This is a genomic window from Parabacteroides sp. PH5-46 (genome assembly GCF_029892785.1).
In the GTDB taxonomy this organism is placed as follows: Bacteria; Bacteroidota; Bacteroidia; order Bacteroidales; family Tannerellaceae; genus DFXE01.
This window is the reverse complement of sequence record NZ_JARXXA010000013.1, coordinates 57672-115342: the sequence shown is the minus strand read 5'-3', so window position 1 is coordinate 115342 and position 57671 is coordinate 57672. Positions and strand designations below refer to the sequence as shown.

The 57671-nt window shown below is 43.2% G+C and carries 58 protein-coding genes and 1 tRNA gene (2 of these 59 cut by a window edge); 35 read left to right on the top strand and 24 right to left on the bottom strand.

Annotated elements, in window-relative coordinates:
• The 11 genes from M2470_RS13770 to M2470_RS13720 all read left to right on the top strand — a co-directional run.
• A protein-coding gene (locus M2470_RS13770; protein WP_280745578.1) for a helix-turn-helix domain-containing protein crosses the window boundary here: on the top strand, window positions 1–382 show its 3' portion. 542 nt of this gene lie to the left of the window's left edge; only the last 382 of its 924 coding nucleotides appear in the window; the start codon falls outside the window, past its left edge; it ends in the stop codon at window positions 380–382.
• Window positions 383–557: 175 nt separating this feature from the next.
• Window positions 558–722, top strand: a complete 165-nt coding sequence (locus tag M2470_RS13765; protein WP_280745577.1) for a hypothetical protein — start codon at window positions 558–560, stop codon at window positions 720–722.
• A 9-nt stretch (window positions 723–731) separates the two neighbouring features.
• Entirely contained in the window at window positions 732–1022 is a 291-nt protein-coding gene (locus M2470_RS13760) for a hypothetical protein (protein WP_280745576.1), read from the top strand.
• Between the two features lie 326 nt (window positions 1023–1348).
• The gene (locus tag M2470_RS13755) at window positions 1349–1777 is read left to right on the top strand and encodes an HU family DNA-binding protein (RefSeq protein ID WP_280745575.1); all 429 of its coding nucleotides are present in this window, start codon (window positions 1349–1351) and stop codon (window positions 1775–1777) included.
• On the top strand, window positions 1737–1997 hold the full coding sequence (locus M2470_RS13750; RefSeq protein WP_280745574.1) for a hypothetical protein: 261 nt from the start codon (window positions 1737–1739) through the stop codon (window positions 1995–1997). Before M2470_RS13755 ends, M2470_RS13750 begins: the two co-directional genes overlap by 41 nt.
• A gap of 29 nt (window positions 1998–2026) precedes the next feature.
• Complete coding sequence (locus tag M2470_RS13745) at window positions 2027–2455, top strand: D-Ala-D-Ala carboxypeptidase family metallohydrolase (RefSeq protein WP_280745573.1); 429 nt, start codon at window positions 2027–2029, stop codon at window positions 2453–2455.
• Between the two features lie 17 nt (window positions 2456–2472).
• The gene (locus tag M2470_RS13740; protein ID WP_280745572.1) at window positions 2473–2949 is read left to right on the top strand and encodes a hypothetical protein; all 477 of its coding nucleotides are present in this window, start codon (window positions 2473–2475) and stop codon (window positions 2947–2949) included.
• Window positions 2950–3008: 59 nt separating this feature from the next.
• Complete coding sequence (locus M2470_RS13735) at window positions 3009–4211, top strand: hypothetical protein (protein WP_280745571.1); 1203 nt, start codon at window positions 3009–3011, stop codon at window positions 4209–4211.
• Window positions 4212–4215: 4 nt separating this feature from the next.
• On the top strand, window positions 4216–5439 hold the full coding sequence (locus M2470_RS13730; protein ID WP_280745570.1) for a hypothetical protein: 1224 nt from the start codon (window positions 4216–4218) through the stop codon (window positions 5437–5439).
• The gene (locus M2470_RS13725; RefSeq protein WP_280745569.1) at window positions 5432–6391 is read left to right on the top strand and encodes a glycosyltransferase; all 960 of its coding nucleotides are present in this window, start codon (window positions 5432–5434) and stop codon (window positions 6389–6391) included. Before M2470_RS13730 ends, M2470_RS13725 begins: the two co-directional genes overlap by 8 nt.
• A 15-nt stretch (window positions 6392–6406) precedes the next feature.
• Entirely contained in the window at window positions 6407–7513 is a 1107-nt protein-coding gene (locus M2470_RS13720) for a DegT/DnrJ/EryC1/StrS family aminotransferase (protein ID WP_280745585.1), read from the top strand.
• Window positions 7514–7519: 6 nt separating this feature from the next.
• On the opposite strand, the gene M2470_RS13715 is transcribed toward M2470_RS13720, so the two are convergent.
• The gene (locus M2470_RS13715; RefSeq protein WP_280745568.1) at window positions 7520–8251 is read right to left on the bottom strand and encodes a WbqC family protein; all 732 of its coding nucleotides are present in this window, start codon (window positions 8249–8251) and stop codon (window positions 7520–7522) included.
• 134 nt (window positions 8252–8385) lie between these two features.
• On the opposite strand from M2470_RS13715, the gene cls reads away from it, so the two are divergent.
• A complete protein-coding gene (cls, locus tag M2470_RS13710) occupies window positions 8386–9828 on the top strand; it encodes a cardiolipin synthase (protein WP_280745567.1) in 1443 nt (480 codons plus the stop codon).
• Here the strand turns inward: cls and rsmD are convergent.
• Genes rsmD through M2470_RS13695 form a run of 3 tightly spaced genes read right to left on the bottom strand, consistent with a single transcriptional unit; the run spans window position 9800 to window position 11813 of the window.
• Window positions 9800–10357: a 16S rRNA (guanine(966)-N(2))-methyltransferase RsmD gene (gene rsmD / locus M2470_RS13705; RefSeq protein ID WP_280745566.1), complete on the bottom strand. Its 558-nt coding sequence runs from the start codon at window positions 10355–10357 to the stop codon at window positions 9800–9802. The genes cls and rsmD overlap by 29 nt on opposite strands.
• Entirely contained in the window at window positions 10345–11172 is an 828-nt protein-coding gene (locus tag M2470_RS13700) for a DUF3822 family protein (protein ID WP_280745565.1), read from the bottom strand. Before M2470_RS13700 ends, rsmD begins: the two co-directional genes overlap by 13 nt.
• 14 nt (window positions 11173–11186) lie before the next feature.
• Complete coding sequence (locus M2470_RS13695; protein WP_280745564.1) at window positions 11187–11813, bottom strand: hypothetical protein; 627 nt, start codon at window positions 11811–11813, stop codon at window positions 11187–11189.
• A gap of 93 nt (window positions 11814–11906) precedes the next feature.
• Here M2470_RS13695 and M2470_RS13690 point away from each other — a divergent pair, with 93 nt between their 5' ends.
• From M2470_RS13690 to M2470_RS13670, 5 genes are all read left to right on the top strand, one after another.
• Window positions 11907–13322, top strand: coding sequence for an AAA family ATPase (locus tag M2470_RS13690; RefSeq protein WP_280745563.1), 1416 nt, complete (start codon window positions 11907–11909; stop codon window positions 13320–13322).
• 176 nt (window positions 13323–13498) lie between these two features.
• Window positions 13499–14068 carry a hypothetical protein gene (locus M2470_RS13685; protein ID WP_280745562.1) on the top strand — a complete coding sequence of 190 codons (570 nt, stop codon included), beginning with the start codon at window positions 13499–13501 and terminating at the stop codon, window positions 14066–14068.
• A gap of 13 nt (window positions 14069–14081) precedes the next feature.
• Window positions 14082–14789, top strand: a complete 708-nt coding sequence (rsmI, locus tag M2470_RS13680) for a 16S rRNA (cytidine(1402)-2'-O)-methyltransferase (protein ID WP_280745561.1) — start codon at window positions 14082–14084, stop codon at window positions 14787–14789.
• 17 nt (window positions 14790–14806) lie between these two features.
• Window positions 14807–15679 (top strand): hypothetical protein, encoded by an 873-nt coding sequence (locus M2470_RS13675; protein ID WP_280745560.1) that lies wholly within the window; start codon window positions 14807–14809, stop codon window positions 15677–15679.
• Complete coding sequence (locus tag M2470_RS13670) at window positions 15679–16371, top strand: YjjG family noncanonical pyrimidine nucleotidase (RefSeq protein WP_280745559.1); 693 nt, start codon at window positions 15679–15681, stop codon at window positions 16369–16371. The genes M2470_RS13675 and M2470_RS13670 overlap by 1 nt, the downstream gene beginning before the upstream one ends.
• Here the strand turns inward: M2470_RS13670 and M2470_RS13665 are convergent, their stop codons facing one another.
• The 4 genes from M2470_RS13665 to M2470_RS13650 all read right to left on the bottom strand — a co-directional run bounded on the left by M2470_RS13665 (window position 16372) and on the right by M2470_RS13650 (window position 19832).
• Window positions 16372–17949: a peptide chain release factor 3 gene (locus tag M2470_RS13665; protein WP_280745558.1), complete on the bottom strand. Its 1578-nt coding sequence runs from the start codon at window positions 17947–17949 to the stop codon at window positions 16372–16374.
• A gap of 9 nt (window positions 17950–17958) precedes the next feature.
• Window positions 17959–18825, bottom strand: coding sequence for a dTDP-4-dehydrorhamnose reductase (rfbD, locus tag M2470_RS13660; RefSeq protein ID WP_280745557.1), 867 nt, complete (start codon window positions 18823–18825; stop codon window positions 17959–17961).
• Window positions 18826–18828: 3 nt separating this feature from the next.
• A complete protein-coding gene (locus tag M2470_RS13655; RefSeq protein WP_280745556.1) occupies window positions 18829–19377 on the bottom strand; it encodes a DUF4924 family protein in 549 nt (182 codons plus the stop codon).
• 381 nt (window positions 19378–19758) lie between these two features.
• Window positions 19759–19832 (bottom strand) — tRNA-Ala (locus M2470_RS13650).
• A 78-nt stretch (window positions 19833–19910) separates the two neighbouring features.
• On the opposite strand from M2470_RS13650, the gene M2470_RS13645 reads away from it, so the two are divergent.
• From M2470_RS13645 to M2470_RS13630, 4 genes are read left to right on the top strand one after another with little or no spacing between them, the layout of a single operon-like run.
• Entirely contained in the window at window positions 19911–20219 is a 309-nt protein-coding gene (locus tag M2470_RS13645) for a DUF4286 family protein (RefSeq protein ID WP_280745555.1), read from the top strand.
• A 2-nt stretch (window positions 20220–20221) separates the two neighbouring features.
• Window positions 20222–20782: a crossover junction endodeoxyribonuclease RuvC gene (ruvC, locus tag M2470_RS13640; protein WP_280745554.1), complete on the top strand. Its 561-nt coding sequence runs from the start codon at window positions 20222–20224 to the stop codon at window positions 20780–20782.
• A 13-nt stretch (window positions 20783–20795) separates the two neighbouring features.
• On the top strand, window positions 20796–22052 hold the full coding sequence (locus M2470_RS13635) for a peptidoglycan DD-metalloendopeptidase family protein (RefSeq protein ID WP_280745553.1): 1257 nt from the start codon (window positions 20796–20798) through the stop codon (window positions 22050–22052).
• Between the two features lie 7 nt (window positions 22053–22059).
• Window positions 22060–22428, top strand: coding sequence for a YccF domain-containing protein (locus tag M2470_RS13630; protein ID WP_280745552.1), 369 nt, complete (start codon window positions 22060–22062; stop codon window positions 22426–22428).
• Here the strand turns inward: M2470_RS13630 and M2470_RS13625 are convergent.
• The 9 genes from M2470_RS13625 to ribD all read right to left on the bottom strand — a co-directional run bounded on the left by M2470_RS13625 (window position 22425) and on the right by ribD (window position 31950).
• Window positions 22425–23090: a M15 family metallopeptidase gene (locus M2470_RS13625; protein WP_280745551.1), complete on the bottom strand. Its 666-nt coding sequence runs from the start codon at window positions 23088–23090 to the stop codon at window positions 22425–22427. The two genes, M2470_RS13630 and M2470_RS13625, sit on opposite strands and share 4 nt — an antisense overlap.
• Before the next feature lies 1 nt (window position 23091).
• The gene (gene murI, locus M2470_RS13620; protein WP_280745550.1) at window positions 23092–23925 is read right to left on the bottom strand and encodes a glutamate racemase; all 834 of its coding nucleotides are present in this window, start codon (window positions 23923–23925) and stop codon (window positions 23092–23094) included.
• A 72-nt stretch (window positions 23926–23997) separates the two neighbouring features.
• Entirely contained in the window at window positions 23998–24492 is a 495-nt protein-coding gene (locus tag M2470_RS13615; RefSeq protein ID WP_280745549.1) for an OmpH family outer membrane protein, read from the bottom strand.
• 68 nt (window positions 24493–24560) lie between these two features.
• Window positions 24561–25076, bottom strand: coding sequence for an OmpH family outer membrane protein (locus tag M2470_RS13610; protein ID WP_280745548.1), 516 nt, complete (start codon window positions 25074–25076; stop codon window positions 24561–24563).
• Between the two features lie 76 nt (window positions 25077–25152).
• Window positions 25153–27831, bottom strand: a complete 2679-nt coding sequence (locus M2470_RS13605) for a POTRA domain-containing protein (protein ID WP_280745547.1) — start codon at window positions 27829–27831, stop codon at window positions 25153–25155.
• 15 nt (window positions 27832–27846) lie between these two features.
• The gene (locus M2470_RS13600) at window positions 27847–28590 is read right to left on the bottom strand and encodes an isoprenyl transferase (protein ID WP_280745546.1); all 744 of its coding nucleotides are present in this window, start codon (window positions 28588–28590) and stop codon (window positions 27847–27849) included.
• A 14-nt stretch (window positions 28591–28604) separates the two neighbouring features.
• Window positions 28605–29321 carry a DUF6089 family protein gene (locus M2470_RS13595; RefSeq protein ID WP_280745545.1) on the bottom strand — a complete coding sequence of 239 codons (717 nt, stop codon included), beginning with the start codon at window positions 29319–29321 and terminating at the stop codon, window positions 28605–28607.
• 75 nt (window positions 29322–29396) lie between these two features.
• Entirely contained in the window at window positions 29397–30761 is a 1365-nt protein-coding gene (locus M2470_RS13590) for a DUF6242 domain-containing protein (RefSeq protein ID WP_280745544.1), read from the bottom strand.
• A 109-nt stretch (window positions 30762–30870) separates the two neighbouring features.
• On the bottom strand, window positions 30871–31950 hold the full coding sequence (gene ribD / locus M2470_RS13585) for a bifunctional diaminohydroxyphosphoribosylaminopyrimidine deaminase/5-amino-6-(5-phosphoribosylamino)uracil reductase RibD (protein WP_280745543.1): 1080 nt from the start codon (window positions 31948–31950) through the stop codon (window positions 30871–30873).
• A gap of 55 nt (window positions 31951–32005) precedes the next feature.
• On the opposite strand from ribD, the gene prmC reads away from it, so the two are divergent.
• The 6 genes from prmC (at window position 32006) to groL (ending at window position 37828) form a co-directional block, all read left to right on the top strand.
• Window positions 32006–32854, top strand: a complete 849-nt coding sequence (gene prmC / locus M2470_RS13580) for a peptide chain release factor N(5)-glutamine methyltransferase (RefSeq protein ID WP_280745542.1) — start codon at window positions 32006–32008, stop codon at window positions 32852–32854.
• Entirely contained in the window at window positions 32851–33342 is a 492-nt protein-coding gene (locus M2470_RS13575) for a regulatory protein RecX (protein ID WP_280745541.1), read from the top strand. The genes prmC and M2470_RS13575 overlap by 4 nt, the downstream gene beginning before the upstream one ends.
• Window positions 33323–34009, top strand: coding sequence for a ComF family protein (locus M2470_RS13570; RefSeq protein WP_280745540.1), 687 nt, complete (start codon window positions 33323–33325; stop codon window positions 34007–34009). Before M2470_RS13575 ends, M2470_RS13570 begins: the two co-directional genes overlap by 20 nt.
• A 395-nt stretch (window positions 34010–34404) precedes the next feature.
• Window positions 34405–35760, top strand: coding sequence for a histidine--tRNA ligase (hisS, locus tag M2470_RS13565; RefSeq protein ID WP_280745539.1), 1356 nt, complete (start codon window positions 34405–34407; stop codon window positions 35758–35760).
• A gap of 134 nt (window positions 35761–35894) precedes the next feature.
• On the top strand, window positions 35895–36164 hold the full coding sequence (locus M2470_RS13560) for a co-chaperone GroES (protein WP_280745538.1): 270 nt from the start codon (window positions 35895–35897) through the stop codon (window positions 36162–36164).
• 23 nt (window positions 36165–36187) lie between these two features.
• Window positions 36188–37828, top strand: a complete 1641-nt coding sequence (groL, locus tag M2470_RS13555) for a chaperonin GroEL (RefSeq protein ID WP_280745537.1) — start codon at window positions 36188–36190, stop codon at window positions 37826–37828.
• A 138-nt stretch (window positions 37829–37966) separates the two neighbouring features.
• Here the strand turns inward: groL and zupT are convergent, their stop codons facing one another.
• Window positions 37967–38764 carry a zinc transporter ZupT gene (gene zupT, locus M2470_RS13550; protein ID WP_280745536.1) on the bottom strand — a complete coding sequence of 266 codons (798 nt, stop codon included), beginning with the start codon at window positions 38762–38764 and terminating at the stop codon, window positions 37967–37969.
• Between the two features lie 64 nt (window positions 38765–38828).
• On the opposite strand from zupT, the gene M2470_RS13545 reads away from it, so the two are divergent.
• The 4 genes from M2470_RS13545 (at window position 38829) to eno (ending at window position 41812) form a co-directional block, all read left to right on the top strand.
• Complete coding sequence (locus tag M2470_RS13545) at window positions 38829–39380, top strand: sigma-70 family RNA polymerase sigma factor (RefSeq protein ID WP_280745535.1); 552 nt, start codon at window positions 38829–38831, stop codon at window positions 39378–39380.
• 48 nt (window positions 39381–39428) lie between these two features.
• Window positions 39429–39821, top strand: coding sequence for a hypothetical protein (locus M2470_RS13540; protein WP_280745534.1), 393 nt, complete (start codon window positions 39429–39431; stop codon window positions 39819–39821).
• Between the two features lie 13 nt (window positions 39822–39834).
• Window positions 39835–40344, top strand: a complete 510-nt coding sequence (locus tag M2470_RS13535; protein WP_280745533.1) for a hypothetical protein — start codon at window positions 39835–39837, stop codon at window positions 40342–40344.
• A 184-nt stretch (window positions 40345–40528) separates the two neighbouring features.
• On the top strand, window positions 40529–41812 hold the full coding sequence (eno, locus tag M2470_RS13530; protein ID WP_280745532.1) for a phosphopyruvate hydratase: 1284 nt from the start codon (window positions 40529–40531) through the stop codon (window positions 41810–41812).
• 50 nt (window positions 41813–41862) lie between these two features.
• Here eno and M2470_RS13525 read toward each other — a convergent pair whose 3' ends face one another.
• Window positions 41863–44028 (bottom strand): tetratricopeptide repeat protein, encoded by a 2166-nt coding sequence (locus tag M2470_RS13525; protein WP_280745531.1) that lies wholly within the window; start codon window positions 44026–44028, stop codon window positions 41863–41865.
• Window positions 44029–44105: 77 nt separating this feature from the next.
• On the opposite strand from M2470_RS13525, the gene lepA reads away from it, so the two are divergent.
• The gene (gene lepA, locus M2470_RS13520; protein WP_280745530.1) at window positions 44106–45890 is read left to right on the top strand and encodes a translation elongation factor 4; all 1785 of its coding nucleotides are present in this window, start codon (window positions 44106–44108) and stop codon (window positions 45888–45890) included.
• A gap of 84 nt (window positions 45891–45974) precedes the next feature.
• On the opposite strand, the gene gdhA is transcribed toward lepA, so the two are convergent.
• Entirely contained in the window at window positions 45975–47309 is a 1335-nt protein-coding gene (gene gdhA / locus M2470_RS13515; RefSeq protein ID WP_280745529.1) for an NADP-specific glutamate dehydrogenase, read from the bottom strand.
• Window positions 47310–47521: 212 nt separating this feature from the next.
• Between gdhA and M2470_RS13510 the strand changes: the two genes are divergently transcribed.
• The 3 genes from M2470_RS13510 to M2470_RS13500 all read left to right on the top strand — a co-directional run bounded on the left by M2470_RS13510 (window position 47522) and on the right by M2470_RS13500 (window position 52309).
• Window positions 47522–50476, top strand: coding sequence for a PEP/pyruvate-binding domain-containing protein (locus tag M2470_RS13510; RefSeq protein WP_280745528.1), 2955 nt, complete (start codon window positions 47522–47524; stop codon window positions 50474–50476).
• An 11-nt stretch (window positions 50477–50487) separates the two neighbouring features.
• On the top strand, window positions 50488–50952 hold the full coding sequence (locus M2470_RS13505) for a hypothetical protein (protein ID WP_280745526.1): 465 nt from the start codon (window positions 50488–50490) through the stop codon (window positions 50950–50952).
• A 94-nt stretch (window positions 50953–51046) separates the two neighbouring features.
• Window positions 51047–52309, top strand: a complete 1263-nt coding sequence (locus tag M2470_RS13500) for a phosphoglycerate kinase (protein WP_280745525.1) — start codon at window positions 51047–51049, stop codon at window positions 52307–52309.
• Window positions 52310–52384: 75 nt separating this feature from the next.
• On the opposite strand, the gene M2470_RS13495 is transcribed toward M2470_RS13500, so the two are convergent.
• The 4 genes from M2470_RS13495 to M2470_RS13480 form a co-directional block, all read right to left on the bottom strand.
• Complete coding sequence (locus M2470_RS13495) at window positions 52385–53542, bottom strand: cellulase family glycosylhydrolase (protein ID WP_280745524.1); 1158 nt, start codon at window positions 53540–53542, stop codon at window positions 52385–52387.
• A gap of 7 nt (window positions 53543–53549) precedes the next feature.
• Window positions 53550–54728, bottom strand: a complete 1179-nt coding sequence (locus tag M2470_RS13490) for a glycoside hydrolase family 172 protein (RefSeq protein WP_280745523.1) — start codon at window positions 54726–54728, stop codon at window positions 53550–53552.
• Window positions 54729–54748: 20 nt separating this feature from the next.
• Window positions 54749–55903, bottom strand: coding sequence for a glycoside hydrolase family 172 protein (locus M2470_RS13485; RefSeq protein ID WP_280745522.1), 1155 nt, complete (start codon window positions 55901–55903; stop codon window positions 54749–54751).
• A gap of 186 nt (window positions 55904–56089) precedes the next feature.
• On the bottom strand, window positions 56090–57671 hold the 3' portion of the coding sequence (locus M2470_RS13480) for a glycoside hydrolase family 2 TIM barrel-domain containing protein (RefSeq protein WP_280745521.1). 869 nt of this gene lie beyond the right edge of the window; the window shows 1582 of its 2451 coding nt (coding positions 870–2451); the start codon falls outside the window, past its right edge — the gene reads right to left on this strand; its stop codon occupies window positions 56090–56092.

Sequence of the window (57671 nt, the reverse complement as noted above, 5' to 3'; positions counted from 1 at the left end):
CAAAAATCCGTCTTTCCGCCTGGAAGTATTGCTTCACTACCAGAAAGTAAACCGGGCTGAAGACCTGGCCGCCTTGTTGGAGATGGAGAACCGCGCCTTCAGCCGCCAGATCAAAGAGGAGTTCGGACTTCCTCCTTACCAATGGCTCTTAAGGCAGAAAGCCGGACATATCTACTTCAGCCTGCGGGAAGAAAAAGAGAAGCCCCTGGAGACTATCTGGCTGGAACACGGTTTCCACTACGCCGGACACTTCAGTCGCTTCTGTAAAGAACAATTCGGGGTTTCCCCGTTGAAAATACGGAATGCCTCACGGCATTCTGAGGAACACGCAGCACGCAGCACGCAGCACGGATTTTCTCCCTCTCTTGTGGAGAGGGGTTAGGGGAGAGGCTTTCCCCGTTCTGCATACTGCGTACTGCGCCCGCCCCGGCGGGCAGAAAAGAAATCTTATCTTTCTTAAATTAACGCCAAGTTAATTTAAGGTTAGTCTATAGAGAAGGGACGCCTGTGAAGGTATCCCTCTCATTTTTTTGATTTACGAACCAACACCATAACTGATGAGTTATAAGAAACTTAGACGTTTTTTTGAGGGGGAATACCCTTCAGTCAAGAGATTTATTGCCAAAACAGCCGTATTGCCCTCTCAGGAAAGAGCGCAATGGCTACATATCGCCTTTGAGGCTGCCCTACACAACTGGGAAGAGGCGAATAGTGAATTCTAGGCTTTCCTGGTGAACCTGACAAAGTGCAACCGGCAGCCCTTTCTGGACTACCTGCATAAGGCTACCGTCATGGGAAGCCTTCGCTTCAAAGTAGAAAACCCCATATTGCTACGAAAAGTAATCTGGCTACTGGAAGGAGGTGTACGGGAAAGGAAATCTTCCTCCTGGGACCTTTGCTCCTCCCTGTTATATGGAATGGACTTCGGCCTGAAAGTAAACAGCCTCCACCAATACATGCGCACCGATATCTTCATCACCGATGATATGGTGGAGTTGCTGGAGATACCGCTCTTCTTTTAATATAATTCAACCGGAACAAAATCGCTATGCGACATTATATAACTATCTAATGATATATCAAATATCATTTATTTCTTTATTTAATGTTAATTTTCTCTTTTCTCTGTTTTGCTTCAATCGCTTATCCAGTCTGGGGAGTTGGGTTGTTTGGCTTGTTTAATTCTTTTTTACGGGCTGTAGCTGCGGGTGACACACCCCTAGCCCCTCTTGAGAGGGGAATTCCTGTTGATTCCCGGCTGTAGCCTGTAAAATGGGTAAAATGAGGGGCGGTACTTTTGTGTCGTGCTTCAATAATGGGGCATATAACATTAAAATATAAATGCTTTATGGCTTTAAAATTTAGAACAGTAGAGAGAAAGATTAACATCGGCGGGGATGCCGGTAAAGTGAAAACGTTTGCAGTAGCAAAATCAGGTGGTTATTGTGATATGGAGAAGTTGTGTGACCTGGTTTCGGCACGATGCGCCATGTCGAGTGCGGATGTGAAAGCGATACTGGATTCGTTGAACTGGGTGATGCATGTGGAATTGCGTTCGGGTAACATTGTGCAATTGGGTGAGTTTGGAAATTTCCGGCTGACGATCCGCTCAACCGGTGCGGAAAACAAAAAGGATTTCAATGCCTCGTATATTAAGAATGCGCACATTGTATTCTCACCGGGAGCCAGCCTGCGACAAACCAAAGCAAGAGTAAACTTTGAACAAGAGAAGCCTTATGTTGAAACAGAAGAATGCGACAGAACGCATCTCGATTAACCTACAACTACTGATAGCAGTCCTGCTCACTTTGAGCGGGATTGTTCTCTTGTTTTCCGGTTTCTGGACCCATCCGACAGGACAAATAGACAGCAGTGTGCTGGTAGCCTTTGGAGAGACTTGTACGTTTGCCGGTGCATTGTTTGGTGTGGATTATTCTTATAAGAAAGCAATACGCAGAACGGAACACGCAGAACGGGAAGAGAGTTTTGAAAATTAAGTTTATTAAGTCAATTAAGTTTATTAAAAATGATAAAGAATATACGACCCCGATACCCGATAAGCCGGGATTTTACATGGGATGAAATGCTGAACTCGGCAACTGCCAATAAACATGGGATAGATAATGTGCCGGATGAGAAGACGGAAGAAGCTATAGTGGGACTGGTGAAGCGCTTGTTGCAACCTCTGCGACTGGCCTACGGACAACCGATACGGATTAGCAGCGGCTATCGTTGCCCCCAATTAAACAAACTGGTAGGCGGGGTGGCCTCGAGCCAACATGTAAAAGGTGAAGCAGCCGACTGTGTAGTAAACGACAATGCCTCTAAGCTATTGGGCGTTTTACTGGCGCATGAGCTCCCTTTTGATCAGGCTATTTTGTACAAGAAGCAAAACTTCCTGCATCTTTCGATCCGTAACATTGGTACTAACAGAAGAATGGTCCTTATTAAATGAGAAATACAGGAAATTTAATGAAGAATGAAGAACGTAGCATGATGAATAAGAGCCGCAAGTTATTCTTTATTCTACATTCATCATTCTTCATGTTCTTATGGGTTGGTTGTAGTGTGAAACGGGAAAGCCAGCTTTTTACCCGTGAAGACATGAATTCTGTGTACCGGCAGACGGATAGCCTGCAATTACAGTATGCTTCGCACGAATGGGGAAATAAAACGATTGACATCAGGCATATCGAGTGGCTGCCACCTGATAGCTCTAACCGTCAGTTTGTACGGACACTTACAATTATCAGGGCCGAGGATAAAAAAGAAGAAGGGTCTTTCTCGTCGCTACATACGGAAACAGATACGAAAGCAATTGTAGAAACAAACAGCGAAGTATTGAATACAGAACGGGTAGAGAAAAAGAAGAAGGGACCCTGGTTGTTTTTAGTGATAGTAGGATTTTTTCTGGCGGGAGCTATATTGTTAAAATTGTTGAAACGATAATGATGAGTAAACAAGCAAAAATATATACCTTTGGATTTAATATGGTTTGCAGAAAGTTTATGCGAAATAATATAGCTTGTGTTTTTAAGGAAATTGCCGACACTAAACGAACGTATCTTGCTCAATGGTACCTGGATACTCCTGCTATTATACCCTCTGATACGTATGCCAGGTGGAATCGCTTGCAGCGTTTGTTGTACAAGGCTATTTGGTATTATGTTGGGCATTTCGGGGAATTTGAGCAGATATTCCCGATTCCGGATGTTGCCCGGCGAGTAGTTGATATTTGCCGGCCTTACCCGTATCGCATAGGAACGTATCGCCCGGACTTTCTGATAGATCGTAGTGGACAGATCAAAATCTGCGAGATAGGCGCTCGTTTCCCCTTGAATGGCTATTTTATGTCGGGGATATCCGAATATATAGGCACCTGCAATTACCCCTATGTGTCTTACCTGGAGAGGCCGGAGTATGAACGTTTTCTGCATTACTTGTTTGACTATTGGGGACGCTTCGAGCGTTTGTGCGTTTTGAAAAGTGCTGACAAACCCTGTGATATCAAGTATTATACCCCCTTTTTTGAGGCTTTGGGTATTCCGGTACATGTGTTGTCTCCGGAGCAGATAAAGCCTTCCTCTCCGGAACTGGCGAACTGTGCGGTAGTGAATGAATTGAACCAATACGATATGGAGCGACTGGATGATGAAACCTTGCATGCGATAGCTGCCTCCAACGCGTTGAATGATATGCGGACTATCTTTCTGATTCACGACAAACGCTTTCTGGCGGTATTATCTGATGCCCATTTTCAGTCCCAATGCCTGGAAGAAGATGATATAGCGTTTCTTCGCCCTTATTTAATCCCGACTTATACACGCTTGCAAAACCCGGAACTATGGCATGATGCCCGGAGGCAGAAAGACGGCTGGGTGCTGAAACATGCGTTGCTGGGAAAGAGTGAGCAAGTCTACGTAGGCTGTACCTGTTCGGAGGAAGAGTGGGAGGGGGTATTTGCTTCTCCTCTTATAGAAGCGATGGTTTTGCAGCCTTTTATCCGGCAGCAACGACTTGACTCTACGATTGGTGAGCATATATACAGCGATTTTGTGGTGGGTACTTTGCTCTGTTTTGATGATTGCTTTTTGGGGCCGGGTATTTTCCGTACCTCTTCTTTTGAGGTGACCAACCGGGTGGACGACCGGAAAATGGCCGCTTGCTTTACTGATAACTATTCCGGCTTTGCCGATCGATTTATATTGTAAGTATATGGTGAGTTTTGATTTGTTGGAAGAACGGGCTATTTGTTATGATCTGGAGCAGTTTGCGCCATTTGATATTCATGCCGGTGTGTTGAAGACGCTGGGCGTTGACTACCCGATAACCGAAGAAGTAAATAAGCAACTTATTGCCGGCTCAGACTGGTATAAAGCTATATTTAAGCGAAAGGCCTTAAACCCTGTGAAGCAATACACGGAGAAATTGGCTGAGGTTACGGAAGAATTGGAAATACATAATTACACCGGTTTATGTCCGACAAATGTGCTGGAGATATCGCCTTCGTCGGGCTCGTGTGCTGCCGGATGCCAGTATTGCCTTGTAACAGACGGGCAGCATGTGCAAGGCATTGACGTATATACCAATTATGCCGAGAAATTAGCCCATTCGCTGGAGCGGAACAGGGACAAAGCAGTCTTTTATTATTTTTCTCCTAAAACAGAAGCCTTTTCCGAAACGCATCTTTACAATGGGTTGGCACATGATATTCTGCGAACCTGTATTGCCCATTTTGAGCAATATCCCGACTCTAAGGTGCGCTTGTTTATTGTAACCAAAGCCGGAATGAAGCATCTGGCTATCCGCCATAAAGGAGTGTCGGTTTTTGAACTGTTGAAAGAGCTATCGTCCAAAGTACAACTGAACGGAAGCATTGGTATTATGCCTTCGTACCTGCGGGATATACTGGAGCCGAATGTGGCGGATATACACGAGCGGCTGGAGCTTTTGCAAAAATGCCGGGAGATAGGTGTTTATGCCGAGTCTGTTCTTTGTCAGCCGCTATTTATCCCGTATCTTACAGAGGAAACGATTACTGCTTACATGAAACTATTGGCCGGATCGGGCGTGAAGAATATTAAACCGGAATTTTTTACGGCTGAGATCCGCAACCTGGTGCTGGTAGCCCAATATATCCATTATTACGATCCTGATAAGGTAGGCGAATTCTTTTACCCTTACCTGCCGGAGGCTAACCAGAAGCATATCAAACAACGCAGCCGCCTGGCACCGGACAAACAGGTATGTATTGATAAACTCAACCTGATAGAGAAAATAGCCGGAGCATATGGCATATCCATTAGCTTATGTAGCTGGGTGAAACGAGAGCTGGGCGAAGTATCTGAAGCGATAAAAAGAATGGATAAACTATCGGCCTCCAAGGGGTACCGCTGTCTGGGATATCAGACAAGACTGTTTGATAAAGGGCATGAGTGAAGCTTCAAACATAAAAGTTAGTATCTGCTGCGTTACCTATAACCACCGGGATTACATCCGGCAATGCCTGGAGGGATTCCTGATGCAGAAAACAAACTTCGCCTTTGAGATTCTGATACATGATGACGCCTCTACAGATGGTACAACAGCCATTGTGAGGGAATATGCGGCTGCTTATCCCGGATTGATACGCCCGCTTATTCAGACCGAGAACCAGTATTCGAGTCGTACAAGGGCAATCGTTACTACTTTTTTGCTCCCCATCTCCAGAGGAGAATACATCGCACTGTGTGAAGGGGATGATTACTGGATAGACCCCTTGAAGCTGCAAAAGCAGGTGGATGTATTGGACAAGGATCCCGGAGTATCGTTGTGCATGCATAATTCGATTGTAGTATTTCCCGATGGAAAAAGAAAAGTTAAGAAGATTTATAGGGAAAGCCAACAGGCTCTGATGCTGGATATTATTCGCCGGAAAAGAATATACTGGCCTACGGCTTCTATGGTATACCGGAAAGCCCTGATGGATGATTATCCGGATTTTTGCCTCCGTTCGCATGTGGGAGATTCGCCGCTGATTCTTTATCTGGCAACCCGGGGGAAGGTGTATTACCTACAAGAAGATATGTCGGTTTACCGGAAAGGGACACCCGGTTCGCATGGGAAAAGACTACGTGCGAATGATACGTCCGGTCAGCAGAAACTGATAGAAACAGAGTTGGAAATGCTGGACCGCTTTAATGAACTGACAGATTCCCGGTATAACTACTGTTTTGTAATGAGAAAGTTGTTGATACAATCCAGTGTTTTGTCGAGACGCAATGGATTCGCTATAAAAGTATATCCGGGTTTTAGAGAAGATTTTAAACAAGTTTCCTTTACGGACAAAAGTCTCTTGTTGATTAAAATATATATCGTTCCGTTGCTGCGGGGACGTTTTTGCAAAAGATGAAAAGGATAGAAAATGATGAAAAAGAAACCGATAACTGTTGCTTCTCCTTTATTGCCTTCGCTTGAAGCCTTTATCCCTTATCTGGAGGAGATATGGAAAAATAAGTGGATATCGAACGGCGGCTCGTACCACCAAGCCCTGGAAGAAGCATTATGTGACTATCTGAAAGTTCCTTATCTGTCATTGTTTACCAATGGGACAACGGCTTTGTTGTGTGCCCTGAAGGCCCTGGATATCTCCGGCGAGGTGATTACAACACCCTATAGCTTTGTGGCTACGGCACATGCTTTATCCTGGAGTGGGCTGACACCTGTCTTTGCCGACATATCTCCGGATGATTGTAATATAGATCCTGCCCGGATACGGGAGGCTATAAGCCCGAAAACCCGTGGCATCTTACCGGTGAATATTTATGGCTATCCTGCCCGGACGACTGAGATTACCGACATAGCAAAAGAGCATAACTTACAGGTAATCTATGATGCAGCGCATGTTTTTGGTGTAGAAGTGAACGGAGAATCCTTACTGAATGCCGGAGACTTGTCTGTTTTAAGTTTGAGCGCTACGAAGGTCTATAATACCATTGAGGGAGGAGCCATTGTTTGCCATGACAAGGAAATGAAGAAGCGTATCGACTCTTTGCGGAATTACGGTTTTGCCTCTGAAACGGAAGTTTTGTTCCCGGGAATAAACGGTAAGATGGATGAAGTACGTGCTGCTTATGGACTGCTGGCTTTAAAGGATGCAGCCTCTGCCATAGAGAAGCGGCAGGTTGTTTTCCGGCAGTATCGACAGGCTTTGTATTCTGTTCGGGGCGTGTCTTTCCCGGAAGAAAAAGAAGGGGTGAAGTATACCTATGCCTATTTCCCTATACTGATAGACAAAGACACATTTAAGATGACACGGGATGAGTTGTATGTAAAGATGAAAGAAGAGGGGATACTCTGCCGCCGGTATTTTTATCCGCTGATAACGTCTTTCCCTCCTTATAATACGTATCCTTCGGCACGAGCGGAAAACCTGGCAGTAGCCAACCGGATTGCCGATTCCGTTATCTGTTTGCCCATGCATCATGACCTGACGGAAGAGGATGTGGAGCGGGTGTTAAGTTATTTTGCCTGATCCGGCTTATATCAGTGTGTAATGGGTGAGTAGCTCTTTGGTTTTCTCAGTTCCACAGTTGAATAAGACGTCTATGATAGAGAGGTGAGGAATAAAATCTGTTGCTTGTTGCCGGTACGTATAGACCGCTGTTTGTACAAAACGAAGATCAATTCCGTTGGCCCGGAAGATATCTTTGGAGTATAACGCCAACCCTCCGATGGCATTGATGTAGGTGTCTGCTTTCTCTTTCTGGCATGCCAGTAGGATGCGTTGTGTTTTCGCTTCATATGAGCATTCCCGGTTTTTTAGCTCTTCTTCTATAGTTTCATACGCCTGGCTATTGCTTATAATTGTAGTCTGAATACCTAATAAGTTGGCAGTAGCCCGGATGGTCCGGTTGTTTAATTGGCTCAACAAAAGATAGTCTTCTGCCAGTAGAGAGGCTATGAACGGATATATCTCTTCGTAGTAAGCTGCCTTCTTGTAACTATGTCGTAATTTTTTGAGTAGTTTTTCTTTCCAAGGATTAGAATAGTCGATGGCTAACTCGTTGATATATTTGCTGTAGCTTCTGCTTTTCAGGGGGACAATGATGTAGTCCTCTCCCTTGCCGGCGGTATAGATCCGGTTCCTTTGTACCCAACCTCTCTTATTATACAAGAGGTTATCGTAGAGAATAAACCTGTCGGCAGCGTGTATTAATTGGAAATAACCGATATACGGAAAAAAATAAGGTTGAGACATGGCCAGTTTCATAGACCCACTGGATTCGTTTAATCATTTATTTATCCGGCGAAGGTCAAATAAATATCCGAGAAATACAAGCAAGGGTAGTTGATTATTTCATAACCTTTCTTAACTTTACAATTCATGTTGCAGGAAGAATACTTATGTGGTGGACTTCAATTGAAATAAAAACGGTAGTAGGGCTGATTTTTATTCTCCTTTACTCGCTGACTATCCTGGGCTTGGTGTTGGTTATTATTACGGAAAACCGGAATCCTTTAAAAACCATCCCCTGGGTAATTGTGTTAATGTTTCTGCCGGGAGTAGGCTTGTTGTTTTATTTCTATTTCGGACAAGACAACCGCAAGCAGCGGATTATCTCGCGCCGTACCTACAAACGCATCATGAAGCATCCACATACCGGAGGCAAGCACATGCAGGATTTTTGTGTTGTACCCGAACAATATAAACCCCTGGTTACTTTGCTGGGGCATAATCATCAGACCCCTCTGTTTTACGGTACGGAAGTTACTACTTATACAAGCGGTCCGGATAAGTTCAACGCTCTGATGGAAGAACTGGAACAGGCTACTCATCATATTCATTTACAGTATTATATCTTTCTAGACGACGAAATAGGCAATCAGATAAAAAGCATACTGATCAATAAGGCCAAAGCCGGAGTAGAAGTACGTGTATTATATGATGATGTAGGTTGCTGGAACGTAAAGCCTAAGTTCTTCAAGGAAATGACAGAAGCCGGCATAGAGGTATATGCTTTCCTGCGGGTGGCTTTCCCAGTGCTTGCCAGTAAGGTGAACTACCGGAATCACCGGAAAATTGTAATAATAGACGGCAAAGTAGGCTTTATGGGAGGGATGAATATTGCCGACCGTTACGTGAAAGGAACTACTTGGGGCGACTGGCGGGATACGCATTTTAAGTTTGTAGGCAAAGGGGTGCAAGGTCTTCAGTCGGCTTTTTTGATCGATTGGTATGTGGTTAGTAAGAAGCTGTTGAACAACAAAATATATTATCCTCCGGCGGCTGTTTATTCCGACAATATCATGCAGATACTGACTAGTGGGCCTACGGGACCGTGGCGTACCTTATTGCAATCCATTATCTTTATGATTTCCAACGCCAAGAAGTATGTGTATTTGCAAACGCCTTATTTCCTTCCGACGGAGGGCTTGAATCAGGCTTTGCAAACGGCTGCTTTAGGTGGAGTAGATGTGCGGCTGATGTTGCCGAAGCGCTCGGATACCAAAACGGCGAATATGGCTTCACGTTCTTTCATTGACGATATGGTGAAAGCGGGTGCTAAAGTGTTCTTTTATGAGTCGGGCTTTTTGCATGCCAAGCTGGTTGTCTGCGATGACGAGATAGCCTGTATCGGCTCTTCCAATATGGATTTCCGCAGCTTTGAACACAATTTTGAAGTAAATGCGTTTATCTATCAGAAAGACTTTGCATTACAGATGAAGAAAATATTCCAGCACGATGTGCATAGTTGTGAAAAGCTGATCCCTACGCGCTGGTTGAGGCGGCCGATTAAGCAACGCATTGCCGAGTCGTTTATGCGTCTTTTCTCTCCTCTTCTTTAATAAAAACACTGAAATTTACCGAGCCATATACCCGCCGCTGATTGAAGTAAGGCAGGTTGGAAAAGTCGTACTCTTTGGGGTGTTCCATCACAAAGATGCCTTCTTGGCGGAGTAAATCCCTCTCAAAAACAAGAGTAGGAACCTCTGCCAATTCTTTAAGGTTGTATGGGGGATCTGCAAAGATAAAGTCGAAATGCTCTTTCGGAGCCGAGTGGAGGTAGCGGAATACGTCTCCGCGTATCAGATGCAGGTCTTTGGTTTGGAGTTCGTTGGCTACTTTGCGGATAAAAGCGGCATGCGCGTTGTTCTGCTCAACAGCCGTAACCTTCCGGCAGCCACGGGAAAGAAGCTCGAAAGAGATACTACCTGTTCCGGCAAATAGGTCTAAGGCCTCCACGCCTTCCCAGGCGAACAAGTTGCCAAGTACATTGAAGATGTTTTCTTTTGCAAAGTCGGTTGTCGGACGTGCTTTGAAAGAAGAAGGAACATCAAATCTCCGTCTGCCGTATTTTCCACTTATAATTCGCATACTGATAAAAATAGTTGATCAATAGGAGCTTGCAGTATCTCACCTCCCAGCAGATAGGCTTCGGAGGGAATCTCTATTTGTCCGATATGTTGCAAATAGGTCTGTAACTTATGTGCAATTTCGTTACACAAGGCTGTTTCTCCCGATAAGGAGAGGCGATCGTGTAGCTGATCCATACGGGTCTGTCTCCATACGTATAATATATAATATAACAAATCGTCGGCCTGTTCATACATAAAGGAATTGGCAAAGAGCAACTGCCCTTCGGCAAAACAAATGATATCAATCATGCGTTTGTGTATAACAACCGATGTTTGTTTCTGCTTGTCTGTAAGGCTTTGCCTTTTTAAGGTGATAAGCAATGGTGTGACGTGATGAATGAATATAGGGTTGGTTAGCGAACGGGAGCAAAACTCAAAGATATCTTCGTTCAGGTCGAATAACAGTTCGGCCTGTTCATCTTTTATCGGGTTTGACATCGTACGTTTTTCCCGTGAGGAAAACGTAAAAGACATTAGCGTTTCTTTCTCTTTTTCTACAAATACCTCCTTCGGCACAAGTGTATATTGGGGGGAAACATACAAGACGTATGTCCGTTTGTAATTCCAGGCAAATAGCTCATTGGCAAAGAATAGCTCCTTTAGTGATGTGATATAAGGAGTATGCCGGTCGAATGTTATTTCGCGATAAATAAAGCTCTGGGCTTCCTGCGGGTGGTAAGCCGAAAAAGAAAGTCCACCCGACCAGAGCCGGATGGACATTATATAATTTTCCGAATGATCAAGCGTGAACGTATCAGGAATACTGATAGTCATTATCGTTGATTTTATTATTCCCAGTTACCTGCGTTGTTGTTAATTTCTGTCAGAGAACCAACACGTAATCCGGGGAATTTGCTTTGTTTTTCGGCTTTGTCTTCCAAGTTCAGAAGCAATTGCTTGTCAAGATCTCCCAGATAGTCATTGTAATTTACGTTGGCTTCAAATACTTTGATGGTATAACCTGCACCTGAAGTAAGCGTGGCAGTATCCATGTTGAACTGTTTTTGTGTTCCCGGAACGTAGCGTAAGTCGGCAGAGTTATAAGTCGGGCTGAATAATGTATCTTTAGCCAATACCCAGAAAGTGTCACGTTTGATCAATCCTTTCTTTACAGCTTCTTGTTCTGTCATACCTTTTTCCAACTGTTCGTCGGTTAGAACACCTACCTTATTCAGGAATGGCAATTTCTTTTCATCCAGAAATTTGATAAGATCGTCGAACGAACCGGCATGTTCTTTGTACACGTTTTTGTATTCGAGCTGAGCTTTACGAATATCGATTAAACGGCTAATGATTGCCTTTTCGCGTGTCTCTTTTTCGGCATCGAATTCCATTGGTGTCTTGATACTCCTGTAACACATGTAAGTCAATAATAGGACAGCTGCTACAAGTAAAATTTTCAATGTAACTTTCATGGTGTATATTGCTTTTATAATTTATTTCGTTCGGCAAATTTAAGAAAGAATCTTAAATACGCTACCTTTATCGCAAAAATTATTGTGTGTAAAATGATAAATAGCTATTTAACACAACAAATTCTGACTAATTTCCCTTTTGAACCGACGGCTGACCAGATGGAAGCGTTAAAATCGCTTTCGGATTTCCTCTTGTCGCAGGATGCAGATTCTTTATTTCTGCTGAAAGGCTATGCCGGTACGGGTAAAACTTCACTGGTTGGAGCCTTGGTTAAAACCTTGACAGACTTGAAGCAAAAAACCGTTCTGCTGGCTCCTACAGGACGCGCGGCAAAGGTTTTTTCCGGCTATGCAGGCCATGCCGCTTTTACGATTCACAAGAAAATATACCGCCAGAAGGCCTTTTCCAACGAGCCTACAGGCTTTATGCCTTCTGATAATCTGCATAAAGATACGATTTTTATCGTAGATGAAGCTTCTATGATAGCCAACCAGGGACTCGACTCTTATGTGTTCGGAAGTGGGCGCTTGCTGGACGACCTGATCCAGTATGTTTACTCGGGAGAAAATTGCCGGATGATACTGATGGGGGATGAGGCACAGCTTCCTCCTGTTATGCAGACGGAGAGCCCGGCGCTGAATCCGTCCATTCTTCAGGGATATAATCTGCAGGTAGAAACAAGAACCCTTACTCAGGTGGTACGTCAAAATGACGTTTCGGGCATCTTGTATAATGCCACCCTTTTGCGGGAGGCGCTTCGTAAGCAAAGGGTGGATATTTTTCCAAAACTAAGGATAGAAGGCTATGCTGACATCCACTATATAACAGGTGATGAGCTGATAGAAACTATTTCGTCGGCATATGACAGGGACGGGATGGACGAAACCATGATTGTTGTCCGCTCCAATAAACGGGCAAATATTTACAATAACGGGATACGAAACCGCATCCTCTACAGGGAGGAAGAACTGACATCGGGCGACTGGCTGCTGGTGGCGAAAAACAACTATTTCTGGACGACAGATAATAAAGAGATCGATTTCATAGCAAACGGTGAGATCGTACGGGTATTGCGTGTCCGGAAAACAACTGAGCTATACGGATTTCGCTTTGCAGATGTGACAGTCTATTTTCAGGATTATGACCTGGAAGCCGATATGAAAATATTGCTTGATACCCTGCAACTGGAAACCCCTGCTTTGTCGCGCGAACAGAACGATAAACTGTTCTTTACCATATTGGAAGACTATGCTGATCTGTCTACAAAAGCAGAGAAAATGAAAAAGATGAAAGCCGATCCTTATTATAATGCCGTACAGGTAAAATATGCCTATGCCGTTACCTGCCATAAGGCACAGGGTGGACAGTGGGAGAATGTTTTTCTCGATGTCGGCTACCTGTCTGAAGAGATGCTGGGTGAAGACTTCTACCGATGGCTGTACACCGCTATAACTCGTGCGACCAAGAACCTGTATCTGGTCAATCTTCCGAAAGATTTTTTGAATTAACTTTGAAATCCCACAGTTGTTGAACTCATGTTCTACATATGTAGAACTTGTGTTCAACAATTGTAGAACATGAGTTCAACAATTGTGGGACTTAGAAATATTTCAGACAGAATATCCGTTAATCGCTATTTATCATGTATATTTGTCGCGTTGATATGTTTTAAGGTTTTTACAATATGGGTAATAAAGAGAGAATAGATTATCTGTTACTGGATATAAGGGAACTGGAGAAAATAGTGGCCGGGATACGTGATGCGGAAGTATATCCTGTGTCTTTCTTTAGCCAGACGTTTGATTTAACGCATAAGATATTGAAAGACCTGCATACGCTTGAAGGTGAACAGGTAGAACTGATGCGTAAACAGATGGAAGAGTATCAGGAGATGATAAGGGAAATACCCCGTCCGGAGCCGCTTCCTGCACCTGAGCCGGAACCTGTTCCGGAGGTGATACCTGAACCAGTACATGCGGAAGTGATGGAGAAAACATCTGTATCTCTGAACGATGTACTTGAGAAAAAGAATCTTTTGGACTTCAGAAAAGCCTTTAGTTTGAATGATCATTTTTATTTCCGTCGCGAGCTGTTTAGCGGAGATGAAGCCAAGATGAATAAAGTAATATCGGATCTTAATGAACTTCATTCGTATGAGGATTCTATTGATTATCTGAATAATAAACTGAACTGGGAAGTAGATAGTCCCATTGTATCCGAGTTTGTGAAATTACTGGAGAAGCGTTTTTCTTGAAAATAAACCGTTTATGGCAAAGCTGATCGTTGTACCAACCCCTGTCGGCAACCTGGAGGATATAACGCTTCGGGCGCTTCGTGTATTGAAAGAGGCCGACCTTATTCTGGCGGAAGATACACGAACAACCGGTTTTCTGTTAAAGCATTTTGAGATACAGAACAGAATGCAGTCCCACCATAAGTTTAATGAGCATAAGACTGTAGAACAGTTGGCTAACCGCATCCTGGGCGGAGAGACTATCGCCTTGGTGTCGGATGCCGGTACCCCTTCCATCTCGGATCCGGGCTTTATGCTGGTGCGCGAATGTGTCAGGCAGGGAGTAGAAGTAGAGTGCTTACCCGGTGCAACGGCTTTTGTTCCGGCATTGGTGGTATCCGGCCTGCCGAGCGATAAGTTTTGCTTTGAAGGCTTCCTTCCGCAGAAGAAAGGGAGGCAAACCCGCTTGAAGGAATTAGCTGTAGAGCCTCGTACGATCATCTTGTATGAATCTCCTTTCCGCTTGGTTAAGTCATTGACACAGATGGGGGAGTATTTCGGGCTGGAGCGGCAGGTGTCCGTTTCTCGCGAGATATCTAAATTGTATGAAGAAACGGTTCGGGGTTCATTGGAAGAGGTTGCAAACCACTTTACGGTGAACGAACCTAAGGGTGAAATTGTTATAGTAGTAGAAGGTCTGAAGGAAGGCCGGGATAAGAAAGAGGATAAAGTAAAAGTTTAAATTAAAACAAAGAGAACATGAAAAGAGTAGTATTGGCTTGTATTTGTGCTGTTGTGCTGACGTCTTGTGTTGAGAATTCAAAGCAGTATAAGCAGCTGAAAGCAGAAAATGATTCTCTGCAAATAGAGAATGCTAAGAATGCTTCCGAAATAAATGAGATGTTGTCTATCTTGAATGATATTGAAGCTGATTTTCAGTCTATTCGGGATGCGGAAAACTATCTGAATATGCAGCAGCAAAAGGGTGGAGAACTAACACCTACTGCCCGCGAACAGATCCGGAAAAACATGGAGTTGATCCGTGAAACCTTGAGCAAAAACAAGGAGCAGATCAGCCAATTGGAAGACCGCCTGAAAAAAAGTAATGTTCAATCTGCTGCTTTGCGGAAGACAATAGACCGTCTGACAGCCGAACTCGACCAGAAAGCTACCATGGTTGTAGCTTTGCAGGAAGACCTGGCAAAGAAGAATGTTCGTATCAGAGAATTGGATGATATGGTATCATCTCTGAATGAGAATATTGAAGATCTTTCTGCTACCAGTGCCGTACAAGCCGAAAAGCTGAAAGCACAGGATAAAGCGCTGAATACAGCTTATTATTGCTTTGGTACTTCAAAAGAACTGAAAAGTCAGAAAATCCTTACGGGAGGCGGCCTGTTTGCTAAATCTAAAGTGCTTCAGGACGGCTTCAACAGAGATTATTTCATTTCTATCGATGTGCGTGAAGTAACAGAAATACCTTTGTTTGCAGGGAAAGCCAAGCTGAAATCCAATCACCCCGACGGATCATATGAGTTCGTAAAAGACGGAGAGGGAAATATCACATTTAAAATTACAGATGTTAAATCGTTCTGGAGCTTAGGTAAATACCTGGTGATAGAGGTTGGATAATGAAATATAAAAACCTTTTCATAGATCTGGACGATACCCTTTGGGATACGTATCACAATAATAAAGAATGCCTCAAAGAGGTCTATGTTGATTATCTTTTTGATCAGCAGTTCGACTCCTTTGAGGCTTTCTATGATGTTTATATGCCTCATAATCTGCAATTATGGGCGCAATACCGGAATCATGAAATAGACCGGAATACCTTGATTGTAGAACGTTTCCGCTATATATTGCGCTTTCAGGGAATAGAAGATGTAGCGTCGGCCCTACGTTTGAATGATGATTTCCTGAAGCGGACAACCACCAAAACCCGCCTGATACCGGGAGCCGTTGAGCTGTTGGAGTATCTCCGCCCCTCGTATAAACTGTATATATTATCCAACGGATTCCGGGAGGTGCAGTTCCTGAAGCTGAGTAACTCGGGTCTGGCTTCGTTTTTCGACCGTATGATACTATCGGAAGATGCCAATATACAAAAGCCTCATAAGGAGATATTTGATTATGCTTTGATCAACACAAACTCGCGACGGAGCGAAACCCTGATGATTGGCGACAGCTGGGATGCCGACATCGTAGGGGCTCATAACGCGAAGATAGACCAGCTATGGCTCAATCCCGAAGGACTAGCCGAAAGTGGTTTCACACCTACCTATACCGTCCGCTCTTTGGCGGAAATCAAACAATTTCTTTGATTAGAATTCCGAAGTAAAGTGGAATTTAATATCCGGAAAGTCTTGCTGTGCCATTGTCAATACGTAAGATGAGTCAGCCAGATATACGTCGCGACCTTCCTTATCCAATGCCATGTATTGCATCTTGCGCTTCTTGAAGTTTTCCAGCATCTGTGCATTGTCGCTTTCTATCCAGCAAGCCTTATACAAGCTGATAGGTTCCCACTTACACTGTGCAGCATATTCATGCAGCAAGCGGTATTGAATTACCTCGAACTGTAATTGGCCAACCGTGCCGATGATCTTCCGGCCATTGAACTGGTTGGTAAACAACTGTGCAACTCCTTCGTCCATTAACTGCTCGATACCCTTGTTCAACTGCTTGGCTTTCATAGGGTCGGCATTCTCGATGTATTTGAACATCTCGGGTGAGAAGCTGGGGAGTCCTTTAAAGTGTAACTCTTCTCCGGCGGTGAGTGTATCTCCGATCTTGAAGTTTCCGGTGTCGGGAAGACCGATGATGTCTCCGGCAAAAGCTTCGTCTACCGTTTCTTTTTTCTGAGCCATAAAGGCTGTCGGGCTGCTGAAGCGCATCTGTTTATTGAAGCGGACATGCTTGTAGTTGGCGTTTCGCTCGAAACGTCCGGAACATATCTTGACGAATGCTATACAACTCCGGTGGTTAGGGTCCATATTGGCATGTATCTTGAAGATAAAACCGGTAAAGTTTTCTTCTTCCGGTTCTACTATCCGTTCTACAGCCTGTACCGGGCGAGGGGAGGGGGCTATTTTTATAAAGCAATCCAGTAGCTCTTTTACACCGAAATTATTCAGCGCTGAGCCAAAGAAAACAGGGGCGATATCCCCTTTCAGATAGGTGTTTACGTCGAAGTCCGGATATACGCCCTGTATCAAATCGATGTCTTCGCGAAGCTTGCTTGCCAACTGAGAATCAATATGATTTTCCAACTCCGGGCTGTTTATGTCTTTAAACTCTATGCTTTCTGTCATGTACTGCTTGCTGGGAGTGTAAAGGTCTAGCTTTTCTTCAAAGATGTTGTACACCCCTTTGAAGCGCTGTCCCATATCAATCGGCCAGCTAAGGGGACGAACTTTTATTTGTAGTTCTTCTTCTATCTCGTCCAGCAAGTCGAAGGGGTCTTTACCATCCCGGTCCAATTTGTTGATAAACACAATAACAGGTGTTTTACGCATCCGGCATACTTCCATCAGTTTACGGGTTTGCGCTTCTACCCCTTTGGCTATATCAATCACGATGATAACACTGTCTACTGCCGTTAGTGTACGGAAGGTGTCTTCCGCAAAGTCCTGGTGACCGGGCGTGTCAAGAATGTTGATTTTATGGTCGGAATAATCAAAGGCCATAACGGATGTAGCAACAGAAATCCCTCTCTGCTTTTCTATCTCCATCCAGTCGGAGGTGGCTGTTTTCTTGATTTTGTTCGACTTAACGGCTCCTGCCACATGGATGGCACCTCCGAATAATAAAAGTTTTTCTGTTAATGTTGTTTTTCCCGCGTCCGGGTGGCTGACGATTGCAAATGTCCTCCTTTTTTGTATCTCTTCTGAATATGCCATGTTTGATGCTTAGCCGTTTAATTTGTTTATCATAGTCCGCAGGCTCTTTTCCCAGTGCGGAATCTGCAACCCATATGTCTGCTTAATCTTACGTTTGTTCAATACACTGTAATGCGGGCGGGTAGCCTTTGTAGGATAATCTTTTGTTTCAATAGGGAATACCTCGCAGGATATGCCTTTTATCTCGAAGATTTTCAAGGCAAAATCATACCAGCTACATACCCCTTCGTTGGAATAATGATAGGTTCCCGGAACAAATTTCTCTCTCTCCGAATATTCTATAATAGCCAGGACAGCAACAGCCAGGTCGCCAGAGTAAGTAGGAGTACCGATTTGGTCGAATACTACATTTAATTCATCCCGTTCCTCTCCCAGGCGGATCATGGTTTTTACGAAGTTATTCCCAAACTCAGAATACAACCAAGCTGTCCGAATGATAGCATATTGCTGGCAAACGGCTTTCAGTATCAATTCTCCGGCCTGTTTAGTTCGTCCGTAGGCCGACATTGGGCATGTATAGTCTGTTTCTACATAGGGAACGCTGTTTGTACCGTCGAATACATAGTCGGTAGAAATATGGATAATACAGGCGCCAATAGTCGTAGCTACCTCTCCCAGGTTGCGAACGGCATCATGGTTGATCCGCAAGCACTGTATTTCTTCGTCTTCCGCTTTGTCTACAGCCGTATAAGCCGCACAATTTACAATGTATTTTACAGCATGTGTCTTTGCATATTCAAGAACAGCCTCTTTATTGCATATATCCAGGGTGTCGATATCGGTAAATAAGAATTTGAAATCTTTGAAACGACCGGACAACAAACGGAGTGAACTACCCAATTGTCCATTGGCACCGGTAACTAAAATTGTTTTCATTTATTATTCTTCTAAGTTTAATTCTCCATTTTGATCAGCCTTGTATTTTTCGGAAAGCAAGGCAAGAAACGAACTGATTTGCTTGATTCCTTCCAGCGTTTCGGCACTAACCTCTTTCCGTAGCATTCGTAGCATCAGATATCCGTAAACAGCTGTAAAGCAAGTTTCCAGTTCAGGCAACTCTTCTCCACCCGATTTGGTGCGAAGTTGCACAATGTAAGGAAGCGTTTTGTAGTAGGCCGCTCCATAAACCATCTCTTTAGGTGATTTCATCAGGCGTAGATGAAGGTCGGTCAATGCCGTGATAATGATGTTGTTCAATTGGATATGCCCCTTTTTGGTGACCCCTTCCGTGCGCATCATTTCGATTAATTCCTCATACCACCCGACAATCTTTTCCTTCACCTCCTCCGGCTGGTCATACTGAGCAATAACCGTTTGCCGTATGGCGTTAATGTCGAAATTATTAGCCCTGATAATATCCTCTACCTGCCACATATACAGCAAATATTCGGCAATACTTTCTTTTCTTTTCTGTTGAGCGATAATCATGCTACAAAGATAAACTATAAAGCTCAAAAATAGAACTCATCCTTTCCGTAACGATCATTTTTAATAATTATTCTACATTCTAACGCTGAAGTCTGTATAATTATATTTTGTACGTACAGACAATAACTTACACGAAGTGAAAATTGCACGCATGCGATCAGAAAAACGCATGCGTGCAATTTGAAAAACGCATGGGTGCTATTTATGAATTGCATACATGTAATTTCTGTATCATTATAATTGTTTGAAATATAAAGAACTACAATCTATCTATCGGTGTTGCTTTATGAAATGAAAAATACAATAAGAGTTGGGGTTTTATCATTTGGAAAGTTTCTGGAAACAAAAAAAAGCATTCCTGCAGGAATACTTTTTCGGGTGTGGAGCATATCGGACTCGAACCGATCACCTTTAGACTGCCAGTCTAACGCTCTAGCCAGATGAGCTAATGCCCCGTCTTTTATTTTCGAGTGCAAATATAAAGCTTTTCCTGATATATGCCTTATCTTTGTAAGAGAAATTTTATTTAAGTGATGATCGTTTATAATACTACATTCCATATAGACAGCGCAATCCTGGAAGAGAGCGTGGCTTATTTGAAGAATATATATATACCCGAGGCGGTGGCGAGTGGGTTTCTGCAACAGCCGTGCCTACGACGAATTATGCATACTCCAGAGGGAGAAGGTGAGAGTTATAGTGTACAGTTTCATGTGAAAAACATGGATACGCTGGAGTATTGGCTGGAGAAAGAAGGGCATGGTATGCATCAGAAGTTGACAAGCCGTTTCGGGAATAAGATTGCCGGTTTTACTACTTTGCTGGAAGAACTGGATATATAAGTATGGCAAAAGACCGGATTATACTAGGAATTGACCCCGGAACCATTGTTATGGGCTATGGTTTGTTGAGGATTGTAGGTAACAAACCGAAGGTTGAGGCTTTGGGAGTGTTGCAACTGAATAAGTATGAGGATCATTATGTACGTCTACATAAAATTTTTGAGCGGGTTACCGGTCTGATTGATGAATATCAACCCGACGAATTGGCTATTGAGGCTCCATTCTTCGGTAAGAATGTGCAGAGTATGCTCAAGCTGGGGCGTGCGCAAGGGGTTGCTATGGCCGCTGCATTGAACCGTGGCATGCCTATTTTTGAATATGCACCTTTAAAGATAAAGATGTCTATCACCGGAAACGGAAATGCATCGAAGGAACAGGTGGCCGGAATGCTTCAACGATATCTGCATATCCCTGATGAACACATGCTTCCGCAATTAGATGCAACAGATGGTTTGGCTGCCGCTCTCTGTCACTTTTTTCAGAGCAATAATCCTGCTTCGCCAAAAAAATATACCGGTTGGAAAGATTTTATCAGCAAAAACCCCGGCAAAGTAAAGAAATAACATTGATGATACCATGAAGCGACTATTCTCACAACAAATACCGATATATTTAATCCTTATTCTATTTATTTCGACTCTATCCTGTAAGCGCACTTCTGAGCAGGCCTGTGGTGAAGTCGATAGTGACTGGGTGGATAGTTTGCAAAAGGTTTTCCAGTACGGAATTTGCATTGATTCTCTGAGTGTAACGGAGTACCCGATTAAAAGCGGAGACAATCCGGCATCTATCTTTGGAAAACTGGGTTTTTCGCCTGCTAAGGCTGATAGTATCAGCAAAGCTTCAACCGATGTGTTGGATCCTACTAAATTGCGGGCAGGGATGAACTATTCGGTTTTTACGACTTCCGATAGTGCGGCTGTTATCCGCTATATCGCGTTTGCTAAATCGATGACTGATTTTGCAATAATAGACTTTACGGGTGATTCTATTCTGGCTTACGAATACAATAAGGATATCTCATTAAATCGCCACTATGCAGAAGGAACCCTGAATTCTTCTTTGTGGAATGTATTAAAGGCAAGCGGAGTAGACCCTCTGTTGGCGATTAAGATCTCGGATGTGTTTGCCTGGCAGATTGATTTTTATGATGTAAAAGAAGGCGACTCGTTTCAGGTGCTTTATGATATTGCTTACATAGATGATACGATACCGCTCAATATCGTTCGGATTGAAGGTGCGAAATTCACCCATCAGAGTAAGGATTTTTATGCAATTCCTTTCACGCAAGATAGTATCTTTGAGTATTTTGACGAAGAGGGAAATAGCCTCCGCAAAGCGTTCCTGAAAGCTCCCTTGGATTTCTTCCGGATCACTTCCCGTTTTTCCAATTCTCGTTTTCATCCGGTATTGAAGCGATACCGGGCTCATCATGGCGTAGATTATGCAGCTCCGGTAGGTACTCCCGTCAAAACAATCGGTGAGGGTACGGTTGTAGCTCGTGCATATGAGAACGGAGGAGGGAATTACGTGAAAATAAAACACAATTCGGTGTATACCACTACCTATATGCATCTGAGTAAGTTTGCCAAAGGGCTTCAGGTAGGAAAACGTGTTCAACAGGGAGAGGTTATCGGTTATGTAGGCTCTACGGGTTTGTCCACCGGCCCGCATCTGGACTTCAGGGTTCATAAAAACGGACAGGCCATTAATCCCCTAACGATGGAAGTGCCTCCCGGTGATCCGGTTAAACCTGAATTGCGAGATAGCTTCTTGTTAGAAAAACAACGGGTGCTGGCAGAGTTAGATAGTTTTTGTATCAATAATAAATAAACTCAGTATGAAATTATTAGGTAATATTATTTGGCTGGTTTTTGGCGGGATTCTTACTTGTATTGAGTATTTGGTAGCCAGTATCCTTATGATGATTACGATTATCGGTATCCCTTTTGGGCTTCAGACACTAAAACTGGCTCGTTTGGCTCTCTGGCCTTTCGGCAGTACAGTTACGGATGGAGGTAACTCCGGAGGCTGCCTGTCTGTAATCATGAATGTAATCTGGTTGATTTTTGGTGGTATATGCATCTGCCTGACCCATTTAGGCTTTGGGCTGCTTTTGTGCATAACGATTATTGGTATCCCTTTCGGTATGCAGCACTTCAAGATGGCAGCATTGGCTCTTACCCCTTTTGGGAAGAATATAAACTAATCTATTAAAGAATAGTTTTTTCGGGCTTCTTCTCTTGAGCAGGCGTTGAAGTGCCACCATTCATACAGGATGGTGCGGAAACCGGCTTCCCGCATTACTTGGCGGAGTAGGCGGCGGTTGTTGAATGCCTGCTGGGTGATCTTACCTGATTTTACTAATGCTTCTTCATTATTGATGTGTGCTTCTTCCCCGAAGTGGTCATAGGGGCTTCCCATTTGCAGGGGAGTGCCTGATTTATCAACAATTGTAACGTCTACAGCCATGCCGTAGTTGTGTAATCCACCTCCTTTTGCCGGATTGCTAACATAGTTTGTTTTGCTTGTTCCCTTCACCATATCCCACATTTTCCGCTGAACAGACATCGGGCGGGCTGCATCATATACAATTAACGAATAAGCCGGATATTTGCTTTTCAATATGCGTTGGGCTTTCTGTAGTTTGGCTGCCGCATCCGGATGTAGCCAGATGCCTGTAATACCGGAATATACTGCTTTGTTGAAGAGATTGTCTGTCGTAGCGTATTTGAGTAGTATGTGAATAGAGGTGTCTACGCGTGAAACATCAACCATGCCTTTGGACGAGAGATAGCGATCCAGCTCCCCGGCCTGACTGTTTGTCGCCAGCAGTAAAAGAAACTGCAGTAGGTATATAATCCGTTTCATATCAGTCGATAGTTATTTGTTCGACCTGGGTGGGATGACTGAGAAAAATAGATGCTGTCTCTGAAAACTTGTCGGCTGATTCGGTTGTAAGGAAACGGCTTGTTCCTGTCTGTGTCAGTCGTGCATTCATTTCCGGATGCCGTATTAAGTAATCTTTCAGGCTTTCTGCAACCCGTTCTCCTTGTGCAAATATATTGACATTTGCCGGAAGGTATTCTCTGATTTTATCAGTGAGCAAAGGATAGTGTGTACATCCGAGAACCAAGGTGTCGATAGCAGGATCGGCTTCTAGGATATGCTCCAGGTGTTTCTTTACAAAATAGTCGGCTCCGGGAGATTGAGATTCATTGTTTTCTACCAAAGGTACCCACATCGGACAAGCTTCACCGGTTACCTGAATATGCGGAAACATCTTTTCTATTTCTATTGTATAGGATTGAGACGAAATAGTACCTGATGTTCCTACTATTCCCACATGTTTTGATTGGCTCACTTTGTCTATCACTTCTACAGTAGGGCGTATGACACCTAATACCCGGCGGTTGGGATCTAATGAAGGAAGGTCTTTTTGCTGAATCGTCCGCAAGGCTTTTGCCGAAGCTGTGTTGCAGGCCAGGATAACCAACTGGCAGCCTTCTTCAAATAGTTTGATCACTGCCTGGCGGGTAAAACGATAGACTACCTCAAAAGAACGGGAACCATAAGGTGCCCGGGCATTGTCTCCCAAATAGATATAATCGTATTCGGGGAGTGCTTGTTGTATCTTGTCGAAGATCGTCAGTCCGCCATAGCCGGAATCAAATATACCGATCGGTCCGGGTGTTTGTGAGTACATGTGATGCTTTTGTTTAATAAGAAAAGGATGCCTTTCCAAGAAAAGCATCCTTTATATTAATTGGAATCTTAATTAAATACCCAGTTTTGTTTTTACAAAAGAAGTTGCATTGATAGCGCTATTTCCAGTGTAAAGGAATACTTGCGGGTCGATAATATAAGTATATCCTTTTTCTTCACCAATAGCTTTGATAGCATTCTGTATTTTTTCCTGAACAGGTGCAATCAGCTCTTGTTGTTTCTTTTGAATATCTTGCTGAGCAACCGGGATGAAGTTTTCTACGCGTGTGCGGATATCTTCAATTTCCTGCATTCTTTTCAGCTTGATGTTTTCCGTCAGGGAGTCTTGTTGTGCAATGTAATCCGCAGATTTTCTCTGGTACTCTTCCTGCATTACTCTCAATTCCTTGTCGTATTTTTGATTTAGCTCCTCTAATTGTTTTTCAATAGTAGGTATTTCAGGCATAGCACTAAATATTTCCTGAACATTTACGTACGCAATTTTCATCTCCTGAGCAACAACCCCTAAAGGTAGGATCATACACAATAAAACAATAAGTTTCTTCATTTTTTATACTATCTATTTGTTATTAATCATGCTAATTTATAGCGAATAAAGTCCGCAAATGTAATCATTTATTTTGAATATCCTAGCTTCTGTAATACTTCATTACTAATGTCTATCTTCGGAGAAGCGAATATGACACTCATAGCCGAAGCCCGATCTATTATCAGTTGATAGCCTTTGTCTTCCGAAATTTCTTTTACAGCATTGTAAATTTCATCCTGGATAGGCTTCATCAGGCTTTCCCGTTTTTTATACAACTCACCGTCGGCTCCAAAGTATTTACGTTTTACATCCTGGGCTTCTTGTTCTTTTTTAACAATTTCTTCTTCACGTTTTGATTTCATTTCCGCAGAGAGGAATACCAAGTCACTCTGATATGATTTATACATATTTTGAGCCTCCTGCTGAATGGCTTCTACTTCGTTCTGCCATTTCTGAGAAACCTGGCTGAGCTGTTCATTTGTCATTTCGTACGCCGGAATATTTTTTAAAATATATTCCATGTCAATCAACGCAAATTTCTGCGCTACCCCTGCAAAAGAGCAGAGAAGCATCAAACTACATAAGGCAATAATTTTTTTCATACTCATTCTTTTGTGTTCAATATTAAGACAGCGTCCTTTACCATAGGTTTAGGAGGCAGTAGCTAAATTAAGTTAATTAAAACTCCTGGCCAATGATAAAGTGGAAATTGCTGCCACCTCTTTCTCCGGTTCCGTCTGTCTTGTCAAATCCGTAAGCCCAGTCTATACCCATCAGCCCGATCATCGGCAAGAAGATACGAACGCCAACTCCCGCAGAACGTTTCAATCCGAATGGATTAAAGCTTTTCAAGTCTGTCCATGCGTTACCGGCTTCTACGAATGCCAAACCGTAAATAGTGGAAGATGGCTCAAGCAGGAACGGATAGCGAAGCTCCATAGATAGACGCGAATATGCATAACCATATCCCCGGCCGTCATTACCAATGATGCTTCCGTTTTCATATCCTCTCAAACCAATTGTTTCCGTAGCATATGTACTGGAGTAACCGCTCATACCGTCACCTCCCATGTAGAATGTTTCAAAAGGTGACTTCTTATCGCTGTTGTACTGGCCTAAGAAGCCATATTCTACGCGCGACATCAGTACCGGTGTACGTTTAACCGACATGGGTGTTAACGGAGAGAATATTTTGGCTTTGAATTTCCATTTATGATATTCGATCATTTTGTATTTCCGCTCGTCATAGTCGTCCATTGCGGCATAATCTTTGCCATCCCACAATGAATAAGGAGGAGTGGCTGCCACCGACAAGGAGAATTGAGAGCCCTTACGGGTGTATAGCGGATTGTCTATGGAGCTACGTTGCAAGAGCAATTCAAGGTTGATGTTATGGCTGGTGCCATTGGTTACCAGGAAGTAGTTCCAGTCATTCATAATGTACATCTGATAGTTCAGAGTAGCCATGAACTGGAAATAGTCGTCCGGCCAATTCAGGCGTTTACCATATCCGGCAGCTATACCAAGCATCATAATTGATTTATCGGGGTCGTATGCCATTTCATAGTTGCCATAATTGCCGTATCCACCATATCCACCATATCCCCCGTATCCTCCATACCCGTATCCACTATAATAGCTGTACGGATTATAGTAAGAATTATACATATTGTTACTCATGTAGCTGCTGCTGATATCTGTTTGCTTAGAGAAATAGGCGCTTACCGATAGGGTGTTGGGGCGCTTTCCTCCAAACCAGGGGTCTACGAATGAGATACTATATGCCTGATAGTAGCGGCCATTGGTTTGTCCGCTTAATGTCAACGTTTGTCCTTCTCCCTGAGGTATGATTCCCTTGTATGACTTGGGATTCAGGAAGTTTTTCATAGAGAAATTGGTGAAGCGTAAGCTCAGTTTACCGATTACACCGGTTTGTCCCCATCCGGCAGAGAATTCGATCTGGTCATTGGCTTTTGATACCAGGTTGTATTGTATATCTACTGTTCCGTTGTCCGGGTCGGGTAGGGGTTGCGGGTTCATGTTTTCCGGGTCGAAGTGTCCCATCTGTGCCAATTCACGAACGGAACGGATCAGGTCTTCACGGCTGAACAACATCCCCGGTTTGGTACGAAGTTCGCGGCGTACAATGTCTTCATACAAACGGTCGTTTCCGTTGATGATTACACGGTTGATTGTAGCCTGAGGTCCTTCTTGTATGCGGATTTCCAGTGAAATAGAATCGTTTTCTACTTCAACTTCTATCGGGTCTGCATTGAAGAATAGGTATCCATTGTTGAAGTATACGTTTGACACGGCGTCGTCATCCATTGTCAGACGTTCGTTCAGTTTCTTTTGGTTATATACTTCTCCGGCTTTCATATTTAATACAGCTTCCAGAATGTCCGTGGAATAGTGCGTGTTTCCTACAAAACGGATGTCTTTCAGGTAGTATTTTTGTCCTTCTTCTACTTTTAGTTCGATATTGACTTTTTTCTCGTTGAAGTTGTACACGGTATCAGCTAGTATCACAGCGTCACGATAACCATGTTCGTTGTATTTTTCTATGATATTCTTTTTGTCGTTCTCGTACTCTTCTGTCGTGAATTTTTTCGTGCTGAACATTTCCAGGATACTGGTCTTGAATCGCTTGGGCAGAGAGAACTTTTCATTTGTTTTTTTCATTGCCTTTTTCAGCTGGAAGTCTGTTAATGCGTCATTTCCTTCAAAGCTGATCAGGTTGATCTTTGTCTTTTCGTTTTTGTCGATGTTGATATCCAGAATTACTTCTCCTTCATGTGCCAGATCGTCTTTCTGTACAATATCTACAGTGACGTTTTTAAATCCTTTGCCATCAAAGTATTTCTGGATTACAATTTTGGCACGATCCATCAGGTTCGGGGTAACCTGGTATCCTTTTCTTAGCCCCAGTCTGGTTTCAAGTTCTTCTCGCTCGCCTTTCTTTACTCCGCTATAGTTTACCTGGGATATACGGGGACGTTGTTTCAGTTGTATTTCCAACCAAATATCGTCTCCCTCTACTTTGGTTGCCAATATTTTGACATCCGAAAACAATCCATGTCTCCAAAACCGTTTGACAGCTCCCGTAATTTCATCGCCGGGTACCGTAATCATATCTCCGACCGACAGACCGGAGAATCCGATCAATACAAAGTCGTCGTAGTTTTGAGTACCAGTTACTTTTATATCAGCAATTTTATATTTTTTAGGGGAAAGGGAGTACGAAATAACCGGCACCTCTACCGGAAGATCAACATGGGTAGTGTCAGTAGTTTCCTGTGCGTATGCTCCGCAAGCAAAACCAAGGAAAATAAAAAACAGCACTATTCTCTTACACATATTAACAACTCTTGTTTATAGATTTAATTGTTCACTAGTCTTGCCAAAACGACGTTCCCGTTGTTGGAAGTACAAGATCGCATCATATAACTCTTCTTCTCTGAAGTCCGGCCAAAAGGTATCAATAAAGTAAAATTCGGTGTATGACATTTGCCATAACAGAAAGTTACTGATTCTTTTCTCTCCTCCCGTGCGTACAAGCAAGTCGGGATCGGGAATACCTTTAGTCGTTAGGTGGTCTGAAACTACTGCTTCAGTTATGTCGTTGGGATTTATTTTCTTGTCTACTGCGTCCTGTGCTATTTGTTTAGCCGCTTCTGTTAGTTCCCATTTTGAAGAATAACTAAGCGCCAGGATAAGTGTTGTTCCGGTGTTTTGAGAAGTTTGCTTGATGCAGTCGGCTAATGTGTCGTAGGCTTTTTGAGGTAAGCGCTTCAGATTGCCGATGGCCAGCAGGCGTACATTGTTTTTCATCAGATCCGGGGTTTCCCGGTGAATGGCTGTAACCAGCAATTCCATTAGTGCCAGAACTTCTTCTTCCGGACGGTTCCAGTTTTCGTTTGAGAATGTATAGACAGTTACATATTTTAATCCGATGGCTGTAGCGGCTTCTATTGTTTTGCGAACAGCTACTACACCTTCCTGGTGTCCGTGGCTACGGTCTTTTCCTTTTGATTTGGCCCACCGCCCGTTTCCATCCATAATGATAGCCACGTGCTGCGGAAGATGATTCTTGTCTATTTTTTCTTTTAACGACATGCGTTTTTCATTCTCTAAAAGCCTAGTATGCTGTTTATATTGTTACAAGGTTTGCTTCGTGGGCCAAAATCCCAGGTTACCGATAGTAACAAAAGTGAATACCAGTCTTTATTTTTTAAAATACTGCCTTTTATATGATAGGGATCATCCAGTATGGCATTACTGTCGTCTGTTACATCGAAATTATCTCCGAATAGTTTACGGAACGACAATTCACATCCAAGATTGATCCGGTTCTTCAATTTATACTTTACGCCTACCCCCAAGGGAAGATTCAGCCCGGCAAACGTTTCTCCGTTACCCGGAGCTACTGTTAGCCCTAAACCAACCAATATATACGGCGAGAAGCGTTTCGTATTCATGTACGAAAACTTATCGCTGTAGGCAAAAAAGTTAAACTCAGCCTGCCCTCCCAGTTCAAACAAATTTCTGTCGAACGAAGCTTGTGCATTTCCCGGAAATACATTGTCCAAGCCGTCTGTACTTCCCGATACACGTGCCCACATCAGATTGGCTTTAATCGCCCACCTGAAATTGGCATTGTAGCGGAATACGCCGCCAAGCGCCGGATTAAGCCCTTTAAAAGGAGTGTTTTTATTTACATCACCCATGTAAAAAGCACCACCGGTCATTCCTCCGATTTCATACTTGTATTCCTGAGCCCTGAGAGCAGGAAATAATCCGATTAGCAGAATTATAAAGACAATTCGTTGAAAAAAAGTTGAAGTCATACCTTAGCTGTTAATTACAGTACCTTCTTTTTCTAACGTTAAATGTCTCATAAAATTATACCATTTAGAACTTTATCAGTCCTTGGTTGCCAAACGGTTGATGCGTCCCCGCCATATTTCATTTACGGATTTCGCGTCTTTGCTTGTTTTTCCTCCGAAAATAAGCATATAGTTGTTATTGTCAACATAAACAGATGAGAATCCCCTGGCTTTATATGCACTCGGGAATATGATCAATGTATCTTGTAAAGACCAGGTAATTCCATAGTCTGTAGATGTATAAATCTCTTTTGAAGGCTTTCCACCGGATTCGATACCACCGGCTAAGAACATTTTATCATCATATTTTGTAAGGATGATCCCTTCTTTTGGTTTGAAATAGCTTACTTTTTCATCGGAAAGGAGCGCCCATCTTTGTCCGTCCATGGTAGCCCAGGCGGTATTTGTTAATTCATCTTTACTGTTGCGGCCTCCTACAATCAGCAGGTATTCGTGATACATGTTATTATATGGGGCAGCACCAAAGCCCGTTAGAGGGAATCTTTCGGGAACGATACTTCCTTGTAGCCATTGCTGTTCTTTGTTCATTCCGGCAAAGTAAAGATTATCTTCAGCTTCTATAATGGCCGATAGAACAGGGGCCTGGTTGGTACCTTCGGCTACAGCTCCAAGCAGATACTTTACCGAAGGGGCGTTTGCTATGGCAGACCAGCTTAAGCCGTCTTCCGAGCCATAAAGCCCTCCGTTGGCAGAAGGTGCGTACAGCTTGCCGTTATATAAGGTCATTTGTGAAAGGGCAAGGTCTGCGGAAGGCAAACCTGTAAGCGAAAGCGCTTCCCAGTTTTTTGCATCTGTTATGGGAGAATGATATAGCTGGTAGCCGTTAGCCGTTTGAGTGTACATGAAGAATTCGTCTGTGCCATTCAATGGGTAGACTACTACTTTCTGCTCTTCTACAGCTTCAGGTAATGGATTGTTGGCATATAACTCCCATACCATAGAGTCCGGATCAACCTGGTGGATGTTTACCCAGGCTGTATATGTTTTCGTAGTAACGCCATCGTATGCATATGTCTTGAATTTGACAGGCTTTGAAAAGTCTAATGAGTCCGAACCGTTCCAGTAAAAAGAAGAGTCGGGGACTACTTCCATGGTGACTTCAGTACCCAATACCCCTGTAACATACGTTAACTTGCAGGATACCTTTTCTATTTCGGTGCCATAAGGCAGGGAATCCAGATTGAATATTTTCCCGTTAAGTTGGTCTATGGTAAATTTTACACTGCTTAGCCCGCTCACCGAATCATGAGAAAGGGTGAGTGAACGAATCTGTGCATCCTTTATTACTGTATAATCCGTATTCTCGTCATCCGAGTTCAAGCAAGACGCTAACAACAACGTAATACATCCTGTAATAAATAGTAATATTTTATTTTTCATCCAAAAACATAAGTTGGTTGCGTATTAAAGGACAAAAGTAGAAACATTTTTGGCTTTCTCCCCAAACAAACGCAATATTTATAATATTTTAGTGACGAATCAGTATTTTTTATAACTGATTTTTACGTGAATAAACGGTTACAACGTGTTCTTTGCCGTTTTCATCTATCCCAAAAGATACTTTTTTTAATACAATATCTTTCTGTAACTTAAAAGCAGGTGCTTTTACACCTTCACCTAATGCAATAGCAGCAGTTTCTATCTGTACCTCATCCCACAGTCCTGCTTGCAGAAAGTGGTTTAACAGATAGGCTCCTCCTTCTACCAGTAAGGAGTTGAGGCGCCGCCTATGCAGGTCTGCCAGTACTTGCTTCAATACATCTGCCGAATAGTCTATGTTTACGTATTCGACATTCTTATTGTTTTCTTTTTCTTTTCCGCTGTATAGTAACGTGGGAATATCTCCGTTCAGCAAATGATAATAAGCCGGGATGCTGAGTTCTCTGTCTAAGGCAATCCGTACGGGCGATTTGCCGCTCCAGTATCGTACATTAAGCGAAGGATTATCTAACAAGGCTGTACGTGTACCCACCATAATGGCATCTGTCTCGGCTCGTTTTTTATGTATCCGCTGAAGCATCTCCGGCGAAGAAAGTGTAACCGGGCGTTCGGAGGCATCTTTGCGCATACGGTCTATAAAGCCGTCGCTACTTTGTGCCCACTTTAGATATATGTAAGGACGCTTCAGGTGCATACTGGTCATAAATACCTTATTTGCCTCATACGATGCTTCTTGCATAACGCCTGTAACTACCTCCGTTCCGGCCTCTTGCAGCATGCGGATCCCGTTGCCGGATACCACAGGGTTGGGGTCTAAACATCCCACTACTACCCGGGGGATTTGCTTGCGGATAATGAGTTCTGAGCAGGGAGGGGTTTTTCCATAGTGTGAGCAAGGCTCCAGATTAACATATAAGGTTGCGTTTTTTAATAGTCTTTCATCACGTACAGAAGCTATTGCGTTTACTTCGGCATGTGCCTCTCCGTATTTCCGGTGAAAGCCTTCTCCTATGATTTTTCCCTGATGTACGATCACGGAACCTACCAGCGGATTAGGGCTTACTTTTCCCTCTCCGTGGCGTGCCAGTTCCAAGCATCGTAGCATATATTTGTCCTCTATCGGAATCATTCTTTTGCGTATCGCTGTTTTTACATTATTTTTGTAGTCAAATAACCAGTTATATATGACTGAAACCGTTTCCTATATAAACAACTCCCTGAAAGATTTGTATCCTCCCGGCGAGATACGAAGTTTCATTCGCCTGATCATAGAACACGTTTGCGGCCTGCAGCCCTATCAATACCTGGCAGGCAAAGGTAATGAATTATCCGGAACAAAGAAGGAGGAAATCCGGCAGATTGTTGAACGCCTGAAGCAATCGGAGCCTATCCAGTATGTGTTAGGAATAACGGATTTTTATGGCCTTACATTCAACGTAAATCCTTCGGTGCTTATTCCCCGTCCGGAAACGGAAGAGCTGGTAGATCGTATCGTGAATGAGCAAAGAGGCAAGGCGTTGCGTATCCTTGACATCGGGACAGGTAGTGGCTGTATTGCCATTGCTCTCAGCCGGAATCTTCCGGAATCCGAAGTGCTGGCTCTTGATGTATCGGAAGCCGCATTGCTTACGGCCCGGGAGAATAACCTTCTGAATAAAGCAACTGTTTCATTTATACAGGCGGATGTGTTGTCACCGGAGCAACTGATGACCGTTTTGCCGGCTTCGTTTGATGTATTGGTAAGTAATCCTCCTTATGTGTTGGATGCAGAGAAAGCTCTTATGGAAGCGAATGTATTAATGCATGAACCGGCGCAAGCCCTGTTTGTACCGGATGATGATCCTCTGCTGTTTTATCGTGCCATAGTCCGTTTGGGAAAGGAGAAACTAAGCAGAGGTGGTTTTATGTATCTGGAAATTAATGCTCAATGCGGAGGGGATACAGTGGCATTATTGCAGGAAGAAGGCTATGTAGATGTAGAACTGATCCGGGATTTGCAGGGAAAAGACCGGATGATTAAAGCCAGAAGATGAAACAGATCAGTGAACCAGAAATGATGCATCGCATGGCGGCCTGGTGCTCGTCGGCAGAAAGGTGTGAGCAGGATGTACGAACAAAAATTACAACTGCCGGTTTGCCTGCTGAAGCGGCGGATCGGATCATTACGCGATTAACGCAGGAGAAGTTCCTGAACGAACAGCGTTTTGCCCGCAGTTTTGTCAACGACAAGTTGCGCTTCAATAAGTGGGGGCGTGTTAAAATTGCCTATGAACTTGCCCGGAAAGGTATTTCTCCCTTCGTCAGGCAAGAAGCGTTGGAGGGCATTGATGAACAGGAATATACGGAAATACTCTATTCTTTATTGAAAAGTAAAAAGAAAACGGCCGGAGGAAAAGACGAACGGGATACCTGGTATAAACTGCTTCGTTTTGCATCGGGACGAGGTTTTGAGAGCCGGGAGGCAACGCTTTGCCTTCGTCGATTATTCAAAGGGAACGATTATGAAGAAGATATGGGATAATTTGTTAAGCCTCTTCTTTCCAAAACTTTGCCTATTGTGTAAAGTCCCTCTTGTACAGGGCGAAGAACATGTATGCCTGCTGTGTCTTTGCGACCTTCCTCATACCGGTTTCCATTTGCAGGAAGAAAATCCGGTGTTCCATCTTTTTACAGGTAAAACATCTGTAGTGCGGGCTGCTGCCTGGTTGTATTTTGAGAAAGGAGGGAAAGTGCAACGCATTATCCATTCGTTTAAATATCATGACAACAAAGACCTGGCGCGGCAGTTCGGACGACAAATGGCCATAGCGCTCCAATCCAGCCCGTATTACAAAGAAACAGACGTATTACTTCCCGTCCCCTTGCATCCCCGGAGAGAAAGAAAAAGAGGCTACAACCAGTCCGAATGGATATGCCGTGGCATGGCTTCTGTCTGGAACAAACCGCTCTGTACCGATGTGTTGAGACGCAAAACAGCCTCCGCCACCCAAACAAACCGTTCATTATACGACCGCTGGCTGAATATGCAGGAAATATTTGTCCTACACAATGAACACAGCCTTGAAGGCAAACATATCCTATTAATAGACGATGTAGTAACCTCCGGCTCAACTCTTTCCGCCTGCGCCAATCTTCTACTCACAATCCCAAACGTTAAAGTAAGTATCTTATCCCTTGCCGTAGCTTGAATGCTAAAAGAAAAGGGGTATCTCTAGTAATATCTGTAGCTGTAAAATTTTAATCTTGCAGGATGAACAATTATGGTTATATATGTCGCATAGCGACTAGATGTTATTAGGCAGGGTGCGCCAGCCCCTGTATTTAATAGGTCAAACCCAATATATGCATGCCGTAGGTATGCAACATATCGCCCCGCATGTATTGGTGGAGGCTGTTTACTTTTAGACCGAATCCATTCATGCAATAGGGAGCTGCATATGGCGGCAAAAGTATGAAAAAAACACTAAAAAACACAGAGTGTCCCTTTTGTCGGAAAATATCCTGTTTTTTTTATCACCCACATGTTACCTCTCACCTAAAACTATTACATTTGTGGGCTGAAATTTATAAATCAACCAAGTATATGCAGAAACCGTCAATACCGAAAGGGACAAGGGATTTTTCGCCGGAGGAAATGGCGAAGCGAAACTATATTTTTAATACCATCCGTGAAGTGTATCACTTGTATGGTTATCAGCAGATAGAGACGCCTGCTATGGAGAATCTTTCTACCTTGATGGGGAAATATGGCGAGGAAGGAGACAAGCTGCTATTCAAAATATTAAACTCTGGTGATTGCCTGGCAGGCCTGACGGATGCCGAATTGCTAGAACGGAATTCTGCAAGATTTGCATCGAAAGCCTGTGAGAAAGGACTACGTTATGATCTTACGGTGCCTTTTGCTCGCTATGTGGTACAGCATCGAAATGATATTACGTTTCCCTTCAAGCGATATCAGATACAACCTGTCTGGCGTGCCGATCGTCCGCAAAAAGGACGTTATCGTGAATTTTACCAATGTGATTCGGATGTGGTAGGCTCTGATTCATTGATGAATGAAGTGGAACTGATACAGATAATGGATGAAGTATTTCGCCGTTTTGGAATTCACGTCATTATTAAAATGAACAACCGGAAAATCCTGTCCGGTATTGCCGAGATTATAGGTGAGGCTGAAAGGATTGTCGATATAACAGTTGCGATTGATAAGCTGGATAAGATCGGCCTGGAAAATGTAAATGAGGAATTTCGTGGCAAAGGCTTGTCTGAAAAGGCAATTGCAGCTTTGCAGCCGATTATTATGTTGAGCGGGAGTAATCAGGAGAAGGCTGCCCGTTTGAAAGAAGTGCTGGCTGCTTCGGAAACAGGATTGAAAGGGGTGGAGGAAATGGAATTCGTTTTTGAACGCCTGAAGTGTGTGGAGCTACAGGCTCCTCTGGAATTGGACCTTACCCTCGCGCGCGGACTTAATTATTATACCGGAGCGATCTTTGAGGTAAAAGCAATGGATGTTCAAATAGGAAGTATTACCGGTGGAGGGCGTTATGATAACCTGACCGGGGTATTTGGCATGGAGGGTGTATCCGGTGTAGGTATGTCGTTCGGAGCAGACCGTATCTTTGACGTGCTGAACCAATTAGACTTGTATCCGGCTGATTCGTTACAGACTACTCAGCTGATGTTCGTAAATTTTGGAGAAAAAGAAGAAGCATACTTGCTTCCGTTACTCTCCCGGGTGCGTGCTGCCGGTATCCGTACAGAATTGTATCCGGAAGCTGCCAAAATGAAAAAGCAAATGGGCTATGCCGATGCAAAGAAAATACCTTTCGTGGCATTGGTGGGCGAAAATGAAATGGCAGATGCTAAGGTGAACCTGAAGAATATGATAACAGGGGAACAGTCGTTACTGACGATTGAGGAATTGATTCAGCAATTCTGATTCTGCCAAAACGTCACAGTGAATGTCAGGCAAAATAACATCCTGTCAGTTTGAAAAGATTGGCACAGATTTCGCATAAGCTTAGACAAAAAATGACTACATAATCAATTACAAACAATTAAAAAATAACAAAAATGAAGATTAAGCCATTAGCAGACAGAGTGCTGGTTAAGCCTGCTGCAGCAGAAGAAAAAACAGTTGGTGGAATCATTATTCCTGATTCGGCAAAAGAAAAACCTTTGAAAGGTGAAGTGGTAGCCGTAGGTAACGGTACAAAAGATGAGGATATGATTGTAAAATCTGGTGATTGTGTGTTATACGGCAAATATGCCGGAACAGAACTTGAGTTGGAAGGCGAGCAGTATCTGATTATGCGTCAATCTGATATTTTAGCAATTATTTAAAATAAAATAGATAGTAAACAATTATGGCAAAAGAAATCAAATTCAATATGGAAGCCCGCGACCTTTTGAAAAAAGGTGTAGATGAGTTGGCTAATGCAGTGAAAATAACACTGGGTCCTAAAGGACGTAATGTGATTATCGAAAAGAAATTCGGTGCTCCTCAGATAACTAAAGACGGTGTAACAGTTGCAAAAGAAATAGAACTTTCATGTGCGTATGAAAACATGGGAGCTCAGTTGGTGAAGGAAGTTGCTTCCAAAACAAATGACAATGCTGGTGACGGTACTACTACTGCAACGGTTTTGGCACAGTCTATTATCGGAGTAGGTTTGAAGAATGTTACTGCAGGCGCTAATCCTATGGATTTGAAACGTGGTATCGACAAAGCGGTTGTCAAGGTAGTAGAATCTATCGCTTCTCAGGCTGAAGCTGTAGGTGATAGCCTTGAGAAAATTGAGAATGTAGCGAAAATTTCCGCTAATGGCGATGAGAGTATCGGCAGACTGATTGCCGAAGCAATGAAGAAAGTGAAAACAGAAGGTGTTATCACAGTAGAAGAAGCAAAAGGTACAGAAACTACAGTTGAAGTAGTGGAAGGTATGCAGTTCGATCGTGGCTATATCTCTCCTTATTTTGTAACAGATACGGAAAAGATGGAAGCTCAGATGGAAAATCCGTATATTCTGATTTACGAAAAGAAAATCTCTGTATTGAAAGAATTGCTTCCGATCCTGGAACAAACTGTACAGACAGGTCGTCCGATGTTGATCATTGCTGAAGATATCGATAGCGAAGCATTGGCTACATTGGTAGTGAACCGCTTGCGTGGTTCTTTGAAGATTTGCGCAGTGAAAGCTCCGGGCTTTGGCGATCGTCGCAAAGCAATGTTGGAAGATATCGCTATACTGACAGGTGGTACCGTGATTTCTGAAGAAACAGGTATGAAACTGGAAGGTGCTACAATGGATATGTTGGGTACAGCTGAAAAGGTGACTGTAAACAAAGATAATACTACTATTGTAAATGGTGCCGGCGACAAAGCTGCGATCCAGGCTCGTATCGGTCAGTTGAAGTCTCAGATCGAATCAACTACATCAGACTACGACAAAGAAAAACTGCAGGAACGTCTGGCTAAAATGGCTGGTGGTGTAGCTGTTCTTTACGTAGGTGCTCCTTCAGAAGTAGAAATGAAAGAAAAGAAAGACCGTGTGGATGATGCTTTGAGTGCTACTCGTGCTGCTATTGAAGAAGGAACAGTGCCTGGTGGTGGTGTTGCTTATATCCGTGCGATTGCTACTCTTGAAGGAATGAAGGGTGACAACGAAGATGAAACAACCGGTATTGAAATAGTAAAACGTGCTATTGAAGAACCGCTTCGTCAGATTGTAGCCAATGCAGGCAAAGAAGGTGCCGTAATCGTTCAGAAAGTAAAAGAAGGTAAAGGCGATTATGGTTACAATGCACGTCTTGATGTATACGAAAACTTGTGCAAGACAGGTGTTATCGACCCAGCAAAAGTAACTCGTGTAGCGTTGGAAAATGCAGCTTCTATTGCAGGTATGTTCCTGACTACCGAATGCGTAATAGCCGAAAAGAAAGAAGACGCTCCGGCAATGCCGATGAACCCTGCTGGTATGGGTGGCGGCATGGGCGGCATGATGTAATTTAAAAAAGGAGAAGCAAAACGCTTCTCCTTTTTTATGCAGTACGCAGAACGGAATACGTAGAACGGGAAATTCATACCCTCAAAGGGGAAAAAGCGTTCTGCGTGTTCCGTTCTGCGTACTGCGAAAAAAGCATTGCTATATAAAGAGGAAGAGGCTTGCTGCCATGACAACCATACCGGCTACCAAACCGAGGATGGAAAGGTGGTGCTCTCCGTATTTTTGAGCGCTGGGAAGAAGTTCATCCATTGAGATGAAGACCATGATGCCAGATACGGCGGCCAGTATAAATCCGTTGATGGAAGGAGTCCAGAAAGGCATAAGGATCAGAAAGCCAACCAAGGCGCCAATCGGTTCGGCCATGCCAGAAAGGAAGGAAAGAAAAAATGCCTTTTTTTTGTTTCCCGTAGCCTGATAAATAGGTACAGATACGGCTATACCTTCGGGGATGTTGTGAATGGCAATAGCAAATGTGATGGGGAGAGCTACCTCAAGGCTGTTTAAAGCAGACGTAAACGTAGCGATACCTTCCGGAAAGTTGTGAATACCAATAGATAAAGCCACCAGTAGACCGGTTCTTTTCAGACCGGCCTGCTTTTTATCCAATTCGGAAATATCCTTCATTTCGTGCGGGTTTTTATCTTCCGGAATCAAAAAATCTATCAGGTTGATGAATCCCATCCCTCCAAAGAACGCCAAAAGCAGATAGAGTGTGCCGGTTCGTTCACCAAAATGCTCGATAAGCCCGGCTTTGGCCTCCGACATCATTTCCATAAAAGAAACATAGATCATAACACCGGCTGAAAACCCCAATGCCGTGGATAAGAATTTAGTGTTTGTGCGCTGGGTGAAAAATGCCATAATACTACCTATGCCGGTCGATAATCCGGCAATAAGTGTCAGCCCGAAAGCGGTTAATATCGTTTGAGTATCCATAAAGACTTACTTTGTAAAACAAAAGTAAGAAGTTTTTAATATATTTACAGCCAAAAGACGGATAATGCAACAATATACGGAAGATGAACTTGTAGCGCGTTTGCGGGAACCTGCCTCCCAAAGGGATGCATTTTCCTATGTCGTCGGTATGTATAGCGAGAAGTTATATTGGCAAATTCGTAAAATGGTATTGAGCCATGATGATGCGAATGATATATTGCAGAACACTTTTCTTAAGACATGGATGAACATAGAGCATTTCAGAGGCGAAGCCAAATTGTCTACCTGGCTGTACAAGATAGCCATTAATGAATGTATTACTTTTTTAAACAAGCAACGCAATATAAATAATGTGTCAATTGATGATACGGATGTGTTCTTGCTGGAGCGCTTAAAAGGAGATGAATATTTTGACGGAGACGCAGCGCAGATGAAACTGCAGGAAGCCATTCTGACGTTACCGGAAAAACAGCGGCTTGTTTTCAATATGAAGTATTTTGACGAAATGAAATACGACGAAATGTCGGATATACTCGGAACCTCGGTCGGAGCTCTGAAAGCCTCTTACCATCATGCGGTAAAAAAAGTAGAGGAGTTTTTAACAAAAGACCTTTAAACCTTTTGTTTGTTGTATTGTCAAAGACTATAAAAAGCATAAAATAGTATGAAAAAAGAGTTAAAAGATATTGAGCTTCTAAAAGGGGGAAATTCATTCAAGGTGCCAGAAGGTTATTTTGAGAGTTTTACGTCCCGGATGATGGAACAGCTCCCGGAGAAGACGTATAGTGCGCCGAAAAAGGTCACCATGCTCGATCGTGTCCGGCCTTGGCTCTATATGGCTGCTGTGTTTGCGGGCTTAGGTCTGTTCTTTAAAGCCATCGTAGGGATAGATAGCTCTACGCAATTAGCGCACACGGATACATTGGCGATACAATCCACTGTTACTACGCCGGTGCTTGCTACATTGCAGGGAGATGAAGAGGAGGAGTATTTGGAATATCTCGAAAACCAATATACAAGTTATATTTTAGCAGAAGAATTAAGCAATTACGAATAAAATGAATGGGAAAATGAGGTTTTTAGGATATTTTTGTAATATTCTTTGTAAGAATCAAATATTTATTCTTACATTTGTGGCGGTTATGATTTTATCCCCTTTGGGAATAGACGCTCAGGAGAAAGGTAGGCCTGAAAGACAATTTGATAAAGAAGTGTTTTTGGCAAAAAAAAGAGCTTTTATCACAGCAGAACTTTCCCTTACCCCTGAAGAGGCCGCAGATTTTATGCCTTTGTGTGAAGAGTTACAACAGAAGAAATTCGAAGCAGGGCACAAATGCCGCAAAATTTCCAAAGAAATGAAATCAAAGACAAGTCCGACTGATGTAGAATATGTTCAGGTAATTGACGAATGTTTGAATGTAGGTCTGAAAGAAGCAGAGTTGGAAAAAGAATATTACGAGAAATTTAAAAAGATACTTCCCCCGGCAAAACTGTATAAATACAGAGATGCGGAATTTAAGTTCGCACGTGAATTTATGAGAGGGTCGAGGGAGAAAAGAAATAACAACAAAGATAGATAAGGATATTATCATTATTTGTGTTTTTTGTTTAGATTTAGTTTTGGCGTTTAAGTTAAGGGAGGGGTGGCGACGTGATGTCGGTTCCCCTTTTGTTTTTTTGTTCTTCAAAATCTGTTTTTAAACACTACAATTTATTATCTTTGTGGCTGGAAATGTTCACTACATTATTTAATATATATAAAGTATGGAAATCGTAAAAGTATTAGGAAGAGAGATTTTAGATTCGCGTGGTAATCCTACTGTGGAAGTAGACGTTCTTTTGGAGTCGGGCGCTTTCGGGCGTGCAGCTGTTCCTTCAGGAGCTTCAACTGGTGAAAATGAAGCCATCGAACTTCGTGACGGTGACAAAAAACGTTATGGAGGTAAAGGTGTTCTTAAAGCTGTTGAGAATGTAAACAAAGTAATTGCTCCGGCTATTTCCGGTATGAGCGCTTTGAATCAACGTGAGATTGACTATAAGCTTTTGGAACTTGATGGAACAAAGACTAAATCAAAATTAGGTGCTAACGCTATGTTAGGAGTTTCTTTGGCTGTTGCTAAAGCTGCTGCAAACTATCTTGATTTGCCTCTTTACCGTTATATCGGTGGTACTAACGCTTACGTTATGCCGGTTCCTATGATGAATATCATCAACGGAGGTTCTCACTCTGATGCTCCTATTGCATTCCAGGAATTTATGATTCGTCCGGTAGGCGCTAAGAGCTTCCGTGAAGGATTACGTATGGGTGCTGAAGTGTTCCATGCTTTGAAGAAAGTATTACACGATCGAGGCTTGAGTACTGCTGTAGGTGACGAAGGTGGCTTTGCTCCTACCTTGGAAGGTACTGAAGATGCTTTGAACTCTATCCTTACAGCTATTAAAGCTGCTGGATACGAGCCTGGAAAAGATGTGACAATTGCTTTGGACTGTGCCGCTTCTGAATTTTATGACAAGAAAGGTACATACGATTATAGCAAGTTTGAAGGTGCAAAAGGCGCAAAACGTTCAGCTAAAGAACAAGTGGCTTTCTTGCAGGAACTGGTTGAGAAATTCCCTATTGACTCTATCGAAGACGGTATGGACGAAGGCGACTGGGAAGGCTGGAAGATGCTTACCGATGCTATCGGCTCAAAATGTCAGCTAGTAGGTGATGACTTGTTCGTAACTAACGTAGAATTCCTGAAGAAAGGTATTCAAAGCGGTTGCGCTAACTCAATCCTGATTAAAGTAAACCAGATTGGTACATTAACAGAAACGTTAGACGCTATCGAAATGGCTCACCGCAACGGATACACATCTGTAACTTCACACCGCTCAGGTGAGACAGAAGATGCTACAATTGCTGACATCGCTGTTGCTACTAACTCAGGACAAATCAAGACTGGTTCACTGAGCCGTTCTGACCGTATGGCAAAATACAACCAACTTCTCCGCATCGAAGAAGAACTGGGTAACTTGTCTGTTTACGGATATGCTAAACTGAAATAATCTCAGTAAAATATAAAACGAAAAGAGAGGCCTTTTGGGTCTCTCTTTTTTTATGAAAGTATGTAGCGTAGTTGATCTAATATGAGGGGGACTTCTGACTCTTCAATGCCTGCTATCACCAGGTCGGGGATGTCTTGTATGAACTGTTCCCTGAACTTTTGAAAATCATTATCTTCCTGTTGGATTGCCTGCTTGTAGTAGTCGATGGCGCCTTTAATATTTTGCAAGGCCCACTCGGTATGTCCGGCATTCAGGAAGTCTTGCATGTTCGGTTGATTCGTGAGTATCTTATGATAGTAGTTGCGCGCCTGATCGTATTTGCCGGTCAGGAATGAGCACCATGCGATCGGTCGCCAAGCCTTATGGCTCTTTGTATCGAGGTATTCTACCTTGAAATAATACTTCAGAGCCTCGGTGTAATTCTTAAGTTCCAGATGGCAGTGTCCGATGCTGATCTGCACTGATAGGTCGTCCGGACTTAGTTCTTCGTAACGGCGATAGTATTCCAGGGCTTCTTCCAGCTGTTTTAGCGAACGGTAGCATCCTGCAATCCTGCGGATGGTCCATTTGCTGTCCGGGTTCAATAGGTCGGCATATAGGTATGCGTCTAAGGCTCCGTCCATATCTCCTGTCATTTGCTTGCAATAGCCGATTTTTTGGAAAAGGATATCGCTCTCTTTGTTCAGGTTTGACAGATGATTGAATATTACCAAGGCATCTTCGAAATAGTGCTTCCGGAGGTAGTATTCGGCAATCGTTGTCAGGCTCTCCTGATCGGATATGTATGGCTGAAAAATCGGAAGATTATGGAAGTCGAGCGGCAGACTGAATATATCGTCAAAATCAAGACGGGAAGGATATAATTTGTAAAACCGATATAAATCCTGAACATACTGTCCGGCTATGGCTTCGAATTTGATTCGTTTGCTAACAAGGTCTTCTTTTTTCTGCTGAATCATCTCGGCAGCCTGACTATTGAATTGCCCGGCCATCATTTTGCGGGCAGCTTCCGGTAGTTGCATCATGCTGAAGTAGAGCGAGTACTTGTCGGAATTGCACATAAAGGATGCATCGGTCATAATTTCGAGAACTTCCTTCTCGCTGTTTTCCTGTTTGAATTTGCCTCCGAATGACGAATGATCCGGTGTGAAAGGCAAGAACCAGTTACTCAACTCGCGGAAGAATGGGAAATTCTTCAGATGGACGAATGTAGAGTGCATAATGTCTGCCCCTTCCTGTTGCAACTCGCCAAATTCCTCCATTTTCTTACCTAATGCGCTGTCGGCAAAAAGATCTTGCCAGTCGGGATTCATCTCGTCTCCTAAGTGTTCGGGAGAGAAATCGCTCAGGTTTATCTTTTTACTGATCTTCGGGCTTAGTTTGATCATCTCGGGGATGATTTCGTCTTGTAGCTTCCGGGATATCTTTTCTGTTTCCCTTGCCAGGATAAAGCGGAGCGTAATCGTAAGGATTGCGTTGGTGAATCCCGGCTCTTCGGCAGCTGTAGCCAGCCGGTTCTCTATCTGTGGATATAAGGGAGTGCGTTTTTTGTATATATATAATGAAAGCAATACGCTGATAAGGGCGCGAACTCTTACTTCCTTTTCAGCCGATACACTGGCGGCGTCAAATAATAAAAGTAGCTTTTCTTTGTCGAATGCCGTCTGCATACCCAAGAACAAGGCAGACACGATCTGGCAGCCTGCGGTAAAGGGCAACAAGGTATCGTCTAATATCTGTTTGATCGCCAGGCTTTCTTCGGGAGTAAGCGGGTCGGACACCCAGATTTTATTGAACAGGAGCGACAGAGTCGTTTCATACTCTACATCATTATTTGTTTCGGAGTAAGTAGACAATCGCTTGTATAGGTCGGTATAAGAAGATTTGGGCAAAACCTGTAAACTACGTCTCCGGTTGTAGAAAATGTGCGATGATTCCACTGCCAGTAACTTATGTTTAATCTGATCGGACAGTTCATAAGTAGAAGCTTGCAGGTTCAGATAGATAGATTCCTGCATCGGATCCTTTACGCCCTCCATCCGGTAGCGCAGCATGTACTGATAGGTTTCCTGCAGCTCGTTTAGTTTTTCCTGAAACGTATAATCATCACTTCCCGCTATAAGCGCCTGTAAAGTATCGAAAGCGCTCTTTAATTCTTTGTTGTCTAACGAACCAATGGTTCGGTTATATGCCTTATTTATTTGTTCTATTGTCATATCTTGTTGAATGATATGCCAAAAATATAATTTTTGCCCTAAAATACCTATCTTTGCACACCAAATAAATATAGCAGATGAACAATATTCGCAATTTCTGTATTATTGCCCATATAGACCATGGGAAAAGTACCCTGGCCGACCGTTTGCTGGAATATACTAAAACCATAGAAAGTAATTCGCAAGCACAAATTCTGGATGATATGGATCTGGAGCGTGAACGTGGTATCACGATTAAAAGCCATGCCATCCAGATGGAATATACCCGCAATACCGAAAAATATACCCTGAACCTGATTGATACTCCGGGGCACGTAGATTTTTCGTATGAAGTTTCTCGTTCCATTGCAGCTTGTGAGGGAGCTTTGCTTATTGTAGATGCCGCTCAGGGTATTCAGGCACAGACTATTTCCAACTTGTATATGGCTATCGAACATGACTTGGAGATTATTCCGATTATTAATAAGATAGACCTGCCCAGTGCCATGCCGGATGAGGTAGAAGACCAGATCGTAGAGCTGCTGGGGTGTAAGCGTGAAGATATCCTTCGTGCCAGCGGAAAAACGGGTGAAGGTGTTTATGAAATACTGGATGCTATTGTAGAAAAAGTACCGTCTCCCAAAGGAGACCCGGAAGCTCCGCTACAATGCCTGATCTTCGACTCTGTATTTAATTCTTTCCGTGGAATTATAGCTTATTTTAAAGTAGTAAACGGGGTGATTCGTAAAGGAGATCACGTGAAGTTTATCGCTACGGGCAAGGAATATGATGCCGATGAGGTGGGAATCTTGAAATTACAGATGTCTCCCCGGAGCGAAATACGAACCGGCGATGTGGGATATATTATCTCCGGAATAAAAACCTCTAAAGAGGTAAGGGTAGGGGATACCATCACGCATATAAAAGGAGGAGCGGCAGAGGCTATTGCCGGCTTTGAAGAAGTAAAACCGATGGTGTTTGCCGGAGTGTACCCCATCGAGAGTGAAGACTTTGAAAACTTGCGAACTTCTCTGGAAAAGCTCCAACTGAATGATGCCTCACTTACTTTCCAGCCCGAAAGCTCTGCTGCTTTGGGTTTTGGTTTCCGTTGCGGATTCCTGGGATTACTCCACATGGAAATTGTACAGGAGCGTCTGGATCGTGAATTCGGCATGGATGTGATCACTACAGTCCCGAACGTATCTTATAAGGTGTACGACAAAAAAGGGAGCTGCATGGAGGTGCATAATCCGAGTGGCCTGCCCGATCCTACCTTAATAGAACATATTGACGAGCCTTATATCCGGGCTTCCGTTATTACCAATACAGCCTATATCGGCCCTATTATGACGCTTTGTCTGGGCAAACGGGGTATTTTGCTTAAGCAGGATTATATCTCCGGCGACCGGGTAGAAATCTTTTATGATCTGCCTTTGGGTGAGATAGTGATCGATTTTTATGACAAGCTAAAGAGTATCTCTAAGGGCTATGCTTCTTTTGATTACCATATTCAGGATTTCCGTCCTAGCAAACTGGTTAAGCTGGACATCCTGTTGAACGGTGAGCCGGTAGATGCCCTTTCTACGCTGACACACGTGGATAATAGTGTGACCTTCGGACGCAGGATGTGCGAAAAGCTGAAAGAACTGATTCCTCGGCAGCAATTCGATATTGCCATTCAGGCGGCTATCGGTTCGAAGATTATTGCCCGCGAAACCATCAAGGCTGTCCGTAAAGACGTAACAGCTAAATGTTATGGTGGAGATATCTCGCGTAAACGCAAACTCTTGGAAAAACAGAAAGAAGGGAAGAAGCGTATGAAGCAGATCGGAACCGTAGAAGTTCCCCAAAAAGCTTTCCTTGCCGTCTTGAAACTGGATTAATTCCCGGACGTCACCAAAATAAAATAGCTCGTGTCCTATGAAAAGTGAGACACGAGCTATTTTTATTTAGTAACGTCTGATTTTTTATACTACACCTTGTGCCATCATCGCTTTGGCTACCTTCATGAAGCCGGCAATGTTTGCACCTTTTACATAGTTGATGTAATTACCTTCTTTGCCGTGAGCAACGCATTGTTCGTGGATAGCGCTCATAATTTGATGCAACTTGGCATCTACTTCTTCGGCTGTCCAGGAGATATGCATGGCGTTCTGTGTCATTTCCAAACCGGATGTAGCCACACCGCCTGCGTTTACTGCCTTGCCGGGAGCAAATAGCATTTTGTGCTCAATGAATAAGTCTACCGCTTCAGCCGTACAACCCATATTTGATGTTTCAGCTATACAAATGGCCTTATTAGCAATGATAAGTTTGGCATCGTTCTCGTCCAACTCGTTTTGCGTAGCACATGGAATTACGATGTCTACTTTTTGTTCCCATGGGCGTTTGTTCGGGAAGAACTTCGCGTTCGGATATTGTTGCACATAGGGCTCTACGATATCGTTACCCGAATTACGCAGTTCCAGCATATAATCTATTTTTTCTCCGCAGATACCGTCCGGATCGTATACGTATCCGTCCGGGCCGGAGATAGTAACTACTTTAGCGCCGAACTCAGTCGCTTTAGTGGCAGCTCCCCAGGCTACGTTTCCAAAACCTGACAGGGCAACTGTTTTCCCCTTAATGTCGATACCATGCGTTTCAAGCATCTGATGAACAAAGTATAAGGAACCGAATCCGGTAGCTTCCGGACGAAGGATAGAACCTCCGAACTCAAGCCCTTTTCCGGTGAAAGTACCTGTGTTTTCACGAGCCAGTTTTTTGTACATGCCGTACATATAACCAACTTCACGACCGCCTACGCCTATATCACCGGCAGGCACATCTGTGTCGGGCCCGATATTACGCCATAGCTCCATAATGAAAGCCTGGCAGAAGCGCATGATTTCACCATCGCTTTTACCACGAGGTGCGAAATCCGATCCACCTTTACCGCCTCCCATAGGAAGAGTAGTCAGCGCATTTTTGAAGGTTTGCTCAAAGCCTAAGAATTTCAAAATAGACAGGTTTACCGACGGGTGAAAACGTAATCCACCTTTGTACGGGCCGATGGCACTGTTAAACTGCACACGATACCCCAGGTTTACCTGGACATCCCCTTTGTCGTCTACCCAAGGTACACGGAAAGTGATGATACGCTCTGGTTCTACCAAACGTTCTATGATTTTTGCTTTCTCGAATTCCGGGTGTTGATTGTAAACATCTTCAATAGAGATGAGGACTTCCTTTACAGCCTGTAAATACTCCTTTTCCCCCGGATGCTTTGCTTCTAGAGCAGATAAGATCAATTCTGTCTTCATAGCGTTTAAAATTATATTTAGGTTGCAATTTGTTCACAAATGTAGGTAAATTTACGGATAGAAAAAGTTTTCGGCTTACTTTTTGGCAGTTTGAAATGTTAATTTTTTTGTTTCTGAAATCAAGGCTTTTTTGTCTGCTCATAACTGTGAAGTAACATGTAATGCCGTATCCTGTTTTTTGTTTACTTTTGGACAGTTTTAACAGCAATATTATGGGCAGCATACCTGATTTTAAGAATATGGTCTTTAGAGACACCCCTTTCGCCAATCTGATGAACAAGCGTATATATAATGTATTGCTTATAGCTACAAAATATGACGCTTTTATGCTGGAAGATGATGGGCGCGTGGACGAGCAGATATTTAACGAGTATACCGCTTTGAGCCTGCGCTATCCTCCCCGTTTCACACAGGTTACTACAGAGGAAGAAGCCCTGGCGGAGTTGCAAGACCGCAATTTCGAACTTATTATTTGCATGCCGAATATGGACGATATTGATATCTTTGCTGCTCCTAAAGAAATAAAGATACATTATCCCAACATACCGATTGTTGTATTAACGCCTTTTTCAAGAGAAGTTACCCGAAGAGTAGCCAATGACGACCTGAGCGCCATTGATTACATCTTCAGCTGGCTGGGTAATGCGGAGTTGCTTCTGGCTATCATCAAACTGATAGAAGATAAGATGAATGCCGAAGACGATGTCAAGAGCGTAGGCGTACAAATCATCCTGTTGGTGGAAGATTCCATCCGCTTTTATTCTTCTACACTACCGCATTTGTACAAGTTTGTACTGGAGCAAAGTCAGGAGTTTTCCAAGGAAGCATTGAATGACCACCAGCGGACCTTGCGTATGAGAGGACGTCCGAAAATCAAGCTGGCACGTACCTATGAAGAAGCTGTCCGAATTTTCGAGACATATAAGGATAATATGCTGGGCATTATCTCGGATATGAGCTTTATGCGTGAAGGTGTAAAAGACCCGCTTGCCGGATATAAGTTCGGGCGCTATGTTCGCAAGACAGGCTTGGTAATTCCGATTATCATGGAGTCTTCGGAATCCTCTAATAAGGTATACGCAAAGGAACTGGGCGCTTCTTTTATAGATAAAAACTCAAAGAGCTACCCTCAGGATTTACGGAAGAAGATCACACAACGTTTCGGATTTGGCGATTTTATTATCCTGAACCCGCAGACGAAGGAAGAAATCATGCGCATAAAAGACCTGAAAGACCTGCAGCGAAAGATTTTCGACATTCCCGATGATTCATTAGTGTATCACTTGTCGCGCAACCATTTCTCTCGTTTCTTTTATTCGCGTGCCATGTTCCCTCCTGCCGAGGTACTGAAGCGTGTAGACGTGATTGACTATAAGGATATGGACGAAGCGCGCCAGTTGATTTTCGACCTGATTGTGCAATATCGCCGGATGAAGAATAGCGGGGTAGTAGCCGTATACCAAAAAGAACGTTTTGACGAATACAGCAATTTTGCCCGTATTGGCGAAGGCTCCTTAGGAGGAAAGGGGAGAGGTCTTGCTTTTATCGGTGCCATGGTAAAGCGCTATCCGGAGTTGCATACGGAGAATTTTGAAGTAACCATTCCCAAAACGGTCGTTATATGTACGGATATTTTCGACGAGTTCATGGAAACCAACGAACTGTATCCTATGGCATTGAATGAGACGGATGATGATACAATCCTGAAATATTTTATTCGCGCCAGCCTGCCTTCTTCCCTGATTGAAGACCTGATGGCTTTCTTCGATGTAGTGAAAGGACCTTTGGCCATTCGCTCTTCCAGTTTGCTGGAAGACTCGCACTACCAGCCTTTTGCCGGGATATATTCTACTTACATGGTACCCAAGAATCAGGACAAATATGAGATGCTCCGAACGGTAAGCGATGCCATAAAAGCGGTCTACGCCTCTGTGTTTTACAAAGACAGTAAAGCTTATATGACGGCAACTTCCAATCTGATCGATCAGGAGAAGATGTCTATTGTTCTGCAGGAAGTAGTAGGTTCTCAGTACAACCATCATTTTTATCCGACCATATCCGGAGTCGCCCGTTCGCTTAATTTTTATCCGATAGGGAATGAGAAGGCAGAAGACGGGATTGTAAATATCGCATTAGGCCTCGGAAAATATATTGTGGATGGGGGACTTACATTGCGCTTTTCTCCTCTTCATCCTCACAATATACTTCAGCTAAGTACGATGGAGTTCGCTCTTCGGGAGACGCAAACCCGCTTCTATGCCTTAGATCTGGAGAACCTGGCGGACCAGTTCTCTATCGACGACTCCTTTAACCTGCTACGCCTGAGCGTGAAAGATGCTGACGCCGATGGCTCGCTACGATATATTGTTTCCACCTATGATCCGTACGATCAGATCGTACGGGACGGTTACTACCCAGGCGGACGAAAAATCATTTCTTTCACCAATATCTTACAACATGATGTTTTTCCGCTGGCGGAAACATTAGATAATATTTTAAAGATCGGACAATCAGAAATGGCACGTCCGATAGAGATTGAGTTTGCCGTAAATATAGATACTGAAAATCCGGAAAAGGCTACATTCTATCTCCTACAGATCCGTCCGGTAGTGGATAACAAAGAGATTATGGACGAAGACCTGGGCCTTGTAGAGAATGAAGAAGCGATCATCTCTTCCACTAGTGTGCTGGGGCATGGCGTTGTGAATAATGTATATGATATAGTATATGTAAAGACAAGTGCCTTTAACTCTTCGAACAATCAGTTAATTGCCTACGAGATAGAAAAGATAAACAAAGAGTTTGTAGAGCAGGAAACCGGATACGTATTAGTTGGGCCGGGACGTTGGGGGAGCAGTGACCATTGGCTTGGTATTCCGGTAAAATGGCCCCATATCTGTAATGCACGCGTCATTGTAGAATCAGGTTTGGAAAATTACAGGATAGACCCCAGCCAGGGAACCCACTTCTTCCAAAATCTGACCTCTTTTGGAGTAGGCTATTTTACAATCAACCCATTCAAGGGAGACGGTTGGTACGACGAAACCTTCCTGAATGCCCAGCCAGCCGTACAAGAAACAGAATTCGTCCGCCATGTCCGCTTCAAAGACCCCATCGTCATTAAAATGGACGGCAAACGAAGCCAAGGCGTAATCATGAAACCATAATTAAATATAAAATGAATCAAGAACCTGTATTAAACGAAGCAAAGAAAGACTACTCGCGTCCGATGCATACGGCAGAGCACATATTAAATCAGACGATGGTTCGGATGTTTAGTTGTCCGAGATCGAAGAATGCGCATATTGAGAGGAAAAAAAGCAAGTGTGATTATCTGTTGACAGAAGATCCCGGAACAGAGAAACTGGCGGAAGTAGAACGAATCGTAAATGAAGTGATTGATAAACATCTGCCGGTAACTATTGAATACCTGACACATGAAGAGGCTGCCGGTATTGTAGACCTAAGCAAATTGCCTGACGATGTGAGCGAAACACTCCGTATTGTACGTGTTGGAGACTACGATGCCTGTGCTTGTATTGGCGATCACGTTGACAATACATCCGAGATAGGACATTTTACATTTCTGAACTGCGATTATGCTGACGGAAGATTGCGTGTTCGTTTTAAACTTACTGACTAATTATAACTATTCTTATCACTGGAGTAGAATATTTTTTTTGTAAGTTTGCAGGCGTTTAACGTGATATTTTATTACAAATTTAAATACAATAGTTATGCAAACGATTGAAAAGTACAATTTCGCAGGCAAAAAGGCATTTGTGAGGGTTGACTTTAATGTACCCTTGGATGAAAACTTTAACATTACTGATGATACACGTATTCGTGCTGCTCTTCCTACTCTGAAAAAAATATTGGCTGATGGCGGTAGCCCGATCATTGGTTCTCACCTGGGGCGTCCGAAGGGTGCAACAGATAAGTTTTCACTGAAACATATTTTAGGACATGTGTCTGAATTATTGGGAGTAAATGTACAGTTTGCTAATGATTGTATAGGAGAAGAAGCTGTAACTAAGTCAGCAGCTTTGAAACCTGGTGAAGCTTTATTGTTGGAAAACCTTCGCTTTTATGCTGAAGAAGAAGGTAAACCAAGAGGCTTGGCTGAAGACGCTTCGGAAGAAGAGAAAGCTGCAGCAAAGAAAGCAGTAAAAGCCAGCCAGAAAGAATTTACGAAGAAACTGGCGTCTTATGCAGACTGCTATGTAAATGATGCTTTTGGTACTGCTCACAGAGCTCATGCTTCTACAGCTTTAATTGCTGAATATTTTGATACTGACAATAAAATGTTTGGTTATCTGATGGAGAAAGAAGTAAAAGCTGTAGAAAAAGTAATGACAGATATCAATCGTCCGTTTACAGCCATTATGGGAGGCTCGAAAGTTTCTTCTAAGATCGAAATTATCGAAAACCTGCTTAAGAAGGTTGACAACCTGATTATTGCCGGAGGTATGACTTATACGTTCACGAAAGCAAAGGGAGGTAAGATCGGTAATTCAATTGTAGAAGATGACAAACTAGAACTGGCACTTGAGCTTATAGAAAAAGCGAAAAAAGAAAACGTAAACCTTGTATTAGCCGTTGATGCCAAAATAGCTGATGATTTCAGCAATGACGCTAACACGAAGTTTTGCCCCGTAGGAGAAATTCCTGATAACTGGGAGGGCCTGGATATCGGTCCTGAAACAGAAAAGATATTTGCTGATGTAATTAAGAAGTCAAAAACCATCCTTTGGAATGGTCCGACAGGTGTATTTGAGCTAGAAAACTTTACACACGGAACAAGGTCTGTAGGCGAAGCTGTTGTAGAAGCCACTAAAAACGGTGCATTCTCATTAGTAGGTGGTGGAGACTCAGTAGCAGCAGTAAACAAATTCGGTTTGGCCGACGGCGTATCCTATGTTTCAACAGGCGGTGGCGCCCTATTAGAAGCAATCGAAGGAAAAACTCTTCCAGGCATTGCTGCTATCAGAGGATACTAAACATAAAAAATAGTCTATTTAAAAAGCGATCTCTTTTCGGGATCGCTTTTTTTGGTTGCATATATTGGCTGTACTCTAGTACTTTTGTAAAACCGTTAGCATTTTGCGATCCAGTTTCTGTCCATACCAATCCTCATAATCCACATCTTTCCTACCGGAGTTGAGTAATCCGAAGCTACCATGAAAATTCCAGATTGCCCATCCTATATTGTGTTCTGTGAAAATGCTCAATAAATCATTGAGCCATGCCAGAAATACCGGATGAGGGGTTTCTTTGTGACTGCCACATTCTCCGCAGTGTACGCCAACTCCCTGTTTTAATAAATCTATCCAGGGTTTGTAATAGTCTTCAAGTACTTGCCGATTAAATTCTTCTCCATTGATGATTCCCGGCCAAACGGGAATTGGTGCGTCATCCGGATTTTCCCATACCCAGCTAGCCCGGTAATGCGATATATAGTGAGGGTGATATCCCCGGCAGCTTTGCCCTACTCCCAGATCAATCAGTTCGGGAACAACCTTGCTACCCACATCGTTGCCATCTGCAATAATTAAACGCTCCGGAGTTTGTGCATGAATCACATTTATACAGCCTTTTACTATTTTCCGGTATAGTTGTCCAGGTAGAGGAGTTCTTAGGCTGAATTGGTCATTCATGTCTTCACGGTAACAGGGTTCGTTCAGTAAATCAAAGCTTAATCGTTTGGGTGATATGTTTTTAAAGCGTTTTGCCCACATACTCCAATGCGCATAAAAAGCTTGTTGTGCATGATCGTCTTTCCACAAATTGAACGGTTCTGTAAAGCCGGCATTGATGCAGAATCCGGGTGCTCTATGTAAGTTCAGGTTAACATGTAAATTATATTTGTTTGCCAGATATACCAGTTTTTCTATTTCGTCGATCACTTCTTCATTGAAAGCTATTGTTTCTTCGGGAGTAATATCCCGCCCGCTTTTAGCGCTATAATGGATATATGAGGGATATTGTAAGGGGATACGAACAAAATCAAATCCCCAGTCAGACATCCATTTGAAATCTTTCTCTTTCGAAGCACCCGGCATACCCGGTTTCCACTTACGCGAAGTGTAAAAGTCCATGAGGTTGAAACCCCGCCATCGTGGCAGTTTGTTTTTTATCTGTACCTCTGTACATGAATAATTAGTAGATAAGCCCGCTAATATAGCACTTGCACCCGCTTTCTTTAAGAATGTACGACGATTTATCTCTCTCATTTTTCCACTATTCATTTCCCCACAACTTTGGGCCGTTTCCATTATTTTTTCGCCATTCATGCCGCCATTTATGCAGTTCTACCGGTCCGATCATCGGTTTCGGTTTTCTTAGTTCCTTACTTGGAGCAGGAGGTAATGAAGCGGCTTCGCTTTGATACCAATAGGCTACCGTGCCTATATCCAATGTCATATTATTGCTTCCGCCATGTTCTATTGTCCCTTTTAATGCAGTTTCAAAGAATATCGGATCATTGATGAAGAATCGATACACATGGGTGCGCCCTAACCAACCAACATCGTTATTAACGCGTGGATAGCCATAATACGGATGTTGGAATACTTCTTTAGGACTCCATGACGTATTGAAAAAATCTTCGGTTCCTGTTCCCAGCAAACTTGGCAGACTTTCCCCGTCAATAAAAAACATATCATCACCTTCTCCATACCACATGGCCGTAGGGCTATGCACATAGTAGTTAATCCCCACAAAATGACCTTTTCCTTTTATATCGGCAAATACATAATTGTCTTTTCCGTCTAGATTCAAATGTTGTGGAGCTATAAGCCCCCATTCCGCTTCTCCTTCGGGATACGCTTCCGTCAGTTCATGGTTATACCAGGCATGAAAACGGCCTACATCTTTCGATAACTTTGCTACTTCCAGATAGTCGATGTAAAAGAAAAAAGCACTGATATCCCGGTCTGCCTGATTTTCTATTTCTATCCTTGCTCCGTTAGCGAAAGGCATTGAGAAATAAGACACCAATCCTGTCCCCGTAGCAGGTCCGGCTGTCAGAGGAAGCGAGGAGAAGTTATATCGCTCATTCCAGCCCTGCCCGAAGAATGGACCTATCGGTGATTCTACCGAAGGGTATTCATTGCCATCCCAATACATACGCAAAATGATATCGTTTCTGCTCAACAATTCCGGTAAGGGGGCGATTGTGAACCAAATATGATTAATGACACCGGCTCCCTTTACATCAAATATAGTGACTTTTTCTCCGGGTTTGATGTCGGCCAGGCGATCTCCGCTTCCTCCGGTCTTATCATAACTGCTTATCCGTTTGTTTTTTACATTATGACGCATCTTTGTCAGATCGAACATATCATTGCTTATATCTTGCGCAGAGAGGGCAAAGACAGCCAATGTGCTTATCATTATTGATAAAAATATTCGTTTCATGGTATTTTGTATTTATATATTTATCTGCTAGGTTTGTCCAGATAGAAATAAGCTGTAGATGATACATCGTCCTGTCTGTAATAATTAGTCCAGGCCTTTGGATAGTCCGGATCGTCCATCGCAGGAGTTTTCTTTAGTTCCAATAGTTTGATAAATTTCCATTCGTCAGAATGATCTACTGTAACGGGTATCATAGGGACGTTCGCTTTATACAACTCTAATACTTGCTCATAAGGTCCTCCTCCTATTTGCTGCAATGTAACTCTGCAACTTTCGGTAAATAAAACCGGGTCGGGTACATGGAAACGGTAGAAACTCCATAGCCAGTCTTTGCCGGAAATAGGGCAGCCCTGATACCAATTGCTGTATGCTCCCAATCCCCAGGCCGTTCCAACATAATCTTCTACTCCCGTACCACAAAGGCTGGGGTGCTCTTTATCTCCGTCCAGATAGAATTTCATTTCGCCTTCTCCCCACCAACTGCCGCCATAAGCCGTATTGGCATTCACTCCAAAACTTACTCCGAGAAAACGTCCTTCCCCTTTTATTTCAGGCAAAACGGTATAATCTTTCCCCAATACCGTAGGGTTTTCCCGGTTCCAATAACAATGGAAATACAACATCTTATCATCCCATTTCTTCAAACGGGTCAGATTGACATCATAGAATATATGACTCAGATTTTTGTCCGACTCATTTATAAGCACAATACGGGCCGCTTTCCGGAAAGGCATCGGAATATTCGTATTCATCGATTTACCTTCGGGATTGGAGAAAAAACAGTTCTCAAAGGCTACCATCGTTGCCCCGCCGTTACAAAAGAACTCTCCGAGTGGAACAGAGACGGCAGGGATAGCTGCGTCATCCCAATACATCTTTATTTTAAGTGCTCTCAACATCTCGGGACTTCTGTCATTAACTGTTAACCATATCCGATTAATAATGCCTGCCCCTTTTATGTTTAATAATACGCAGCTATCACCCGCCAGAATCCTGTCAAACGCATGTCCTTTTGCACCTTTATTCTCTAATGCACTTTTTCCTTTCTCGCCACTCAGGTTTTCAAAGCTAGTCCAGGCTGTTTGGCCTTCCCGTTTCATAAAAACCTCTTGGGCGAAAAGTCCGCCATGGGTCATTAAAACAATGAATGTTATATATAAAAATCGGTTTCTCATAGGATCTGTTTTTAATGAATAATTGAGAAATTTATTGATGTTTTTATTTGTCTATATTCCAGCGGATTATGATTCTTTGAAGAACGCACGCATGCGATTCACAAAACGCATGCGTGCGTTCTTGAAATCACATGCATGCGATTTTTAGAAGGCTTGCATACTATTTTTTTCATGTACTAATTGCTGTTATTTTACCTGGATTTCTATTCTCTCTTCCGCTAATCCTTTTGAATGAACCGTTAGTCGCATATTTCCGGATTCTGTTCCGGCTTGCAGTATGGCTAATGCTCTTCCACTGAATGTCTTCAGATTGGGATTGTTAAAGCTGCCCAGATCATCCGGGGCCGCATTGCCACATGCAATAAGTTTGCCGGAGCCGCTCACCGACAATTGAATATCCAGTTCCGCATCAGGTACCAGCCTTCCTTTTTCATCTGTTACTTCAATATGTATATAAGACAGATCATTAGGATTTGCTTTAACTACCGGATGCTCGGCTACAAGACGTATTTTAGCCGGTTTTCCGGAAGTAACTAATGACTTGGAAACAACTTCTTTCCCATTGCGGATACCTGTCGCTGTTAATTCTCCAGCTTGATAAGGTATCATAAATGTGGCAGTAAGATTATCCTCTTTCTTTATAACCTTTTCACCTAATAACTTGCCGTTATTGTGAATCCGTACCATATCAAAATTAGCATATACTGAAACCTGCAGAGGCCGATTCTCATTCCCTTCCCAATTCCAGTGAGGATATTCATCAGGCCATCCCCATTTGCTTACCAGTTCTGTTTTACCCTCTGGAATAGGAGCGTGTACCAGCAGTTCAAGATCGCTTTCTCCCCATACTACATCACGATAATAAGATTGAGGTTTTTTATTACCACAGATATCAATATCTCCACACCACGAAAGATACCAAGGGTAAGGCCTTACCGGAATAGGTACTTCTCCGGCTTTTCCATAGCGCGTGTTCCCGATACCTACTTCGCCGATATAATCAATGCCTGTCCATACAAAGTCGCCTATCACATAAGGCTTTTCTACTGCCATGTTCCAATTGATCAACGCTTCACGGGGGAAAGATTCCGTACCCACCATTACTCTGTCGGGATGCATTTGATGATCTCTTTCATAATGCTTCCATTCATAGTTGTAACAACCTATGTCCAGCAAGGCAAAAGCCGGAATCGTAGCATCCCAATGTTGAGACGGAACTTGCCAGAGGGCACAAATGGCTTGTGTAACGGGACGGGTGGTGTCTAATGATTTCGCTACAGCTACTAATCGTTCGGCAATAGCTAAGCCCGAAGCCTCTGCCCGTTCATAAATTTCATTCCCGATACTCCCGATAATGACCGATGGATGGTTACGATCACGCATCACCATAGCAGCTACGTCGCGATCCGACCACTCATCGAAATACAAGTGGTAATCATTATCCCGTTTAGGATGTACCCACATATCAAACACCTCATCAATGACTAATATTCCCAGACTATCACAAGCATCCAGAAACTGAGAAGAAGGCAAGTTATGAGCGGTACGTATGGCGTTGAAGCCATTTTTCTTCAATAGTTCCACCCGGCGGTATTCGGCTTTGTCGAAAGTTGCAGAGCCCAACAGTCCATTATCATGGTGTACACAAGCACCTTTCAACAAGGTTTCTTTACCATTTAACAGAAAACCTTTTTCGGCTGAAAACTCAATCGAACGAATACCAAAGCGGGTAGATTGTACATCTGCCAACTTACCATCTGCCAGAACT

Excerpts from the sequence above, each read along its gene's own strand:
- M2470_RS13690 (WP_280745563.1), top strand. The coding sequence starts at position 11,907 with ATGATAAATAGCTATTTAACACAACAAATTCTGACTAATTTCCCTTTT.
- M2470_RS13560 (WP_280745538.1), top strand. The coding sequence starts at position 35,895 with ATGAAGATTAAGCCATTAGCAGACAGAGTGCTGGTTAAGCCTGCTGCA.
- M2470_RS13755 (WP_280745575.1), top strand. The coding sequence starts at position 1,349 with ATGGCTTTAAAATTTAGAACAGTAGAGAGAAAGATTAACATCGGCGGG.
- M2470_RS13700 (WP_280745565.1), bottom strand. The coding sequence starts at position 11,172 with ATGACTATCAGTATTCCTGATACGTTCACGCTTGATCATTCGGAAAAT.
- M2470_RS13720 (WP_280745585.1), top strand. The coding sequence starts at position 6,407 with ATGAAAAAGAAACCGATAACTGTTGCTTCTCCTTTATTGCCTTCGCTT.
- cls (WP_280745567.1), top strand. The coding sequence starts at position 8,386 with ATGTGGTGGACTTCAATTGAAATAAAAACGGTAGTAGGGCTGATTTTT.
- M2470_RS13615 (WP_280745549.1), bottom strand. The coding sequence starts at position 24,492 with ATGAAGAAACTTATTGTTTTATTGTGTATGATCCTACCTTTAGGGGTT.
- M2470_RS13725 (WP_280745569.1), top strand. The coding sequence starts at position 5,432 with ATGAGTGAAGCTTCAAACATAAAAGTTAGTATCTGCTGCGTTACCTAT.
- M2470_RS13570 (WP_280745540.1), top strand. The coding sequence starts at position 33,323 with ATGAAGAAGATATGGGATAATTTGTTAAGCCTCTTCTTTCCAAAACTT.
- M2470_RS13655 (WP_280745556.1), bottom strand. The coding sequence starts at position 19,377 with ATGATTATCGCTCAACAGAAAAGAAAAGAAAGTATTGCCGAATATTTG.
- M2470_RS13675 (WP_280745560.1), top strand. The coding sequence starts at position 14,807 with ATGAAAAGAGTAGTATTGGCTTGTATTTGTGCTGTTGTGCTGACGTCT.
- rfbD (WP_280745557.1), bottom strand. The coding sequence starts at position 18,825 with ATGAAAACAATTTTAGTTACCGGTGCCAATGGACAATTGGGTAGTTCA.
- hisS (WP_280745539.1), top strand. The coding sequence starts at position 34,405 with ATGCAGAAACCGTCAATACCGAAAGGGACAAGGGATTTTTCGCCGGAG.
- M2470_RS13510 (WP_280745528.1), top strand. The coding sequence starts at position 47,522 with ATGGGCAGCATACCTGATTTTAAGAATATGGTCTTTAGAGACACCCCT.
- rsmD (WP_280745566.1), bottom strand. The coding sequence starts at position 10,357 with ATGCGAATTATAAGTGGAAAATACGGCAGACGGAGATTTGATGTTCCT.
- M2470_RS13575 (WP_280745541.1), top strand. The coding sequence starts at position 32,851 with ATGAAACAGATCAGTGAACCAGAAATGATGCATCGCATGGCGGCCTGG.
- M2470_RS13485 (WP_280745522.1), bottom strand. The coding sequence starts at position 55,903 with ATGAGAAACCGATTTTTATATATAACATTCATTGTTTTAATGACCCAT.
- groL (WP_280745537.1), top strand. The coding sequence starts at position 36,188 with ATGGCAAAAGAAATCAAATTCAATATGGAAGCCCGCGACCTTTTGAAA.
- eno (WP_280745532.1), top strand. The coding sequence starts at position 40,529 with ATGGAAATCGTAAAAGTATTAGGAAGAGAGATTTTAGATTCGCGTGGT.
- lepA (WP_280745530.1), top strand. The coding sequence starts at position 44,106 with ATGAACAATATTCGCAATTTCTGTATTATTGCCCATATAGACCATGGG.
- M2470_RS13630 (WP_280745552.1), top strand. The coding sequence starts at position 22,060 with ATGAAATTATTAGGTAATATTATTTGGCTGGTTTTTGGCGGGATTCTT.
- murI (WP_280745550.1), bottom strand. The coding sequence starts at position 23,925 with ATGTACTCACAAACACCCGGACCGATCGGTATATTTGATTCCGGCTAT.
- M2470_RS13525 (WP_280745531.1), bottom strand. The coding sequence starts at position 44,028 with ATGACAATAGAACAAATAAATAAGGCATATAACCGAACCATTGGTTCG.
- M2470_RS13610 (WP_280745548.1), bottom strand. The coding sequence starts at position 25,076 with ATGAAAAAAATTATTGCCTTATGTAGTTTGATGCTTCTCTGCTCTTTT.
- M2470_RS13670 (WP_280745559.1), top strand. The coding sequence starts at position 15,679 with ATGAAATATAAAAACCTTTTCATAGATCTGGACGATACCCTTTGGGAT.
- M2470_RS13665 (WP_280745558.1), bottom strand. The coding sequence starts at position 17,949 with ATGGCATATTCAGAAGAGATACAAAAAAGGAGGACATTTGCAATCGTC.
- M2470_RS13625 (WP_280745551.1), bottom strand. The coding sequence starts at position 23,090 with ATGAAACGGATTATATACCTACTGCAGTTTCTTTTACTGCTGGCGACA.
- M2470_RS13745 (WP_280745573.1), top strand. The coding sequence starts at position 2,027 with ATGATAAAGAATATACGACCCCGATACCCGATAAGCCGGGATTTTACA.
- M2470_RS13500 (WP_280745525.1), top strand. The coding sequence starts at position 51,047 with ATGCAAACGATTGAAAAGTACAATTTCGCAGGCAAAAAGGCATTTGTG.
- M2470_RS13605 (WP_280745547.1), bottom strand. The coding sequence starts at position 27,831 with ATGTGTAAGAGAATAGTGCTGTTTTTTATTTTCCTTGGTTTTGCTTGC.
- M2470_RS13635 (WP_280745553.1), top strand. The coding sequence starts at position 20,796 with ATGAAGCGACTATTCTCACAACAAATACCGATATATTTAATCCTTATT.
- M2470_RS13540 (WP_280745534.1), top strand. The coding sequence starts at position 39,429 with ATGAAAAAAGAGTTAAAAGATATTGAGCTTCTAAAAGGGGGAAATTCA.
- M2470_RS13765 (WP_280745577.1), top strand. The coding sequence starts at position 558 with ATGAGTTATAAGAAACTTAGACGTTTTTTTGAGGGGGAATACCCTTCA.
- gdhA (WP_280745529.1), bottom strand. The coding sequence starts at position 47,309 with ATGAAGACAGAATTGATCTTATCTGCTCTAGAAGCAAAGCATCCGGGG.
- M2470_RS13490 (WP_280745523.1), bottom strand. The coding sequence starts at position 54,728 with ATGAAACGAATATTTTTATCAATAATGATAAGCACATTGGCTGTCTTT.
- zupT (WP_280745536.1), bottom strand. The coding sequence starts at position 38,764 with ATGGATACTCAAACGATATTAACCGCTTTCGGGCTGACACTTATTGCC.
- M2470_RS13545 (WP_280745535.1), top strand. The coding sequence starts at position 38,829 with ATGCAACAATATACGGAAGATGAACTTGTAGCGCGTTTGCGGGAACCT.
- M2470_RS13730 (WP_280745570.1), top strand. The coding sequence starts at position 4,216 with ATGGTGAGTTTTGATTTGTTGGAAGAACGGGCTATTTGTTATGATCTG.
- M2470_RS13645 (WP_280745555.1), top strand. The coding sequence starts at position 19,911 with ATGATCGTTTATAATACTACATTCCATATAGACAGCGCAATCCTGGAA.
- M2470_RS13740 (WP_280745572.1), top strand. The coding sequence starts at position 2,473 with ATGAAGAATGAAGAACGTAGCATGATGAATAAGAGCCGCAAGTTATTC.
- M2470_RS13685 (WP_280745562.1), top strand. The coding sequence starts at position 13,499 with ATGGGTAATAAAGAGAGAATAGATTATCTGTTACTGGATATAAGGGAA.
- M2470_RS13695 (WP_280745564.1), bottom strand. The coding sequence starts at position 11,813 with ATGAAAGTTACATTGAAAATTTTACTTGTAGCAGCTGTCCTATTATTG.
- M2470_RS13600 (WP_280745546.1), bottom strand. The coding sequence starts at position 28,590 with ATGTCGTTAAAAGAAAAAATAGACAAGAATCATCTTCCGCAGCACGTG.
- M2470_RS13535 (WP_280745533.1), top strand. The coding sequence starts at position 39,835 with ATGAGGTTTTTAGGATATTTTTGTAATATTCTTTGTAAGAATCAAATA.
- M2470_RS13750 (WP_280745574.1), top strand. The coding sequence starts at position 1,737 with ATGTTGAAACAGAAGAATGCGACAGAACGCATCTCGATTAACCTACAA.
- prmC (WP_280745542.1), top strand. The coding sequence starts at position 32,006 with ATGACTGAAACCGTTTCCTATATAAACAACTCCCTGAAAGATTTGTAT.
- M2470_RS13595 (WP_280745545.1), bottom strand. The coding sequence starts at position 29,321 with ATGACTTCAACTTTTTTTCAACGAATTGTCTTTATAATTCTGCTAATC.
- M2470_RS13590 (WP_280745544.1), bottom strand. The coding sequence starts at position 30,761 with ATGAAAAATAAAATATTACTATTTATTACAGGATGTATTACGTTGTTG.
- M2470_RS13735 (WP_280745571.1), top strand. The coding sequence starts at position 3,009 with ATGCGAAATAATATAGCTTGTGTTTTTAAGGAAATTGCCGACACTAAA.
- M2470_RS13505 (WP_280745526.1), top strand. The coding sequence starts at position 50,488 with ATGAATCAAGAACCTGTATTAAACGAAGCAAAGAAAGACTACTCGCGT.
- rsmI (WP_280745561.1), top strand. The coding sequence starts at position 14,082 with ATGGCAAAGCTGATCGTTGTACCAACCCCTGTCGGCAACCTGGAGGAT.
- ribD (WP_280745543.1), bottom strand. The coding sequence starts at position 31,950 with ATGATTCCGATAGAGGACAAATATATGCTACGATGCTTGGAACTGGCA.
- M2470_RS13495 (WP_280745524.1), bottom strand. The coding sequence starts at position 53,542 with ATGAGAGAGATAAATCGTCGTACATTCTTAAAGAAAGCGGGTGCAAGT.
- ruvC (WP_280745554.1), top strand. The coding sequence starts at position 20,222 with ATGGCAAAAGACCGGATTATACTAGGAATTGACCCCGGAACCATTGTT.
- M2470_RS13715 (WP_280745568.1), bottom strand. The coding sequence starts at position 8,251 with ATGAAACTGGCCATGTCTCAACCTTATTTTTTTCCGTATATCGGTTAT.